The following is a 57,671-nucleotide window of genomic DNA, read 5'->3' as shown; positions in this document are numbered from 1 at the left end:
GAGATGGGCAAGCGCCCAGGCCTCGTCGGCGGTAAGCCGGCCCTCCGCAAACGCAAGCGCCAGGATCGCCGAACCGGTGAGCGTCGTTACCGTGTGCAGCACCGCGAGTTCGATCGGCGTATCGTATTTCTTCAGCGTCACAGCAAAGGCGGCTGTCGCCTCCTTGGGCTGTTCCTGCGGCATCACGCCCTCGACCAGGATGAAGCGCGCCCCAAGGTCGTTCGCAGCCCAGTCGACGATCGGGTCCCAGAGATCGTTCTGGCGTGCCACCAGGTTTTCCGGTGCTTCGGCGCGGTAGCAGAGCAAGTCGCTTGAGGAGAACCGCAGGATGTCCTCGAACACCGCTTGGCGATCTACCGCGATGCCGTCGATCGCCGTGTTGACGAGCCGCGTCACCGGCATGTTGCCGGGATCGATCACCTCCACCTGGTTTGCCCATTCGTCGCGGATCAGTTCGGCAAGCCGGGCGGTCGGTGCCACGAGCCCGTTCTTGGCAGGCGTCCTGACCAGCCGGCCGTCGAGATGGATGGCATGGCCGCCCTCGCCTTCGGCAACCGACACTTCCTTGTAGAAGCGTTTCGGCAGCGGCTTGTGCATCTGGATCTGCGCCCGCCGCGTCGGGTCGGGATGGCTCAGCGCTTCGGAAGGATCGGGAAACATGTCACGCATGGAAATAAAACCTCAGCCGATATGGCTCAGCAACTCGCTCGGATGGTGGACGATTACGTCGGCCCCGGCCTGTTTCAGCGCGTCCACCGAGGCATACCCCCAGGAAACGCCGATCGCCGTGGCACCGGCCGCCTTCGCCATCTGCATATCGTAAATGGCGTCGCCGATGACAAGGGTGTCGGAAGGCAACATGCCGGTCTCGTCGCAGCACTCGGTCACCATCGCCGGATGCGGTTTCGAGGGGCAGTCGTCGGCGGTGCGCGACACCACGAAATACTTGTCGAACCCGTGCGTTTCCATCACCAGCTTCAGCCCGCGCCGGGATTTTCCGGTGACCGCGCCGATCAGCAGGTCCTCGCGTGGTCCGATCGTATCGATGACGTCGCGGATGCCGGAAAACAGCGGCTCCTTGAAGTCGAGATCCTGGCGGACGACCGCAAACAGCGTCTTGTAATAGGCCATCATCTCGACGGCTTCCTCGTCGGCATGCGGTTTGCCCTGCATGCGGGCAATGGCGATGTCGAGCGTCAGCCCGATGATCGCCTTGGTGTCTTCCACTTGGGGCTCCGGCTTGCCGAAATGGGCAAAGGTGCGGCGCATGGTTTCATGGATCAGGCCCGCGCTGTCGACCAGCGTGCCGTCGCAATCGAAAAGTACCAGTTTCATTCGTCGTCGTCGTCCCTGCGGCCGTTTTCCATGTCGAACCCGAGAAGGTTCCAGCTCTGCACCATGTGCGGTGGCAAAGGTGCCGTGACCTTCAGCCGCCCGCCGTTCGGATGCGGAATGTCGATATGGCGCGCGTGCAGATGCAGCTTTTTCTGGATGCCGCCCGGAAAATCCCAGTTGTGATCGTCGTCGAAATATTTCGGGTCGCCGATGATCGGATGGCCGATATGCAGGGCGTGCACGCGCAGCTGGTGGGTGCGGCCGGTATAGGGCTCCATCTCCATCCAGCAGAGCGTCTGCGCCGCCATTTCCAGCACGCGGTAATAGGACACCGCGTGATCGGCGCCGTCCTCGCCATGCTTGGCGATCCGCATGCGGTCTCCGTCCGGCGTCTGTTCCTTCACCAGCCAGGTGGAGATCTTGTCCTCGTGCTTGCGCGGCACACCCTTGACCAGCGCCCAATAGGTCTTCTTGGTGTCCCGTTCGCGGAAGGCGGCGGTCAGCTTCTGGGCCGCGCCGCGGGTCCGGGCGATCACCAGCACGCCTGATGTATCGCGGTCGAGCCGGTGGACGAGCCGCGGCTTTTCGCCCTTCGGGCTCACCCAGCTGTCGAGCATCTGGTCGATATGGCGCGCGACGCCCGATCCGCCCTGGACGGCCAAGCCCGCCGGCTTGTTGAGCACGATCACCTTCTCGTCCTCGTGCAGCACCATGCGCGACAGAAGCTCGAAATCGCTGGAATGCTTGAGATCCTTGCCGGCGATCGGCCCGGTTTTCTTCGCATCCACCTCCATCGGCGGAATGCGCACCGTCTGTCCCGGCTGCACGCGGGCGTCGGATTTCACCCGTCCGCCGTCGACGCGCACCTGTCCGGAGCGCAGCAGCTTCTGCAGCGGCCCGAAGCCGAGGCCCGGGTAATGGATCTTGAACCATCGGTCGAGACGCATGCCCGCTTCGTCCGCCTCGACGCGGATATGCTCGATGCCTGCCATCAAAGCTCTTTCATATCTGGATGTGGGCCAACGACCCTTTGCCCGGTCTTTAGAGCATTGCCCGCCCGAGCGCCAGTCCGGCAAAAACCGCACAGAGCGAGATTGCCACGCTTGCGACGATATAGGTCACGCCGACCATGGTGGTACCCCGCTCCAGGAGCGCCACCACATCGAGCGAAAACGCCGAAAACGTCGTAAAGCCGCCGAGAAAGCCGGTGATGATCAACAGTCGCATCTCGGGGGATGCATCAAACCGCCGGACAATGAGTTCGGCGAGAAAGCCGATCGCGAACGAGCCCGCGACGTTGACGGCAAGCGTTCCCCAGGGAAAGGCCGGCCCGCACAGGCGCAGCGCCCAGAGCCCGACGAGATAGCGGCAGACGGAGCCGATCGCTCCGCCGATGGCGACGAGAAGCACGTTGTTCATGGCGCTTTCTGTAGGACAAAACTGAGAATCGTCAAATCGATAAAATGCCCACGTTTTGTTTAAACGGGAACAAATCAGGGTCGGCGTAATTATCATGATCTAAGAAAAGATTGTGATACGCGCCATGACACAACTGGTCACCATATCGGCAAGCACCGCCGCCCTCGCCATAGAGGCTCTGCGGCCCGGCCGGCGCATCTCGGCCAAGGATCAGGTCAAGGACATCAAGGCCGATGCCGACCGCAATGCCCGCCGCGCCGAAAACGCCGGCGACCCCGGCGATATCGAATTCATGATCCCCGCCACCACCGTCTCGATCGATGTGCTGACGACCGATCAGCAGCACCACCCGCAAGCGACATTCTCCCAGGCGCAGTCGGCTTATCGCGATCTCGAAGACTGACAGTCTTCATCTCGAAGACTGATCGTCTTCTCCCGCAGCCGTCAGGCCGCCACGCGCCGGATGTTCTTCCGCCCGCTCCCCGAGCGGGCTTTTGCGTTTCGGTGATAGTCGATGAAGTCCGCGGCCGGCAGCGGTTTCGAGAACAGCCAGCCCTGGCCGAAATTGACGTCGCGAGCCTTCAGATAATCGGCCTGCTCCTCCGTCTCCACGCCTTCCGCGACGATCTGCAGGTCGAGCGTCTTCGCCATCTCGATGATATGGGCGGTGACCGAACTGGTGGCGCTGTTGCGGCCGATCGTGTCGACGAACGACTTGTCGATCTTCAGCGCATCCATCGGCAGTCCCTGCAGATATTGCAGGCTCGAATATCCGGTGCCGAAATCGTCGATTGCCACCAGGTGACCGCGTTCCCGGGCCCGGGTCAGCGTCGCCCGCGCTGCCTCGATATCGATGAAGCCGCGTTCGGTCGCCTCCAGCCAGATCTGTCCTGCCGCTATCCCCGTCTTTGCGAGCTTCTCGCCGAGAACATCGAGAATGCGGCCGGATGTGACATCGTCGGCGCAAAGGTTGACGGCGATATGCAGCGACCGTTCCGCGATGAGCAGCGCCCCGAGATCGGCGATGATAGCTTCGATGACCTGGTCCGTGATCGGCAGGATGAGCCCGCTCTCCTCGGCAAGCGGGATGAACAGGTCCGGGCGCACCAGCGATCCGTCCGGCCGCCGCCAACGCACCAGGGCCTCCGCGCCGACGCAGATGCCGGTCTTGAGTTCGATGATTGGCTGGTAGTGGACGATGAATTCGCGCCTTCGCACCGCGATCGCCAGTTCACCGAGGGGTGACAGCCGCTTCTTGGAAAGCCAGATCACCATCCCCACGATGAAGACGGCGGCGAAGGCGCCGACCGGCAGCAGCAGGAACTGTTCGTCCCGAAGCCTGCCTGCAAGGTTGGAGCGCGACTCCATGGCGATCGCGATCAATCCCTTGTCGCGTGCCACCGCGTAGAGCGTCGAGGACGTCATGCCGTTCTTCGGCTCGTTGATCAGCGCGTTGACGAGGTCCGTCTCCGGCGAGTTGAGTTCGTTGATCAGCATGCCCTGCCGGTTGGCGAGCGCCAGGGAAATGTCGGCATCCACCAGGATGTCGACGAAACGGGCCGGATCGACCAGCACGTTATAGGGACCGTAATGCAGCCCCATCATCGGATTGCCCATGCTGACCGCCGGCTGCACGCGGGTGGCGACTTCCACGCCGTCAGGCGTCATGTAATCGATCCACGGCCTCTTGACCTGGTGCTCCTCGATCCCCCAGGAGGTGCATTTCAGCAGGCCGTTCTCGAAATAGCCGACTTGCTTGACCGAGGGCGTGTTGAAGGCGATCACCCGCATGCGGGCGATGTGCTGGTCCGAACACGGCACCAGGCGCGGATAGGCGAGCGAATCGAGCGCCGCCCGCGCGTCCTCGAACGTCCTGCTCGCGCGCATGATTGTCTGCTGCGCGATCCGCTCGAGATTGTTCTGCTGTTTCTCGACCGTGATGATCCACGAAATGTAGACCATCGCGGCAATCGGAACGATTGCCCCGAGCAGGCCGAGGAAAATGGCCGCCGCAATCACCCGAGAACGTCGCAGTTCCATTGCCGAAACCTTTGATGAGAGGTCTTGGCGCCATTCATCGCGGACTTCTGTTAAGATTCATTGATGCAACTCGATCAGGTTGTATCGAAGCAATTTCTAAAACCCTGCCGGTTGTCCTCATCCAGGCAGCGCCAGTCGGGCTGAGTGACTGCCGGGGCCGGGAAACCAGTTGGTTTCCTAGGTCCGCTTGCCTGCAAAATGCAGCGGAAGGTTACCGAAAGCCCTGATTCCTTGATGACGAATGTCGCCGGCATTTCCTTAATGCGCGACAATCGATAAAGTCGCTGACAGGCTACCTCAAACTGCTGCGCTGGAGACGAAGAGCCCGCTCGAACAAGCGGGCTCCATCACACTCACTTGTGCGCGTGACCACCCGGTCCCGCCGCCTCAACCGGCAGCGTGATGTCCATCTTGCCGGCCTTCTCGAAGGTCAGCGTCACCGGCACCTTGTCGCCTTGCTTGAAGGGTTCCTTGACCTTCATGAACATCAGGTGCAGTCCGCCGGGCGTCAGTTCGACCGTCTTGCCCGCCGGGATCGCGATGCCCGTGTCGAGCTTGCGCATCCGCATTACCTCGCCCTGCATTGCCATCTCGTGCAGCTCGACGGTGCCGGCGGCGGGCGAGGCAACCGAAACCAGCATGTCGTCGGCAGGGCCGTTGTTCTTGACGGTCAGATAGCCGCCGCCGACTGGCTGACCCGGCAACATGGCCTTGGTGAAGGCGCTGGTAATTTCCAGATTGCCGAACTTGACGGGCGCCTCATCAGCTGCCGCCCCCGAAAAAGCGATGCCGGTCGCAGCGAAAAGGCCGAGGAAAGCGAGTTTGGTGAAGGTCTTCATGGAATATCCCCATACGGTGACTGCATCTATGCCGGTCGACCGCGATTGATCTCTAGCAGGTGAAAGGATCAGACCGAAGGCGGCGGGGCGCGGGATTTCGGCCAGGCGACGGCCGTCGTGCCGAGCAGTTCGGAAAACCGGCGCAGCGGATTGGCAAGCGAGGCGCGCTCGCCGGCAAGCCAGGCCTCGTCGTCCGGCGGCGGCAGGATGACCGATGCGGCCAGCAGGCAGACTTCGCAGAGCGGCTTTGCCGCCGGCATCTGGTGGCCGTGGTCGCCTTCGGAACAGATATCGGCAAAGGTGCCGTCCGGCAGCCTATAGGATTCGCCGTAGGAATCGAGTGGCGCTGCGGCCTGCACCGGCTGATGGGCAAACCCCAGCAAAAGCAGCAGCATGGCGCAGAAAATGCGCGTCCAGCTCGCCGCCATGTCCAGTCTTGCCGTCATTGTTCCGCCTGTCCGACCGATGCGGGAATAACCCAAATCACAGTAAAGCGCAAAAGCCCTTTTGCCGCGTGATACCGGATCCATGTCGGCCCGCATTGCATTAGATCAAATCGCGTTTGCTGCGTTGCGACAAAAATCGTGCGCCCCGCGACATCAGGGGCTTGCCAAACAGTGATCGAGGTCGATAATACCGCCCAGACTCGCTGGGAGAAGCCGCTTGAATGCGGTGCCGAAGGAGCAACCGCCCCGGAAACTCTCAGGCAAAAGGACCAGCAGTCGACCGACAGGAACTCTGGAGAGAAGCCTTTAAAGGGCTCGCCGAAGGGATAACAATCTCAGGCAAAAAGGACAGAGGGGGCTCATAACCGGTGCGTCTGCGCGCCTGAATCTGAGCCGGCGCGTATTCCGCGCCAACCCTGGAGGCCGTCCTTGGACGATCAACCCGTTCTCAAGACAACCCCGCTTCACGCCCTCCATCTGTCGCTTGGCGCCAGGATGGTGCCCTTCGCCGGCTATGACATGCCGGTGCAATATCCGGCCGGCGTGCTGAAGGAACATCTGCACACCCGCGCTGCCGCCGGCCTGTTCGACGTCTCCCATATGGGCCAGGTCGTCATCCGTGCGAAATCCGGCACTTACGAAGATGCCGCGCTTGCGCTCGAAACCCTGGTGCCCGTCGATATCCTCGGCCTGAAGCCCGGCCGCCAGCGTTACGGTTTCTTCACCGACGACAATGGCGGCATCCTCGACGACCTGATGATCACCAATCGCGGCGACCACCTTTTCGTCGTCGTCAACGCGTCGTGCAAGGAGGCCGACCTCGCCCACATGCAGGCGCATCTGAGCGGTTGCGACGTCGAGCTTCTCGACGACCGCGCCCTTCTCGCCCTCCAGGGTCCTCGCGCCGAAGAGGTCCTGGCGGCTCTCTGGCCCGATGTCGTCGACATGAAGTTCATGGACGTCCGCGACGCGTCTCTCCACGACGCGCCCTGCATCATCTCCCGGTCCGGTTATTCCGGCGAGGACGGGTTCGAGATCTCGGTTCCGGCAGACCAGGCGGAGCAGATCGCCAAGGCGCTGCTCGAAGACCTGCACTGCCAGCCGATCGGGCTTGGCGCCCGCGATTCGCTGCGTCTGGAAGCCGGCCTCTGCCTCTATGGCAACGATATCGACACGACCACCTCGCCGATCGAGGCAGCACTGGAATGGGCGATCCAGAAACCCCGCCGCGCGGGCGGCGCCCGCGCCGGTGGTTTTCCGGGCGCCGACCGCATCCTCGGTGAACTCGCGAACGGCACCTCCCGCCGCCGTATCGGCCTGAAGCCGGAGGGCAAGGCGCCCGTCCGCGCCCATGCCAAGCTTTATGCGGATGCCGAGGGCAGGACCGAACTCGGCGAAGTCACCTCCGGCACCTTCGGCCCCTCGGTCGAAGGCCCCGTCGCCATGGGTTACGTGCCGACCCGCTTTGCCGAACCCGGCTGCCAGATTTTCGCGGAGGTGCGCGGCAAATACCTGCCGCTCACCGTCTCCGCCCTTCCCTTCATCACACCCACCTATAAGCGGTAATCAATGATGGTCGTTCCAGCCGTCACCCCCCTCTGGCCTGCCGGCCATCTCCCCCTCAAGGGGGGAGAGCACACGTGGCACGACCTTGCCGCCCCATCAACCTTTCGTCCGGATACAACGGTTTGCTTTGAGGCGAGCCGTCGCTCCCAGCCAATCTCCCCCCTTGAGGGGGAGATGTCCAGCAGGACAGAGGGGGGTGCCCCACGCTCTACGCGCACAAATACAACCAACTCATCCCCAGAGAGGATCTCAAAATGTTGAAATTCACCGCCGAACACGAATGGCTGAAGCTCGAAGACGGTATTGCCACCGTCGGCATCACCTCTCACGCTGCCGAACAGCTCGGTGATCTCGTTTTCGTGGAACTGCCGGAAGTCGGCAGCCAGCTCACCAAGGACGGCAATGCCGCGACCGTGGAAAGCGTCAAGGCCGCCTCCGACGTCTATTGTCCGCTGGATGGCGAAGTCACCGAGGTCAACCAGGCGATCGTCGACGACCCCTCGATCGTCAATTCCGATCCGCAGGGCAAGGGCTGGTTCTTCAAGCTGAAGCTGAAGAACGCCGCCGACGCCGACGCACTGATGGACGAGACCGCCTACCAGGAACTGATCGCATGACCACCGACAGCACCGATTTCCATTTCACCGACTACCAGCCCTACGACTTCGCCAACCGTCGCCATATCGGCCCCTCGCCCGCCGAAATGGCCGAGATGCTGAAAGTGGTCGGCTACAAGAACCTCGATGCCCTGATCGACGCCACCGTCCCGTCCTCGATCCGCCAGACGGCACCGCTTGCCTGGGGTCCGGCGCTCACAGAACGCGAGGCGCTCGACAAGCTGCGCGATACGGCCAACCGCAACAAGCCGCTCGTCTCGCTGATCGGCCAGGGCTATTACGGCACGATCACCCCGCCGGTCGTCCAGCGCAACATCCTTGAAAATCCCGCCTGGTACACCGCCTACACGCCCTACCAGCCGGAAATTTCGCAAGGCCGCCTCGAGGCGCTCCTCAATTTCCAGACAATGATCTGCGACCTGACCGGCCTCGACGTCGCCAACGCCTCGCTGCTCGACGAGGCGACCGCCGCCGCCGAAGCCATGGCGCTCTGCCAGCGCCAGGCCAAGTCCAAGGCGACGGCCTTCTTCGTCGACGCCGCCTGCCACCCGCAGACCATCGCCCTCATCGAAACCCGCGCTGCCCCGCTCGGCTGGAGCGTCATCATCGGCGACCCGATGGCCGATCTCGATCCCGTCGACGTGTTCGGCGCGATCTTCCAGTATCCGGGCACCAACGGCCATGTCCGCGATTTCACCGGCCTGATTTCCCGCCTGCACCAGACCGGCGCGGTCGCCGCCGTCGCCGCCGATCCGCTGGCGCTGACGCTGCTGAAATCCCCCGGCGAAATGGGCGCCGACATCGCCATCGGCTCAAGCCAGCGCTTCGGCGTGCCGGTCGGTTATGGTGGCCCGCATGCGGCCTATATGGCGGTCAAGGATGCCCACAAGCGCGCCATGCCCGGCCGCCTGGTCGGCGTCTCGGTCGACAGCCGCGGCAACCGCGCCTACCGCCTGTCGCTGCAGACCCGCGAACAGCATATCCGCCGCGAAAAGGCGACTTCGAACATCTGCACCGCCCAGGTGCTGCTGGCCGTCATGGCCTCCATGTACGGCGTCTTCCACGGCCCGGACGGTTTGAAGGCGATCGCCCAGCAGGTCCACCGCAAGGCCGTGCTGATGGCCAAGGGCCTCGAAAAGCTCGGCTATGTCATCGAACCCGACACCTTCTTCGACACGATCACCGTCGAAGTCGGCCACATGCAGGGCTTGATCATGCGCGCGGCGGTCGCCGAGGGCGTCAACCTGCGCAAGGTCGGCGAAACCCGCATCGGCATGTCGCTCGACGAGCGCACGAGGCCTGCGACCCTCGAAGCCGTCTGGCGTGCCTTCGGCGGCAATTTCAAGGTCTCGGATTTCGAGCCCACCTGGCGCCTGCCGACCGCGCTTCTGCGCAAATCCGACTACATGACCCACCCGATCTTCCACATGAACCGCGCCGAAAGCGAGATGACCCGCTATATCCGCCGGCTCTCTGACCGGGACCTGGCGCTCGACCGAGCAATGATCCCGCTCGGCTCCTGCACCATGAAACTAAATGCGACAGCCGAAATGCTGCCGATCACCTGGCCGGAGTTTTCCGACATCCACCCCTTTGTGCCCGCGGACCAGGCGCTCGGCTACAAGGAGATGATCGACGATCTGTCGCAGAAGCTCTGCCAGATCACCGGCTACGACGCCTTCTCCCTGCAGCCGAATTCCGGTGCCCAAGGCGAATATGCCGGCCTGCTCACCATCCGCAACTACCACATCGCCAACGGCGATACCCACCGCGACGTCTGCCTCATCCCCACCTCCGCGCACGGCACCAACCCTGCCTCGGCCCAGATGGTCGGCATGAAAGTGGTCGTCGTCAAGGTCCGCGACAACGGCGATATCGACCTCGACGATTTCCGCGCCAAGGCCGAACAATATGCCGATAACCTCTCGGCCTGCATGATCACCTACCCCTCGACCCACGGCGTCTTCGAGGAAACGGTGCGCGAGATCTGCGAGATCACCCACAGCCACGGCGGCCAGGTCTATCTCGACGGCGCCAACATGAACGCCATGGTCGGCCTGTCCCGGCCAGGTGACATCGGCTCCGACGTTTCCCACCTCAATCTCCACAAGACCTTCTGCATTCCGCATGGCGGCGGCGGTCCTGGCATGGGCCCGATCGGCGTCAAGACGCATCTCGCCCCGCACCTCCCCGGCCACCCGGCGACGGACGGACGCGAAGGTGCGGTCTCGGCCGCCCCCTTCGGCTCCCCGTCGATCCTGCCGATCTCCTGGTCCTACTGCCTGATGATGGGCGGCGAGGGTCTCACCCAGGCGACCAAGGTGGCGATCCTCAACGCCAACTATATCGCGGCACGCCTGAAGGGCGCGTACGACGTGCTCTACAAGTCGGAAGCCGGCCGCGTCGCGCATGAATGCATCATCGACACGCGCCCGCTCAACGTCTCGGCCGGCGTCAGCGTCGACGACGTCGCAAAACGCCTGATCGACTGCGGTTTCCACGCCCCGACGATGAGCTGGCCGGTTGCCGGCACGCTGATGATCGAGCCGACCGAAAGCGAGACCAAGGCCGAGCTCGACCGGTTCTGCGATGCGATGCTGGCGATCCGCGAGGAAGCCCGCGCCATCGAGGACGGCCGCATGGACCGGGTGAACAACCCGCTGAAGAACGCCCCGCACACGGTGGAAGACCTGGTCGGCGAATGGGACCGCCCCTATTCCCGCGAACAGGCCTGCTACCCGCCCGGCGCCTTCCGCGTCGACAAATACTGGTCCCCGGTCAACCGTGTCGACAACGTCTATGGCGACCGCAACCTCGTCTGCACCTGCCCGCCGCTGGAGGCCTATGCGGAGGCGGCTGAGTAAACACGGCGACCGTCACCACGCCTTCTCGGGTTGATCCCCGGACGCCAAGAGGGCCGCGAACGCCTATCTCCCCCCTTGCGGGGGAGACTTCGGAGCGATGGCCGCAGGCCGGAAATCGATGAAGGCGATTTCAGCGAACGAAGGCCTGAGCGCGTCCCCGAGCGAAGGTTTTCAACACCTTAGCGCAGCTAAGTGTTAGAAATTCCAAGAGAGGGGGCATGCCCTATGCGCCTGCATTTCCGCCCCCGCCCCGTTCCGGCACATCTATGCTGCACCGCACTACGCTTCCCTTACCCTTCTCCTTCAGTCTTCCTTGAAGCTCTTGCCCTAAAACATCTGCCATCGGGGTTTGGGGGATGATGGTCATGGGTCTGTCGGCTGTGATGAGCATTGCGGTGTCGGGCATGCAGGCCCAGGCGAAACGGCTCGCGACCGCGGCACACAACATCGCCAATGCCGATACGTCCGGCTATAACCGCCTCGACACGCAGGTCTCCTCCCTCCCCAACCCCGGCGGCGTCACCACCGCCGTCACCGCCTCCACATCGGTCACCTTCCCCGACAGCTCGAATGTCGACATGGCAAGCGAAATGCTCGACGCGCTGACCGCCGCCCAAGGCTATTCGGCCAATGCGGCTGCATTCGAGACGGGTGCGGATATGTGGGATGTGCTGATGAGCATCAAGCGGGATTGAGGGAGCCGTCTGCTTCAGGCAGAGATGGCGTTAGGCGGGAATCTGGCGCCGGTGTGAATGATATCCGCCCGTAGTGGTCATTCGACATCCGATCACAAGAGGCAGCTTCGCGCCCTCATTGTGGTCATTCCAGCCGATCTTGCAATGTCCTGAAAGCTGCCGGTCCGATTGGTCACTGAGCCCGACGAACTTCGAAGACGAAGCCGCCAAAGTTCATCACGAATTCTGGCCGAAGCATCTGGGCAAGGCATTGCCCCGCAGTGCTGCGCCTCATGCAGAACGCGAGGAAACATGGTATGATCGCGAGCTCGCTTTCCGTACTGATGGAGACCGTGATGGACTTGCTTCGCCGGCTGAGGGATCTGTGCGATGCCTTCAACGCTCATGATCTCGATCTGATCATGACCTACTTCGCTGAAGACTGCATATTGGAGATGCCACGCGGGCGTGATCCATGGGGTTCTCGCTTGGAAGGCAAGACCAAGGTGCGAGAGGCTCTGGCGTCGCGCTTTCAGGGCCTGCCTGACGTTACCTACAACAACGCTGAGCACTTCGTTGATGAAGCATCCGGAACTGGGATATCGAGATGGACCCTCATGGGTACGTCGGTCAACGGGATAAAGACGGAAGTCCAAGGTTGCGATCTTTATACGTTTAAAAATGGTCAGGTGATCCGCAAAGATTCCTATTGGAAGATCGTCGAGTAGCTACAAGACCAGATGTTGACGCTCTTGAAGTGCCTCAGCTTTGAGCCGTCGGTCCGCTTCCGGCCCCAAATCGGGCATCGCGCTACGCACGGCGAATGTTTCCTGTTGGCGCAAAGCAGACATGGTCTCATACATTTGGCATTGGATTTTTGTGTGGATTATAGTTCTGGGGACGTTAGTAACCTGTCTTCAACGGGGATGTTCCTGAACATCTCCTGCAATTTTTCAATGCCTTAACCCAATCCACATCCTCTCTCATCCCCGCCCTCCCGACCCGTGCCTACAATCCTCCCGTTCCGTCGCGGATACACCGGCAGGCGTGCCGGCGAGGCGGGACCGGCGCCGGGTGGGAGGAAACGACGTGAGTCCTTCCATCCGGGGTTCGCGGAAAATGGTCTCCCTCCGGCGACACGGGGAGAGACGGAGGCAAACGGACCGAGCCTTCGTCTCTTGAAGCCCGAAACAGCGCGCCGGGCGTGCCTGTGCGGCACACAGGGTGGCTAACCGGATGGTTTCGCCGGATTTTCACAAGTCCGTTCGAACCATCGGAGAAACCGGCGGAGACCCATGGAAGCCTTGCCGATAAATCGGTTCGGACGGGCGCCACGGGTCATCCTCGGGTTTAACCCGAGGAGAACACCGTCCGGGAAGGCCACGGCAGAGGGACCGAAGTCGCGGATAATAACCGCCGAACGGGGCGCTGAGAGGTGTCACCTAAACTTATTGCTTACGAGGCAGCTTTCAGCGCCCCGTCCGATCCTCGCCCTCGGGTTAAACCCGAGGGTCGCCCGAGGATGACGAAAAGAAACAGAGGATCGCCAAGGGAGGAGTGTGTCTTGTGGTCGCTCGAAAATCTCTGCCCTTACCCCGCAAGCCTCTTCTCCTCGGGCTGAACCCGCGGACCGGCATCGATATCCACCGCGGCAAAGGCGGCCGCGATGACTTCCGGCCCGGCGCCCGGCCGGGTGGCGTCGGTGGAGAGGATCTGGCGAAACCGCCGCGCGCCGGCAAAACCCTGGAACAGCCCGACCATGTGCCGGGTGACGTGATGCAGCCGCCCGCCCCGCGTCATCAGCTCCGCCGCGTAGTCCATCATCGTCTCGCGCAGCGCCAGCCAGTCGATCTCGACAGTTCGAGTCTTCTCGACCGCACCAAAATTCAAAAACGCATCCACCCCGGCCAGCATACCGGTATTGTGATAGGCGGCGCGGCCGAGCATCACCCCGTCCATATGGGCGAGATGGTGGGCCGCCTGTTCCAGATCGGCGATGCCGCCGTTGATGCCCATGAATACGTCCGGGTTTTCCCGCTTCATGGCATGGACGAGGTCGTAATCGAGCGGCGGGATTTCGCGGTTTTCCTTTGGCGACAGCCCCTGCAGCCAGGCCTTGCGGGCATGGATCCAGACGGCGTCCGCTCCGGCGCCGATCACCCGGGCGAGGAAATCCGGCAGCACTTCGGTCGGCTCCTGGTGGTCGACGCCGATCCGGCACTTGACGGTGACCGGCACGCGCGACACCCGCTTCATCGCCGAAACGAGGTCCGCCACATGCGCCGGATCTCGCATCAGGCAGGCGCCGAACGTGCCCGACTGGACCCGGTCCGACGGGCAGCCGACATTGAGGTTGATCTCGTCATAGCCGTAATCGGCAGCGATCCGCACCGCTTGGCCAAGTTTTTCCGGATCCGAGCCGCCGAGCTGCAGCGCGACCGGATGTTCCTGCGGCGAATAGGACAGCAGCCTGTCGCGCGGCCCGTGGATGATCGCATCGGCCACCACCATCTCGGTATAGAGCAGCGCTTGCTTCGACAGCTGCCGGTGCAGGAAACGGCAATGCCTGTCGGTCCAATCGATCATCGGCGCAACGGCGAAGACGGGAGCCTTGAAATATTTGTTTTTCTCTTGTTTTACAGGCTCTTGTTGCACATTCTTCTCCGTCTTGTTCACGCCCGCTTTGGACCAGATCCGCTCGTTTCGAGGCTGGACCTAGTACAATGTAGCAAATGGAATTGCCGTATACCAAACGAGGAAACGGTCCTCGGCATGATCACCGCACGCAAACGCAAGAAGAGGAGCGTCGGCTACATGGCTCGGATGCGGGTTATGCGGGATGGCGTCACTACCACGAGACGGAGACTTTTGACAGACCTCCGGCAGGAGCGGCCTGGATGAAAAAGCGCGAGCGAGACCCCGCAAAGCCAGTTGCAATTCGACCGCCAGCACGCTGCCCCCGGACGCGCGCCAATGCCGCCCTACCTGCCGCCAAGCTGCAGGAGCGGCCGAAGTGTGCGCAGATCGGCGATCCCGTCGATGGCCACCAGCGCGTCGATCAGCCGTCGTGTCTGGTCGCCACCGAGCACCGGTCCGATCAACCCCTCCGCCTTGGCGATAACCTCCTGCAGGCTCATGGGATCTTCCGGCTGACCGCGCACCGTCTGCGGGTTCTTCACGAAAACACGGCCGTCACGCAGCGTCAGGGTGATGATCGCATGCTCCCGGCGATGCGCGCCGGGGCGCGGCTCGATCCGGACACGGTCGCGCAGCGCCAGCACCGCAGGGTCGGCCATGCGCCCGGCTTCGTGCACGGATTCGAAGCTGACGCCGCCATCGACGATGAAGAGCGACAGCAGGTGCGAGAGATTGAGGTTCGGCACCGTGCTGTTGGTGATCAGCACCCGCCGCTCGGGCAGAGTGACATGGATGTCGGCGACGTCATCGGCGGAGAACTCGTGCAGCTTCAGCAGTTCCTCGATCGAATCAAGCGCTGCCTGGCAGGGCGAGCCGACGCTCCATTTCTTGATCGCCGTGCGCAAAACTTCATACCGCGCGCCGAGCGCCTCGACGGCGAGTTCGGGCTTCGATGTTTCCAGGTAGCCGGCAAACAGGCCGGGCACGCCTTCCAGCGGTTCGGTGGAGGTCGGGATGCCCGTCCTGCCGAGCAGCGCCGCCTTGACGCCGTTGTGAGCCGGCAGGCCGCCGAACACGAAACCCTTTTCGATATGGGCCGGGTCGCGCACCCAGCAGGTGCTGCCGGAAGCGAGATGAGTGGCAAATGTCAGGGTGCGGGCGCAGCCGGCGGCGTCGATGTCGAACAGCGCCGCCGATGCCGCCGCCGAGCCAAAAATGCCGCCGAACGAACAATGGTGGTAGCGCACCATGAAGTCGCCGCCGCCGATCGCGGCAGCGACGCGCGTCCCGATATCATAGCCGGTCACGATGGCGGACAGGAGCGCGCCTCCCGAGCTGCCGAGCACCTCGCCGACCGCAAGCGCTGCCGGTATGACCGAGCAGCCTGGATGGGTCACCGATGCGCCATGCGAATCGTCCGACTCGTCAGCATGCGCAAACATGCCGTTGGCGAGCGCGGCGCATTCGGCTGAGACGACCATATCGGTCCCCACCACGGTCGCCTGCTCCTTGCCGGAGAGTTCGCGGGCAAAGGCGATGGCGCCGGGCCTTGCTTCGAGCATGCTGCCCGAAACCATGGCCGCCACCGTGTCGATAAGATGGTGCACCGTCGCCTCGCGGACCTCGTCCGGCAGGATACGGTCCTTGGTGGCGGCAATGTAATCGGCAAGCGTCGCAGTGATCATGGCTGTCGCTCAGACGCGACCGGCAAGCTTGCGGCCGGTTTCCAGTGCCGCGAAGGAGCGCACCGGCGCGGCGAGCAGCAGGTCGTAGCCATCCGCAATGACGCGTTCGACATTCTTGGAACCCACATGCGGATGGCCGACCGGAACGCCATGCGCCTTGCAGATGCGGACGATCTCCGCCATGTGCGCGACAACCTCCGGGTGCTCGTATTCACGCGGATAACCGAGCTCCTGGCTCAGGTCCCCCTCGCCGATCAGGACCGCGCCGATACCCTTCACTCTGGTCAGGATTTCGTCGAGATTGGCGATGCCTTCGAGATCCTCGATCATCAGGATGACGAGGATCTCGCCCTCCGGGTCGAGCGGCCAGACATCGGCACGGCGATAATATTCCTTGGTATCGATACCCCAGAACCGCGAGGCGGTGCCGGGACTGTCGCCACGAATGCCGGCCGGCTCGTGGAGCGGCGCGGTCTTGCGGCGCGGATAACGGCAGGCGGCCACCGCATTATAGGCCTGTTCGACGGTGCTGACATGCGGCCAGACCACGCCGAAGGCGCCCATGTCCAGCGCCTGTTTCGCCATCCATTGGTTCATCTCGCCGCCGTTCGCGGGGATGCGGCAGATCGGCGTGACAGCCGGTCCCGGGGCGCTTGCACCCCGGATCTGTTTCGGGCTCAGCATGTATTGCAGGGTGTCGCGAAGCTGGGCGGGATCCCACGGCCGGTGTTCCATCTCGTAGATGACACCGTCATAGGCGGCCGAAGACACCCAGAGCGCGGATTCCATTCCCGCAGGCGCAAAGGTCCCGAAAGCCTTCTGGCCGCTCTCCAGTGCCCTGATAATTCCGTTCAATCTTGCCATGGTTATGGTTTCCTCCCTGAACCAGACATCAGTGACCCAGCGCCTTGTTCAGGCGTGGGAAGACCTTGCGGGCGTTGCCCTCGAAAATCTTGCTTCGGTCCTCGTCCGACAGGTGCTTGAGCTGGTCGACATACCGCTTGGTGTCATCGAAATAGTGGCCCGTATCCGGATCGACGCAGCGTACCGCACCGATCATCTCGGAGGCGAACAGCACGTTATCGACGGGGATGACGCTGGTGAGCAACTCGACGCCCGGATAGTGATAGACGCAGGTATCGAAGAACACGTTGTTGCGGATCATCTCGGCCAGCGGAGGACGCTTGAGGTCATAGGCGAGGCCCCGATAACGCCCCCAATGATAGGGAACGGCGCCTCCGCCATGCGGAATGATGAACCGGAGTGTCGGGAAATCCTTGAAGATGTCCGATTGCAGGAACTGCATGAAGGCAATGGTGTCGCCCGCAAGATAATGGGCGCCGGTATGATGGACGGCGTCGGTGCAGGACGAGCTGACATGGACCATCGCCGGCACGTCCAGTTCGACCATCTTCTCATAGAGCGGATAGAAGGAACGGTCGGTCAATGCCGGCCCCTGCCAATGCCCGCCGGACGGATCCGGATTGAGATTGCATCCGATAAAACCAAGCTCAGTCACGCAACGCTCGAGTTCGGCGACGCAATTGGAGGCCGGCGCGCCGGGAGATTGCGGAAGCTGGCAGACGCCGACAAAGCTCTCCGGGAAGAGCCTGCAGACCTGATGAATCAGGTTGTTGGAAAGCCGGCTCCAGCGCCCGCTCATCGCCTCATCGCCCAGATGGTGCCCCATCAGGCCGGCGATCGGGGAGAAGATGGTGACGTCGGTGCCCCGTTCCTTTTGCAGTTTCAGCTGCGCGTCGACGAGCGTCTCGCGAACCTCATCGTCCGAGAAGGTCGGTTCGTCCGGCTCCATCCCGCCCTTGTCAAAGGCGGCAACCTGCGCCTTGCGGAACTCCCTGAGCTTCAGGGGCGCGGTGGTGTAATGCCCGTGGCAGTCGATGATCATGGGTTCTCCTCCCCGTTCGGTTCACGCGCCGAGCGCTGCGGTCGTTTCGTCGAAGAGTTCGTCGACCGAAAGCTTGCGGCCGATGATCTTCTGCTGAAACGCGTAGTCGATGGCCATTTCCAGCGAAGGCCTGAGGGCCTTCAGGCCGAACTGCCGCATCTGCAGGCCATCGACGGGCTTGGTATCGAGGTCGCGGCTTTCGAGCAGCATGCGATAGATCTCGCCCACGACATCCGGCCGCTGCCTGGACAGTTCCGGCCGGACGACGACCATGTGGTTCATCGGGATGACGCCGGTCCTGGCGTGCCAATCCAGTGCATCCTTCTTCGGGTCGGCGATCACGGTCTTGATGCGCGGATCGTCCGGCATGTCGCTGCCGATCATCGCCGCATCGATCTCGCCGGAAAACAGCATCTCCTTCAGCTTCTTGCCCTTCGCCGCCCGTTCCACATTCGACGGGTCGGTATATTCGGCAAGATGCCCGTCTTCGAACGTCACCCAGTGGACCTTCGCCGGGTCGACCCCGTATTCGTTTTGAAGAATGCCGCGAATCCAGACGCCGGTGGTCTGCGTATAGGAGCGCACGCCGATGCGCTTGCCGTTGAGGTCTGCGGGTTTGAGCATGCCATGCTCGGTATTGTAGGCGACGCACCGATGCTGGAAGCGCCCGCCGATGACCGCCGGCAGGAGCACGAGCGGCTTGCCGTAATATTTGGCCTGGAGAAAGGTGACGATCGCCAGTTCGCCACAGTCGTATTTGCCCTCGCGGACCATCGGCTTGAAGCCGTGGTGGATCAGTTCGGGGGAGTCGAAGTCGAAGCTGACGATATCGCTTTTGATGGCGCCCGACGTCAGGGACTTGGTGCTGGCATTTTCGCCGAGAAGCGTTTCGAGCTTCACCGGGCCGCTTGCGGGATAGGTTCTGGTCATGGGACTGCTCCGCGTCTCAGGCGAGTTTGGGATAGAGGAACTCGGCGGTGCCGCCCAAGATCCAGTTCTGGTCGTCCTGCGACAGCGACTTGAGGTTATCCCTGGCGCGGTCGACGATCTGCTTCAGCGTGCCCGACGAGGCCGGATAGTTGGAGCCGAAGGCGATGCGCCTGGCGCCGAATTGAGCGACCAGTTTCGGGAAGAAGGTTTCAGGCGAAGCCTGGCCGGAATTGGCCAGATCGAACGAACGCGGCGTCACCTTCAGGTAGATGTTGGGATTGGCGGCGAGATCGAAGAGCGGCTGCGCATTGGCGTAAGGAGGGCCGTCCGTCGTGTCCATCCGCGCCAGATGGTCGAGGATGATGCGGGTCTGGGGGAAACGGCGGGCCATTTCGACGATGATCGAAAATGCCGGAGGTCTTGCCTGCACGCAGATCGAGATGCCGTTGGCGCCCGCATATTCCCAGACCGGAAAGGTGCGCGCGTCATTGAGCCAGCTGAAGTCGAATTCGAGCTTGCTTCCGCCGGTATAGAGGCGGATGCCGGCAATGCCGCGATCGATCCAGCCCTTGAGCGTATCCACCGCGTCGGGCGCAAGCACGTCGATCGTGCCGACCCCGGTGAACCTGTCCGGATGCAATTTGATGGCATGGGCAACGTAGCTGTTGTTGTAACCGTAGCAGGTTGCCGACTGTACCAGCGCGGAACTGGCGATACCCGCCTCGTCCATCGCCGTGATCATGTCCTCGACCGTCACCTGGTGCTCGCGCGACCAGTCCGACTGCTCGCCGCCGATCGGCGAGCGCGGAAAGACAGCGTCGTCCTTCGAGATGACGTGCGGGTGAATATCATGGATCTTCTGGGTCATTTCCTTCCGTCCTTTATTGTTCTGCGTGTCAGTTGGAGGTGGGATCGACGAACAGCTCGTTCATCGCAAGTTCGCGGGAAATCAGCCCCTGGTGCCTCGCGTAACGCTGCAGCGCTTCGATGGATGGCCGGTTGGCCTCAATGCCGTAAGGCAGCGGGTCCGCCCCGACGACCTGGCTCAGTTCCAGATATTTGGCGTGGTCGCCGCCCTTCAGCGCACCGCTCTGGAGCTGCGCGACATAGCGGTCCTTGGACTTGGCGAAGGCATCGAAAAGCGATCTGGCGAGCCAGGGATGCGCGTTCAGCAGCTCGTCCTTGACCACCAGCAGCCCGTGCATCGGATAGATATGCGTGCGCTTGAACCAGTCCGCGGCAAGCCGGTCGGCATCGGGCAGCAGTTCCTTGTATTCGATCTGGTCGGCGGAAGCGGACTTTTCCTTCCAGTCGGCATCCGGCTTGCCTTCACGGCCGATGCCGGCATTGGCTTCGAAACCGGCCTGGATCTCGCCGCTTTCCATCATCGAAGCGAGCGACTTGCCTTCCGGCGCATGAATGACATTGGACGGAAGCTTGAGAGCCTGCACGTGCTCCTCGTCGTCGACCACCCAGGTGACCTTGTCGTCGTCGAGACCGTATTCGTCGACGAGGACGCCTCGCGTCCAAACGCCTGTCGTCACCGAATAGGCCCGCACACCCAACTTCTTGCCTTCCAGGTCCTTCGGTTTCTCGATCCCGACATCCGGGCGGATCAGAAGGCCGTTGTGGTGGAAGCGGCGCGAAACGAAGATCGGTAGGGCGGTGAACTTGGCGCCGAATGCTTTGGCGATAATGTAGGTTGTCGGCGCGAGCTCGCAGACATCGAATTCGAGGTCTCGGACCATTCGCCGATAGGCAGCAATCTGCGGTTTCACCTCGATCCAGTTCGGCGTCACGCCTTCGATCGGGATGGCGCCGCTCTTGACCTCGGCGGTATGACCGTAAGTGCGAACCGCGAATGACAAGGAAAGCGGCTGTGAATCTGCGCCCATCGAAAACCTCCCAGGCTTTTGATGGATATTCCCGCCGAGCAGCATCAGCAGCCGATGTCTGTTTTGCCGGCCGCTGGCTCAAGGAATACCCGTTGCTTTTCCGGAAAAACTAGAGGGCTGGATCGGTATTGGCCAATTGTAAGGCTGGTAATGTCCATAAGAAAATTCGAAAGGGATGGTTTTTCTGAAAGCGAAAATCGTGCACTTCTGCGCCAAAAAACCGGATTATCTCCAAGAATTCAGCGGTGAAGTCGCGGCTTGAGAAAGCTATGTACTTCTGTTTTGGGTAAAGCGCACCATCCGGCGAGGTTCGAAACCTGCTGGATTTTGAGCATTCAACACTTCAAGGCACGACGTCCGTCAAATGGCGTCAGAGTATCAAGTTTCAACCAGGTGATCGCGCCGTCGCAGCGCTGGAAACATCCATGCCCAGAGGGCCGATACGATGATTGTCCCCGCGCCGCCACAGACGATCGCCGGCACCAGGCCGAACAACGCCGCGGTCGCGCCGGACTCGAATTCGCCGAGTTCGTTCGATGCGCCGACAAACACCGAGTTGACCGCTGCAACCCGTCCGCGCATCGCGTCCGGTGTGTCCGCCTGCACCAATGTCTGGCGAATGACGACGCTGCACACATCGGATGCACCGATCAGCCAAAGCATGGCGAGCGACAGATAGACGTTGGCCGAAAAGCCAAACATGATGGTCGCCAGCCCGAATATGGTGGTGGCGATGAAAAGTTTTACACCGGCATTCCGTTCGATCGGGTAATAGGCAAGGAAGAGGCCCACCATGACGGCACCGACGGCGGGCGCTGACCGCAGGACGCCCAGTCCCATTGGTCCGAGATGCAGGATTTCGTGGGCGATGATCGGCAGCAGCGCTGTAGCACCTCCGAGCAGAACGGTGAAAAGATCCAGCGAGATGGCGCCCAGCACGGCCGGCCGATGCCAGATGAAGACGAGGCCGGCAAATATATCGCTCAACTTGACGGGCGACTTCGCGACTGTCTGCGGCTTCTTGCTGATCAGGAAATTCAAGGCCGCCGCCAGCAGATACGCAGTGCTTGCGACCGCGAATGGGATCCAAGCGCCGAACACATAAAGCAGGCCGCCAAGAGCCGGGCCGATGATCGTGGCGATCTGGCTGGTGGAGGACGAGATACCGACGACGCGGCTGAACACGTCGCGCGGCACGAGATTGGCGACCATCGCCTGGGACGCGGGGGTCGCGAACCCGCGGGCGATGCCGAAGAGGATGAACAGCCCATAGACCCTGCCGATCGCGACAGGCTCCGAAACGGCCACGGAGAGGAGGCCGAGTGCGACCACCGCCATGAGGATGAAGCTGCAGCCGATCACCAGGCGGCGCTCGAAACGGTCGGCGACGATTCCGGACACCAGCGACAAGGCGAGTTTAGGCCCGAAGGCTGCGAGCCCCACCAGACCGAGCGCCATGGCGCTATGCGTCACATCGTAGACCAGCCAGCTGACCGCGACGGTCATCACCTGCGTGGCAGATATCCAGAGAAAACGGCCAATAAGATAAAACAGGACGTCCCGTTGCCGCAGGATCGAAAGACGGCCCCGTTCAACCCCGGCAGTGTCTTTCGGTACAGCATCCACCCCGGACGCTCCTTTCCTAAAACTGCTTAACACGTCGGCGCGGTCCGCAAAGGCTGCCCGATTTCAGACGGGTTGCCATCGCGGACCGCAGTGTCGCCTATCGCAACGAAGGGATGAACTGCAGGGCCGGGAACAACATGCCCGCAAATGTCCGCGGCCATGGGATCATCAGCAGCTGGTCGAAGACGACATAGACGAAAGCGGCAAGGCCGAAGGCCATCGGTAGCACGAGTGTCCAGCGTTCGCGCCCCTCGATCCGCATATAGGCAATCACGAACCACAGAATGGTCGGGACGATACCGATCGTCGCCATCGACAGAAGGAAGGCCAGCATCCACCCGAGGAAAGCGGCGGCGCGGTCTCTGATCTGCCTGTTCGTCAAATGGGCGTCGTCGCCGACGCTATCCATGTAGAGCGCCTTCTCTTCCTCCACGTCCCCTTCCTCAGGCTCGGCAGCAAGCGCCCCTCGGGTGAAGACGGAGTTGAAGAGGGAAAGACCGACCGCCGCCATGGCGGTGAGCGTGACGATCCTGGGCACGAGCAAGGTCGTGTAGGGCCAGCCGATGGTGAGTATCAGCAGGTATCCCAGCACCAGCAACAGGACAATCGAGAACAGATCGGTGAGAGCGAATTGCGGTCTTGCAAAACGCAGGCCCGAACCACCCTTCCGGCGGCTCTTCAGGATGCTCTGGATCATCGGGCGAAGGATCCCGTAGAGTGCGATGCAGAGGATGACGGCGACGATCGGATGCAGGAGCCAATCCGCGCCGTAGAGCCGGATCGAGATGAAGAGCTGCCGTTCGATCGTGTCGCCGAGAACCACGCCGAGGATCAGCGGCGCGCGCGGCCACCGAAGCCTCTTCATCGTCCAGCCGATCGTGCCGAATGTCAGTAGCGCGATAAGATCGCCCCATTGGCGCGAACCCTCGAAGGCGCCGATGAAGATGATGCTGGCAACCATCGGCAGGACGAGCGTGTAGCGCAGCGTTGCGATCTTTGCGAACTGGCCGCTGAAGGCATAGCAGAGCCCGGCGCCGACGATATTGGCAAGCGCGATGCTCCACACCATCGAATAGGTCACGCTGAGGTTCTTGCTGAGCATGTCGGGGCCGGGAACGAGGCCCTGCGACAGGAATGCGCCGAGAATGATCGCCATGCCCGCCGTTCCCGGAATGCCGAAGGCGATCGTCGTGATGAGCGAACCGCCTTCCTTGGCATTGTTGGCGCTTTCCGAGGCGATGACGCCTCGGACGTCGCCCGTGCCGAATGTCTTCTGGCCGCCTTTGACGCTGCGGGCCGCATGCGCATAGGCCACCCAGTCGACGACCGAGCCGCCGATGCCGGGGATCGCGCCCAGCGCCGTCCCGATCCAGCTGCAGCGCATGATCAGCCACCAATGCTGGAAACAGTCCTTTGCGCCCTGCCAGATGCCGAGGTTGACGTCGAATTTCTGGTCCGGCTTGAGCTTCTGGCGGGCGATTGCCATGTCGCAGAGTTCGGGAAGCGCAAAGAGGCCGAGCGTGATCGGGACGAGCGGAATGCCCTCCCAGAGATAGAGATTGCCGAACGTCCAGCGGAAGGCACCGGTGCGGGGTTCGGAACCGATCATCGAAATCATGATGCCGATCGAGGCAGCGGCGAGACCGCGAAGCGGGGCACTGCTCGAGAGCGCGGCGACCATGGAAAGGCCGAGAATGGAGATCGCCAGCATTTCCGGCGTACCGATGAACAGCATCACCGGCCGCAGGATCGGCACGGCGAGGCCGAGGAGTGCCGCACCGAACAGGCCACCCATCAGCGACGACATGTATGCGGCGCTGAGCGCGCGTCCCGCTTCGCCGCGGCGCGCCATCGGAAGGCCGTCGAGGACTGTCGCGGCCGAGCTTGCTCCGCCCGGCACACCGAACAGGATTGCCGGAATCGGGTCGCCGGTGGATGTCGTCGCGCTGAGGCCGAGAAGGAATGCAAAGGCGGTGTAGGGATCCATGGCAAAGGTGAACGGCAGCAGCAGGGCCGTTCCCGCGAGGCCTCCGATCCCGGGAATGATGCCGAGAATAACGCCCAGCAATGCGGCAAGGCACAGAATGGCGAACCGCATCGGGTCCAGTATGATAAGCAGCGCATCGCCGGCGGCGGTGAGCATGCCCATGGCTGTAGAGGCGTCCATGAGGCGTCCTTCAAATCAGGAAACGTGTCAGTGCAGCGTGGGTGGGGCGCGACGGTCGCCGCGCCCCACGGATGCATCATTGAGGCTTGAGCAGCGCCTTGACCGACTTGATGGTCTCTGCCGGCGTCGCATAGAGCGTCTTGACGATCGCTTCCGCCTGCTTGCCGTCCACAAGTTCGACGGTGGCGTTCTGCTTGGTGAGTTCAGCCTTGAACTCGGGATCGCTGGCGGCGTCCACGAAAGCCTTCCGCAGCGCTTCGAGGCGATCAGCCGGCACTTCCGGCGGTGCCGCGAACGGGCGGCCCGTCTGCAGCGGCAGGAACATGAACTCGAACAGCTCCTTGGCCTTCTGGTCCTTGACATAGTCGAGGATCAGCGGAACGTTCGGGATGGCCGGATTGCGTTCGACACCCATCTGGGCAATGACGTTGATCTTGCCGTCTTTCAGCCAGCTCGCGTCGTTGCCGCTGAGAAGGCTCGTGACAGTCAGGAAGCGGCCCTGCACCTCGCCGCGCTCCATGGCAAGCGCGATTTCGTCATTGCCCTTGTAACCGGCGACGATATCCATCTTGCCGCCGAGAAACTGGTTGATGATGGCGGGGAACGTGCGGTTCTCGTTGTTGAACGAGGTCGCGCCAATCGTCAGGGCTTTGGCGAAGAGATCGTCGATCTTCTTCACCGGAGCGTTCTGCCAGGTGGCCAGCGCATAGGTCTCCTTGTTCAGGCTGCCGAGCCAACTCACCTTGCGCGGGTCGAAGCCGATATTGTCGTCGGAGACCAGCGGCAGGTAGAGGTTGTTGCGCTGAAGCATCGCGACGACCGTCCCGTCACGTGCCTCGGAGTTCTGGAGCTGCGCCGCGGCAGTCAGGCCGCCGGCGCCCGGCAGATTGCTGATCACGACATTCGGTTTGCCCGGCAGGTATTTCGAGAAATACTTGATGAACGCTCTGGCATAGAGGTCGGCCCCGCCTCCCGGTGCGGCGCTGACGATCAGCGTTACGTTCTTGCCCTTGTAGAATTCAGCGGGCGTCTGCGCATGCGTGACCTGTGCGGTCATCATTGTCAGGACCACCGCCACGGCGGCCTTGGTCAGATTACGTCTGGTCGTCATGTGTACCTCCCATAGTTACACGACTAGGATCGAACGGCGTCCTGCCGCTCAATGTTTTGCAGAGGATGACAGCATTCCCATGATGGGCGCTATCGACGTCTGATTGCGGATATCCAGCAGACCGTCGATCAGGCGGTCCTGAGCGGCGCGATCCATGAAATCGCTGGTAATATCGAGGAATTTCTCGACGACTGGCGCCTGGTTGAGACCACGATCGGGGAACGAATGGCCCGGCGGATAGAGGCATTCGGTCTCGATCGTCTCGCCGCCGGCCATGCGGATCTTGAGATTGCAGGGCATCGCGGTCGGCGCCTTGGCCGCAAGCTCATTGGAGACCTGCAGCTTGACCTTCGCGGTCAGTGCCTTGGTGACGGGCTCGTTCCAGCGTTCGTTGTCGAACTGCTTCTTGGTCAGCGTCCCGTCGATCAGGCAGACGGCAGGCAAAAAGGTGAAGCTGTGGTCCGCCGTCTCGCGCGTCGAAGGCGTCAGCCGCGGCACTTCTGCCTGCTGCTTGCGGATGATCGGCAGGTCCGCCATCGTGACTTCGATTGCCTCGATCTCGCCGATCCGGTTCTTGACCTTGTCATGGGCTTCGAGCGCCGCGACGACCTCGGACTGCGCCGTGCCGATGCAGGCGAAGGTCTTCACATGCGAATTCAGGATGTAGAGGGAATCCTCGATCGGAGCCCAGAGGTCCTGTATGCCGAGCGATGGTTCGAAGACCGAAACCAGCCCCCACTTGTGGTCGAGAATCTGCTTCGGTCCGGTCATGCCCTTGGCCGCGAGCAGCGCTGCCTGCACGCCCTGCTGGGCGGTCATGGCGCCGACCATGTTCTTGGCGCCCGAAAGCTCGCCGTAACGCACGATCGAAGGCGTCACGCAGCGCGCGGCGGCGAGCGCCAGCGCGTTCGTCTGCTTGGCCTGATCGAGCTTCAACAGCCGGCCGGCCATTGCCGCGGTCACGAGGCCCGAAGCGCTGGTGCCGTCCCAGACCGAGGAATAGGGCATGAGATTGCGCAGGCGGCGGAACAGTTCATATCCCATGGTGATCGCGGTCAGCACGTCGCGGCCCGTCGATCCCAGCATTTCACCGACGGCCAGTGCCGCGGCAAGGCTGTCGCTGCAATGACCGCCGACATGCAATTTGCCTTCCTTCATGATGAACTGCACATCGTTGAAGTCGAGCGACCGGACGAGCGCGCAATTCAGAAGCGTCGCGTTGAGAACCGAGGTCCGGAACGGATGGCCGATGGCAGCGCATTGCGGATTGCCGCCGAGCTCCTGGACAAGTTCGGCAACGCGACGCGGGGAGCCGGCATCATGGCTTGCGAAGGCGCAGCCGATGGAGTCAAGCGTAATGAGCTCGGCCTGGCGCAGAGCCAGATCCGTCGTGTAGGCTTCATCGGTGTGCAGCGTCCAGGCAGCAAGCGCCGAAATCGACGCGACGTCCTTGTTTGGAATATGTTCGTTCATTGAGTCTCAAGTCCTTCATTGAAGCGCCGTGGGCGCCTTCTTGTTCGGGTGGTTCGACAAGGCGTTTCCGCCCGACCGTCTTAGTGTGTATGCGCGCGCATGACCGGCGTGGTGACGTTGTCCGCGATATGGATATCCCAGAGTTCGGTGCCCTCCCCGGCTTCGCGGAACTCTTCGAACAGCATGTCGAACTGGTCGATGCGGTTGATCAGTTTGCCGCGCAGGCCAAAACCGCGGGCGACGGCCGCAAGATCGCCACGCCCGTGGACCGCTCCCTCGGGGCTGATGCCATCCGCATGCATCTTGTGGATTTCCGATCCGTAGGCGCCGTCGTTGAGCACGCAGATCAGCAGCTTGAGACCGTGACGGCGCACCGTCTCCAGCTCCTGTGCGTGCATCAGCAGGCTGCCGTCGCCGTCGAGCAGGACGATGGTCTTGTCAGGCTTGGCTGCGGCAGCACCGATTGCATAGGAAAGGCCGTTGCCGATTGCACCGAAGTCGCGGATGACATTGAAGTTTTCCGGCTTGCGGCCGCGCAGCTGCGCGGTGAAGTAGGCGCAATGCCCTGAACTGTTGATGATCTCCCAGTCTTTGGGCACGACCCTGTCGATTGCAGCGACCGCATCGCGCGGATCCACAAAACCCGGCTGTGGAGAAAAGACGGTGGCATCCGCCGGAGCTTCGGCGATCTCCCTGGCAAGGGCATCGCTGCGCCAGCCGGATTGCGACCGGCCCGGCCCGAGTTTGTTCAGGATCGCCGTTATCCCTTCACGGGCATCGGCACGCACGTAGAGATCGGCCGCCTTTCGACCATGCTTGAGGCCGAGCGGCTGGGTGTCGATCTGGATCGACCTGGCATTCCCATAGAGTTTGCCGCCATCCGAGGTGAAGTGCGAAAGGCTTGCTCCAACCGCGATCAGCAGGTCGGCTTCCTTCATCAGCCGGTGTCCCGTGGCGCGGGCGTAACCGCCCGAAATGCCAATACCGAAAGGATGGTGGTCGAACATGCCGCGCACTGGCAGCGTGGTGGCCAACATTCCCCCGCAGGCATCGGCAAGTTGCTCGCAGCCGGCCTCGGCTCCGGCGCTGAGCACTCCGAGGCCGGCGACGACGACGATCTTCCGGGACTGGTGGATGGCCTCGACGGCGCGGTCGACATCCGCCGGATTGGGCAACATGGCGCCGAGTTGGGGTATGAATGCGGACGACGGCTCGTAGCTGTAGGGCTTCGACAGAGCCTGCTTTTGGATATCGAGCGGCACGGCAAGCACCACCGGGCGGCGCTCCATCCGCGCAATCACGAATGCCTCGCGGACATAGTCCGTCATCCGTTGCAGGCTGTGGCCGGAGATGTAGTGGGCACCGGTGCCGACAACGAGCGGACGCTGATCGACATGCTGGTTGTAGAAGGCCGAGTGCAGCGGGCTTTCGCCGGCGAAGACGACGAGCGGGATGCGGGCCTGCGCGGCGGTGGTCAGTGCGGTCATGATCTGGGTGAGCCCCGGTCCGCAGGTGACGGATGCGACGCCGACCTTGCCCGTGGCGCGGGCATACATCGTCGCCATCGCGCAGGCGGCATGCTCATGCCTGGCATAGACGCCGCGCGTGCCGAGATCGGTCAGGCTCGCGGCCCAATGCATGTTGCCATCACCGAGCAAGGCGAAAAGGACGTCGGTACCTTCGTCGCGGAATGCGGCGGCAAGTGCCTGGTAGGCGATGGGGTTGGCGGTGTTTGCCGGATTTGCATTCATTTCGCGACGACTTCCGTAGTGTTGCGCCGGCGCTTCGGAATGAACGGAATGCAGAACACGAAGACGCTGAGCAGGAGAAGGATGACGGCGATCGGGCTTCCGACCAGGATGCCCAGGTCGCCGCCGGAGATGGTGAGTGATTGACGGAATGATTTCTCAAGCAGGCCACCGAGCACGATCGACAGAACGAGCGGCGGGATCGGGATCGAGAGCTTGCGCATCAGGTAGCCGAGAACGCCGAAACCGAGCGCCAGGAACAGTTCCAATACGCTTTCATTCAGCGAGTACACGCCGATGCCCGCGACGACGAGGATCAGCGGCATCATGATGCCGATCGGCACATAGAGGATCCGGACAAACAGCATGATCAGCGGCAGGTTCAGGATGAACAGCATGACATTGCCGATATACATGCTGTCGATAAGGCCCCAGACGAGCTCGGGGTTTTTCGCCAGCAGGCCCGGTCCAGGCTGGACGCCATAGATCATGAAGGCGCCAAGCAGAATGGCGGTCGATGCGGAGCCCGGCAGGCCGAGCGCGAGCAATGGCACGAACGCGCCGGTGGCGGCGGCGTTGTTGGCGGCTTCTGGGCCGGCCACGCCCTCGATCATGCCGGTGCCGAATTTCTCCGGCTCCTTGGAAAGACCTTTTTCGAGACTGTAGGACAGGATCGTGGCAATCGTCGCGCCGCCGCCCGGCAGGATTCCCTTGAAGAAACCGATGAAGCTGCCGCGCAGGATTGGCATGCGCGCCCGCCGCCACTCGTCCCTGGTAAGCCATAGCGAACCTTTCAGGCCGATGAGCTCGGTCTTGCCGGCGAACATCTGCTCCAGCGTGACGAAGACCTCCGAGACAGCGAACAGCCCAACGGCCGCGACGATAAAACCGACGCCGTCCTGCAGTTCCGGAACGCTGCCGGTGAAGCGTGACGTGCCGCTCTGAAGGTCGATGCCGACAGTCGCGATGATTAGGCCGATCGCAACCGCGAAGGCCGCCTTCGGTAGCGACGATCCGGTCAGCGACGTCACCGAGGCCATCGAAAAAAGCAGAAGCGCGAAATATTCGGCCGGCCCGATCGTCAGGGCAAACCGCGACAGCGGTACCGCGAGCAGGCTGAGCAGTATGACGCTGATCGTCCCGGCGATGAACGAGCCGATGGCGGCGACCGCAAGTGCGGCGCCGGCTCGTCCGGCCTTTGCCATCTGGAAACCGTCGAGCGTCGTCATCACCGACGAGGCCTCGCCGGGTGTGTTGATCAGGATCGACGTGGTCGAGCCGCCATACTGGGCGCCATAATAAAGGCCGGCCAACATGATGATCGCCGAAGCCGGTTCCATGCCGAACGTCGCCGGGATGAGCAGGGCCATGCCGGCTGCCGGTCCAAGCCCTGGCAGCACGCCGACGATCGTTCCCATCACGCAGCCGAGAAAGGCGTACCAGAGATTGATCGGCTCGAGAGCGACGGCGAAACCACCGATGAAATGGGTAAGCTGTTCCATGCCACCTATCCGAATTCGAAGATGCCGGCGGGCAGGCGTGCGCCGAAAAGCCGGTCGAGAAGAAGATAGATGCCCAGCGGGAAGAGCACGGCCACGATGATATTGGTCTTCCATTGGCCGCGATTGCTGAAAGACAGGAAAGCGATCAGGAATAGTGCAGTCGATACGAGGAAGCCGAGGAAGTCGAAGATCACGTAATAGGCGGTCAGCAGGGCGAGCGCGACGATGGCCACGCGGGTCACGCCATCGCCTTCATCCGCAGCCTCCGGGGCGGCGCCGCGGCGCCGCCTCTCCAGCACAAAGTGTTCGCCGATCAACAGCACCGAAGCCACACACAAGGCAATCGCCAGCGCATATGGAAACATGCGTGGTCCCACCGGATCGCTGAAAGCCGGGACGGACAATCGGCTTGCGGCGATCGCGTAAACGACGGCCAGGACAAAACCGAATGCAGCGATGAATAGGCGCGATTTTTCGACGAGCTTGGGCATTGCCGACTTCCCATCCGTTCCGTTGGTGGATTTCAGGTGCGCGAAAGCGGCGCTACTTCGTCCCGGACGCTCCGACCAATGTCAGATAGTCGCGGAACTGCTTGTCCATTTCGGCAAGGAATTTCGCGCTGTCGGCCGCGTTCAGGTAGCGCGCCTCGAAAATTTCCTCCTTGGCGCTCTTCTTGTAGGCATCGGACTTCATGAAGCCGTCGAACGCCTTTTGCCAGAAATCGACCTCCTCCGGCTTCAATCCCGGAGGGCCGATGATGCCGCGCCATGCCGAAACCGAGACATTGTAGCCGAGTTCCTTCCAGGTCGGGACATCGCCAAGCGGCGCTGCGGCGCGGTGTTCGCCGGCGACCGCGATGAAGCGAAGCTGCTTGTCGTCGATGAACTGCATCATCGAACCGGGCGGCGTGACGACGACGTCGACATGGCCTCCGAGAACCGACGTAATGCCCTCGCTGCCCGACTCGAAGCTGACCGCCTTCAGCTTCCTGATATCCGCACCGACCGACTGGGCCAGCAGCACCGCCGCCATATGGTTGGCAGTTCCAAGGCCGCTGGAGACAGAAAACGAGACGGAGGACGGATCGGCCTTGAGTCGTTTTGCGAGATCGGTAGCGTCCTTGATCTGTGAATCGTATTTCACCGCAAACATCATCGGCTCCTCGTAAAGGATCGAGATCGGGGTGAAATCGGCGAATTTCAGCTCCGAGCGGCCGAGAAGATTGTTCGAGATGAGCAAGGTGTTGACCGCCATCAGATGCGAAGCATCCTTGGCATGCCCTTTCATGTAGGCGAGCGCCACAGCGTGCCCGCCGCCCGGCTTGGGAAGCACGATGCTCTCGCCAGGAATGAGTTTTTCGGACTTGAGATAACCGTCTGCAAGCCTGGCAAGACGATCCATGGCGCCGCCCGGCGCATTGCCGATGACGATTTCCACCGGCTTTGCCGGCTTCCAGTCAGCGGCCGGTGCAGCTCCGCCGGATACTAAAATGCTGGCTGCGGCAAGCGCGCCGAACGCAAGGTTTCGGCTCTGTTTTTCCCAAAGCATGCGCATGGTCTCCTCCCACGGATTGTTCTTCTGCAGCCAGGGCTCCCATCCCCAACTTCGCCTATTAGAGAACTATCCCGACCGCTTCATTGCAAATTGAAACTGCGTGGCAGGTTATAAGTTTATACTGAAGGAAGGAGGCGAATGACCAACTGGACGAGCGAAATTCAAACGAGGCACGCGTAGTCGCTTGATACATTTGGAGTGGATTCAGGCGGGAAAACAGCTATCCTCCGGGAAGTTTAGAGGGAGGAGACGACGATTTCCCGGAGAGATAGAAGTTCTATCTCCCAGGAAGCGTCATTGATACTGACTAATGGCCAATTTTTTTGACGAGGAAAACAGCAGTGCCACGGATTTCGTAATCCCGAATATTCGGCACCTGCGCGTGATCGACGCCGTGGCGCGCAATGCGAGCGTCAGCCGGGCTTCCGTGGAAGTCAACCTGTCGCAACCGGCCGTAACGCAGGCGATTGCGAAGATAGAGGCGATGGTTGGGCGATCGCTTTTCGACCGCCGGCAGAACGGCTCCTATCCCACCCCCGCGGGCGAGGTCTTTCTCCATCGTATCAGACGCTTCCTGGATCAGTGCGATCGCGCGTTGTCGGAGGTCAGTCAGACCGATTCGATCCAACCGCTCCTACGGCACGTGACGAGCGCACAGATCCGGTGCCTTCTCGCGATTGCGCGGAGCACTTCCTTCTCCCAGGCAGCGCGAGCCGTGGGCATCTCCACCGCGTCGCTTCACCGGGCTGCACGGGAGATCGAAACGATATTGCAAAAACCTCTCTACCAGCCGACAAAATACGGCCTCATCCTCAGCCCCGTGGGCCTGGAGCTTGCCCGGAAGATTGGACTTGCGACGCGGGAAATAGAGGCGGCGGACGACGATATCCGCTACCTGGACGGTGTCGAAAGCGGCCGGATCTCCATAGGCACCTTGCCCATGTCCGGTGCCTACCTGATCGGTGCCGCGATTGCCGACCTGACCAACCAGTTTCCCGAGGCACGCGTATCGATCACCAACTCGCCCTACGGGATTCTCCTGAACAGCCTTCGAACGGGGGCAATCGACATCATCTTCGGCGTGCTGAGACGGCCGGATTGGGCAATCGACATCGAAGAGGAACCGCTTTTCTATGACCCCTACTGCATTGTTGCGCGGGCGGGACATCCTTTGGCGTCGCTGCCTTCGATCTCGATATCCGATCTCACGCATTATGACTGGATCGCCCCAGGCGAAGGTTCGCCGCGCCGACGCTATTACGACGCGCTGTTCGAAGGCGAGGAAAGGCGTCCGCGTATCGGCATCGAGACAAGCTCGCTCTCGACCATCCGCTCGATCATTGCCCAGAGCGATCGTCTGACGCTCGTCAACCGGCACGAGGTCGAGATCGAAGAAAGGCTGAAGCTCGTCAGCATCCTCAAATGGACACCCAGCCTGCCGCCCATGCAGAAGGGCATAACCACGCGCTCGGACTGGCATCCGACACCGATCCAGTCCCGCTTCATGAACCTGCTGCGCAAGCACGCGAAACTCGCGGCCGGATAAAGGCCGATATTTTATAGGACCGGACTGAGAATTGATCCCCTGTCTCCGGAACACCTCTGCATAATCAGCAACATCAGACTGCATCAACCAGTTGTTGATGGTGCGAGATTTCAAGCGGACCGTCATTCAATTGTGAAATGGGATCACGGAACCGTTGAAAAACACCCTGCCCCGCGCATGCGAACTGATGTTCCGTCTCCAATTCTCTCCAACGAGGTCTGCCGCATGATCGATACGCTCACCGCCATCTCAAGACGGCGCGTTCTTGCCACCGCAGCAGGAATGATGGCCGCCGGCCTTCCCTTGGCCAGGACTGCGCAGGCCCAGCAAGACAATGGCAATCGCGTCAACATCATCTGTGCCGCCGGCAACCTCACGGCAACGTTCGACGAGCTGATGAACCAGCAGGGATTTTACAATAAGTTCAAGCTGGTGACCAAGCCTGTCTATGTCTCGGACGGTTCCAAGCTGCTGGGCAGCCTCCTGAACGGCGAAATGGATATCTGCCCATTGGCGGGGTTCGCAAACATCTTCCCGGCCGTGCAGCGAGGCGCCAAGGTCAAGCTCGTCAACGGCGGCGTCGTGCTCGGCCAGCAGACCGTCGTCAGCGGGAAACCGGAGATCAAGTCGATCAAGGATCTCGCTGGCAAGACGATCGGCGTCGGCTCCCTCGGAGCGCAGCTTCATCAGACGATGGTCGCGCTTCTGTTGAAGAAAGGCGTCGATCCGTCGACGGTCACGTTTGCCAATATCGGCAGCAGTGCGGATGTGCTGCGCGCGGTCGCGGCCAAGACCGTCGATGCCGGACCGAGCCAGATCGATGTCATTCCCAATGCCGAAAAGCTCGGCATACATCAGCTGGAAGGCGGCGATATGTGGAGCGGCATCCCCGAATATCCGTTCCAGGGTGGCTTTACGTCCGAACAGACGATCGGCGGCAAACGGGATCTTCTGGTGAGGACGCTGGCCGCCTATGCCACCCTTTTCCGGTACCTGGTCGGTCCGGACTCGCAGGAAGCTTTCCGGGCCGCGCGCCGCAAGGCACTCAGCGGATCAGGCGAGGATTTCGACCAGGCATCCGATTTCCAGTGGCGCTTCTTCCAGACCGTCAAACCCTTCGCGCTCGACCTCGTCCTGTCTCCCGAACGCCTTGCCTACATCCAGGATCTCAATGTGAAGCTTGGCGTCCAGAGCGAAGCCTTGCCTTACGAAAAGGTGGCCGATATGTCTCTGGCCCAGGAGGCGCTCAAGCTATTGTGAGGCGGGCGAGCGCGTCGGCGCGGATAATTTGTGCCTTAAATGATTGCTTTGCGCGCCCCTGATTTCTGTTAACATCGAATATGGAGGAGTGCATAATCAGGGAGGAATTTATGTCCGACGGTAGTATGCCAAGCATCCGTCACTTGCGTGTTTTCGCAATGGTCGCAGAGCTGCAAAGCGTGCGAAAGGCTGCCGAAGCCGTGTTTTTGAGCCAACCAGCCGTAACCCAAGCCATAGCCAAGGTCGAATCCCAGATTGGCGCCGTGCTTTTTGAACGGCGCAGCAGCGGCACGTATCTCAGCGAGTCGGGAACCATTCTTGCATCCCGCACACGCAGGATGTTCGCCCAAATCGAGGACGCCCTCGCCGAATTCGGGCTTCAGGGAGGCAAGGGAGGCGCCGCGGATTCCGTCGCGCAGCGGATCACCCGATCACAAATTCGTGGCTTCATGGCGATCGCAAGCGGCGTGTCCTTCGCGGAAGCGGCGGAAAACTTCCACATCTCGCAGGTTTCACTCTACCGGGCCGCGCGCGACCTGGAGCGCACCCTGGGATGCACGCTCTTCCACAACAGCGTTTCCGGGATCACTGCCGTTCCGGCGGGCATCGAACTCGCCCGGAAACTTTCGCTGGCGATGAAAGAGGTCGAATGGGCGATCGAGGAAATCAAGGCGGCGGAAGGCAAGCTCGGCGGTGAACTGCGTATCGGCGCAATGCCGCTGGCCGGCAGTTTCCTACTCGGCCCGGTCCTCAACCAGATCACCACGTATTTTCCGCGGGCTCACGTCAACGTCCGCACGGGAGGATGCGCCCATCTCTCCCGCGCCCTGCACATGGGCGAAATCGACTTTGTCGTCGGGCTCAATCGCAGTTCCGTCAATCCGGCGGAAATCGAGCAGGAAGCTCTTTTCTCCTCTCCCTATGTGCTGGTCGCGCGGCGTGACCACCCATTGACCAAGAAGAGCAAGCTCACTCCGGCCGATCTGGAAGATTACGACTGGATCGCTCCGAGCCATAGCGCGGTCCGACGCACGGCCCTGGATCAGCTTTTCGCATCGATGAAAAACCCGCCTACCGCCAATATCGAAGCCTACTCCCTTTCGACCATGCGAACGCTGATGGACGAAAGCGATCGGCTGACGCTACTGACGAAGTTCGAATTCGAATGTGAACGCGGAGGCGGCGCATTGACCATCCTTCCCTTCGCTCCGATCGAACCGGCGCATACGACAGGCGTGGCATGGCGGGCAAAGTGGACCCCGACGCTTCTGCACCTGAAGTTCCTCGACCTGCTTCGGGCCCGAGCCACGAAGATCGCCAATACCGAGAGCCTTGTACAAGCGGCATAAGCGCCAACCCGCTCCAACCTGTCACGATCGCGGCCACCGCCGGCAACACAGGCGTAGTCCCCATGAAAACGAGGTGGCCGGAAGCACGCTTAGATAACGCAAAAATCCCCGCGGACCTTCACCGGTCCGCGGGGATTTTTATGCCTGTCCGCCGGAGCGGTTGATATGAGCCGTTCTCTTAGCGCCCAACGAGCTTCAGCGTATTGTCGAGGGAGGCGAAACTGCGCTTCGGCGGGGTGATCAGGATGCGATAGCCTTCGCTGATGACCCGTTCGACATTTTCCGGCTCCACATGCGGATGGCCGACGGGAACGTTGAACCTTTTGCAGGTCGCGACGATCTCCGCCATCGCCTCCAGCACGACCGGATGCTCGTACTGGCGGGGATAACCGAGTTCCTGGCTGAGGTCCCCTTCGCCGATCAGGATGCCGCCGATGCCCGGTACGTTCTGAAGGATATCCGGCAGGTTCTTGATGCCGACGGTGTCTTCGATCATCAGCAGGACGAGCACTTCGCCATCCGGGGCAAGCGGCCAGACATCGGCCTTCTTGTAATATTCCTGGTTGGTAATCCCCCAATAGCGGCATGCCGCGTGCGGGCCATCGCCACGCACGCCAGCCGGCTCGTAGCGCGGTGCCGAGTTCAATCGCGGATAACGGCAGGCGGAGACGGCGTTGTAGGCCTCCTCCACGGTGCTGATATGCGGCCAGACCACGCCATAGACGCCGAGATCAAGGGCCTGCTTGGCGAGCCACTGGTTCTTTTCGGCGCCGTTCGGCGGAATGCGGACGATCGGCGTCACCTTGGGCGCCAGCGAGCCGGATTTGACGATCTCGGCGCGGTTGAGGAGGAACTGCATGGAATCGCGCAGCGCGCGGCCGTCCCAGACCCCATGTTCCATCTCGATCACGATGCCGTCATATTTCGAGGTCGAGAAGACGATTGCCTCCTCGATCTCCGGTTTCGCGAAAGACATGACGACGTGCTTGCCCTGTTCGAGGGCGCGGATGATGCCGTTGAGGCGGGGAAGTTCAGCCATGGTCTCAGCCCTTTTTCATGTTGGCGGCGATACGGTCGAGGATGGGGCCGACGCGGGGATAGACCTTGCGGGCGTTGCCCTCGAAGATCTTGTAACGATCCTCTTCGTTCAACGACGAGACCTGGTCGATGTAACGCTTGGTGTCGTCGTAGTAATGGCCGGTTTCCGGGTCGATGCCGCGCACGGCGCCGACCATTTCGGTGGCGAACAGGATGTTGTCGACCGGGATGATCTTGGTCAGCAGGTCGATGCCCGCCTGGTGGTAGACGCATGTGTCGAAGAACACGTTCTTCAGCAAATGCTCCGACAGCAGCGGCTTGTTCATGTCCTGTGCCAGCCCGCGATAACGGCCCCAATGGTAAGGCACCGCGCCGCCGCCATGCGGGATGACGAATTTCAGCGTCGGGAAATCCTTGAAAAGGTCGCCGCTGAGGAATTGCATGAAGGCGGTCGTATCGCCGTTGATGTAATGCGCACCGGTGGGATGGAAGCAGTCGTTGCACGAACCGCTGACATGGATCATCGCCGGGACGTCCAGTTCCACCATCTTTTCGTAAAGCGGATACCAGAAGCGATCTGTCAGCGGCCTGTCCTTCCAATGACCGCCGGACGGATCCGGATTGAGATTGCAACCGACGAAGCCGAGTTCCTTGACGCAGCGCTCCAGTTCCGGAATGACGCTCTTGATCGGGATCCGGGTCGATTGCGGCAGCTGGCAGACGCCGATGTAATTGTTGGGATAGAGCTGGGTGACGCGATAGATCAGGTCGTTGCAGGCTTCCGACCAGACCTGGCTGGTGACCGCATTGCCGATGTGATGCGCCATCTGCCCGGCGATCGGCGAGAATATCGCGACGTCGATCCCGCGTTCGCGCTGCAGCTTCAGCTGGGCATTCTCCAGGCTGTCGCGGATTTCGTCGTCGCTGATCTTGATCATCTCCTTCGACGGATTGCGCGAAGGATCCTCGAGCGCTTCGATCTGAATGGCGCGAAAGGTCTTCAGCGGCTGCGGCGCTGTCGTGTAGTGCCCATGGCAATCGACGATCATGATTGTCTCCTTTGATAGTTGGCAGTGCTTGCCCGGCGGCAATTTCGCTGAGAACGCGACACAGCCGGACCCTCCAGACCGGTCAGGCAAACGACCGGTCTGCGAAAATTCCGTGATGAAAAACGGCCCGGATCACATCCGGCCGAAATGCTTCCTCAATCGCCCTGTCGAGCTGTATTTGATGATCAGTGCGCCAAGCCCGGTGACGGCGGTGAAGAATTCGGCCACCGCCACCAGAACGGTCGTGTCAGCGCCCCAGCGGCGGGTAGAGCTGCTCGGCCGTCTTCCAGAAGATCCATTCGAGGTCGTTTTCCGACAGCGAAGACATTCTCTCCATGCAACGATCCAGCAGTTCCTTCAGCGAGCCTTCATTGGCCGGGAAGTTCGAACCCCAGGCCAGCCGGTCTGCGCCGAATTCCTTGACCAGGCGCGGGAAGAACGTCTCCGGCGTCGCCTTGCCGCCCACGGAGGCGTCGGCCGAACGCGGCGTCAGCTTGACATAGACGTTCTTGAACTGCGCGAGATCGAAGAAGGGTTGCGCATTGACGTAAGGCGCGCCGTCCTTGATGTCGGCCCGGCCATGGTGGTCGATCAGCACCTTCACCTTCGGGAAACGCTTGATCATCGTCGTTGCAGCCGGATAGGCGTCGGGGCTCATCTGCAGGCAGATCGACAGGCCCTTTTCGCCGGCACAATCCCAGGCCGGGAAGGTCCGTTCGTCGTCGAGGCCTTCCATCTGCGTGGTGATCGTCGTGCCGATGGTGAAAAGGCGAAGCCCGCAGATGCCGCGCGCCACCCAGTAATCGATCTTCTCGATCGCGTCCGGGGCCTTGAGGTCAACGGTACCGACGCCGGTAAAACGATCCGGATACTTGGCGATCGAGTCCGTGACATAGCTGTTGTCATAACCGTAGGAGGTGGAGGCTTGCACCATCGCCGACTTGGCGATACCGGCCTCGTCCATGGCCTTGACCATCTGTTCGGCACTCACCGGCCGGTCGCGCGACCATTCCGACTGGATGCCGCCGAGCGGATCATGGGGATAACGAGCCGTATCCTGGGAGATGATATGGGGATGGATGTCGTAGATTTTGCTTGGCATGTCTGGTTAGTCCTTTGCAATGGCAACGAGGCGCATCAGGCTTCGGGATCGATGAACATCTCGTCGATGGTCAGGCGGCGTGGGATCAGGCCCTGCTGGAAGGCATAGTCGTGCATTGCCTGGATGGATGGCAGGTTGGCCTCCATGCCGTAGGGCAGCGGGTCGGCACCGACGACATTGGTCAGTTCGCGATAGCGCTTGTCTTCCGCCGTGTCGGCGTCGCCGGAATTGAGCTTCTTCAGCCAGGCGTCATGGGCCTGAAGATAGGCGCTGTAGATGGCCTTCGGCACGTGCGGATGATCGCGCACCACATCGTCCTTGATGACGATGAGGCCGTGCATCGGGTAGACCTTGGTACGGCGATACCATTCCGCTTCGAGTTCGGCGGTGTTCGGGAACAGGTCCTGGTAGATCTGCGGCATGGGCTTCTGGCCCTCGGCCTCCCAGCCGGCCTTCGGCGGGCCTTCGCGACCGATGCCGGCGCGTGCGGTGAAACCGGCCTGGATCTCACCCTCGGCCATCATGCTCGCCAGCGTCTTGCCTTCGGGAACGTGGATGACGTTCGAAGGCAACTTCAGCTGGGTGACATGCTCCTCGTCGTCGACGACCCAGGTGACCTTCTTGTCGTCAAGGCCGAATTCGTTGACCAGGATGCCGCGCGTCCACACACCCGTCGTCACCGAATAGGCGCGCACGCCGACCTTCTTGCCTTCCAGGTCCTTGGGCGTCCTGATATGCGCGTCTTCCCGGCAGACGAGGCCGCCGTGATGGAACTTGCGCGATACGAAGATCGGCAACGCCTTGTAGGGGGCGCCATAGCCCCGCGCGATCATGTAGGTGGTCGGCGCCATTTCGCAGATGTCGAATTCAAGCCCGCGCACCATCCGACGGTAGGCTGCGATGATCGGATCGACCTTGATGAAGTTGGCGTCGATGCCGTCCATGGGATAGGTACCGTCCTTCAATCCCGCAGTCTGCGGATAATCGGCGACAGCAATATCCAGACGGACCGGAGTCCGTGATACATTCATTGTACAATTCCCTTTTTCTGCAAGCCTCGGCCTGGGCCTCGTTCGGCTGCCTGCCCGTCAATCGCCTTGCCGGGCTTTCCAGGGGGCAATCCAGTCTTCCATGCGCTTGACCGTGACGCTGAGCGCGATGCCGAGCAGCATGAGGACGAAGATCGGCACGAACATCGAGGCGGTATCGTACTGGTTGCCGTATTTGATGATCAGTGCGCCAAGCCCAGTGATGGCGGTAAAGAACTCGGCCACGACCATGCCGATGATGGCGCGGCCGATGCCGAGCCTGAGTCCCGTCATCATGTAAGGCAAAGCCGACGGCAGGATGATCTTCGTGAAGATCTGCCATTCGTTGGCGGCAAAGGCATTGCCGAGTTCGATCAGCTGCGCCGGCACGTTGCGCACGCCGGCCGACGTGTTGATCAGCACCGGGAACAGCGTCATGATGAAGACGATGAACAGCTTGGCCTGGAAGCCGAGGCCGAACCAAAGGGTCACCAGCGGCACGATGGCCACCAGCGGCGTCGCATAAAGGGCGTTGATGACCCAGTCGGTGGCCGCCTCGACAGTCCGGTAACGGCCGATCGCCAGCCCGACGCAGATGCCGAAGGCGGACGACACCACGAAGCCGACCAGCAGCGTCTTCAGGGATTCAAGCAGCGCCGCACCCAGTTCGCCGGACGCGATCAGGCGCATGGCCGAGGTCGCGATCGCCGAGGGATAGGACATGAACAGCGGATTGACCTGACGGCCGGCGAGTTCCCAGCCGATCAGCACGATGAAGATCGAGGCAAGCCGGATCCAGCGTGTGGCGTTGGAACGCGGCGCCGGGCCGATCTCCTCGACCGTATCGGGCACGACCGTCGACCCGGCTGTGGCATTAGGGTCGGCGCTTGGCAGGACGTGATCGGGAGCGTGGGGGATGGTCTTGTCGAGCATTGTCATGTCCCCTTGTCTCAGGCAGCGACCGCGGCACTGGCCGGGGTATTGCGGATGAGGTCCCACATTTCCGCGCGGATGCGCTGGAACTCCGGCTCGCCGCGCATCTGCGGCAGTTCAGGGCGGTTGCGCCCGAACGGGATCTCGATGATCTTCTTGATCCGGCCGGGCTTGGCGCCCAGCACGATGACGCGGTTGGAAAGATAGATCGCCTCGTCGAGGTCGTGAGTGACGAACAGGATCGTCTTGTTGGCTTCGGCCTGGATGCGCAGCAGTTCGCGCTGCAGCACTTCGCGGGTCTGGGCGTCGAGCGCGCTGAACGGTTCGTCCATCAAAAGGATGGCCGGATCGATGGCCATCGCCCGCGCCAGGTTGACGCGCTGCTGCATGCCGCCCGACAGTTCGTGCGGATATTGTTCGGTGGCGTGCGCAAGCCCGACGAGCTTTAACAGCTCCCGCGACTTCTCGCCCCGCTCTCGCTTCGGCACGCCGGACAGTTCCAGCCCGAATTCGACATTCTGGCGCGCCGTCCGCCACGGCAGAAGGCTCGACTGCTGGAAGACGAAACCCCGGTCGCGGCCCGGGACGCCAACCGCATTGCCATCGACCCGGATCGTCCCGGCATCCAGCCGGATCAGTCCCTGCACGATGCGCAAAAGGGTCGTCTTGCCGCAGCCGCTCTCTCCGATCAGCGAGACGATCTCGTTCTCGTAGACGTCGAAGCTCAGGTTGCGCAGAACAGGAAGCAGGGAATCGCTCTCCCCCATCGTCCCGCGTACCCGGAATGTCTTCGAGACATTCTGTACCGCAAGCTTTACCTTCCTATCTTCCGCCATGAAATTCCTCCGGTTCTGTGCACTTGTCGCTGATATCCGCGCGGTGAGCGCCATGCTCCCCGACGCGCCTCCTCCTGCGAGTGCTGGATAAAACTGAAACATTTTGAGGACCATTCTCCAATTGGAATGGCGTCCCCGGCTATAAGTTCTTTGTATCGGGTTAGGTCCGGCTTTGCTTCGACGTCAAACTCCGCAGCAAATTCAAAGACCTGCGCCGACTCCGTTCGGGATGGTGTCACGCCGGGTGCGTCGGCAGGCCCTAACGCGGGAAAAGGCGGAAACTGCATCCGGCCTTTGCCTCCGACGATCATCGATCGCTTGGACGAGACGCGGTTTTATAGCGTCACATCGATCAGATGCGGGCCGGGCTGCCGCAGGACGCGTTTCAGCGCCGCAATCAGTTCGCCGCAATCGGAAACGCGCGTGCCGGGAACGCCCAACCCGCGTGCAAGCGCCAGGAAATCGAGCGGCGGATTGTCGAGGGTCATCATGGCGCTGGCCTTTTCGCCGGGTGCGCCGGCACCGACACCGGCAAACTCGACGCGAAGGATCTGGTACGCCCGGTTCGAGAATACCAGCGTCGTCACATCCAGCCCTTCGCGTGCCTGCGTCCAGAGGGATTGCAAGGTGTACATCGCGCAACCGTCGCCCGACAGCGAGATGACGCGGCGGCCCGGAGCGCCAATGGCGGCGCCGGTGGCGACAGGCAGGCCGAAGCCGATCGACCCGCCCATGTTCTGCAGCCAGTCATGCGGGGCGGCACCGGCGGTCAACCCGAAGGATTCGCGCCCCGTGGTCACGGACTCGTCGACGACGATGGCATTCTCGGGGATCAGTGCGGACAGGATATGGGCGATCGTCTGCTGGTTCAGGGCGCCCGAGGGCAAAGCGGTCTCGGTCCGCTCCTGATGCGGCGCATCCGAAGCCTTCGCGCCGACCGCCTCGGCCAGAGCTTCCAACGCCGCCAATCCATCGCCGCCGGGGTTGCAGACCTGATGCACCTGGGTGCCCTCGGCCTTGATCTGGCTCGGCTTGTTGGGATAGGCAAAAAACGAAACCGGCTCCTTGGTCTCGATCGTGACGATATGCTTGAAGTCCTTCAATGCACCGAGAGCCGAGTCGACGAAATACGGAATCCGGAATGTCGGCACGCGCCCTGCGCCGCGCTCGATGCGCGAACTGAAGAACTGTGTCGCAAGCACTGCTCCGGTCTTGCCGGCGATACGGCCGGCGATCTCCAGTGCCTTTCCGCGGATTGCCCGACCGCCGATGATCAGCATCGTGGACTCGCCGCTGCGCAACGCCCGCACCGCCGCCTCGATCGATTTTTCATCGAACCCTGCGACCGTGGGCATGGCCAGTGCGTCGGCGACCGCTCCACCCTCTTCCCAGGCCGTATCGCCCGGCAGAATCAGCGATGCAATGCGCGACTGCCGCGCCTCGATCACCGCCTGGGCCGCATCCGCTCCGATCGCCTGAGATCCAAGAGACGTCTTGACCCAGTCGGAAAGGGGGCGCGCGATACCTTCGATATCGGAAGCAAGCGGCGCGTCGTATTTCAAATGCCAGCTTGCATGTTCACCGATGATGTTGAGCATCCCGGATGCCGCCTTGCGCGCATTGTGGATGTTGGAAAGCCCGTTGGCGAGACCTGGCCCAAGGTGCAGCAGGTTGGCAGCAGGCCTGTCCGCCATGCGCCAGTAACCGTCGGCCGCGCCGGTGGCGACGGTCTCATGCAGCACGAGGATGGAACGCATGCCGTCGACCCGGTCCAGCGCCGAGACGAAATGCATCTCGGACGTACCGGGATTGGCGAAACACGTATCGACCCCTGCACCCACAAGGGTCCGAACCAAGCTCTCTGCACCGTTCATATCTTCCTGCTCCTCACATAACCCACTCTCGCTGCCCACTCTCGCCACAGCATCCATCGCCGATGGAAGACCAGGGCAGCATCTTCCCCCTTAGAACGACTGCGCCTCTCCCGGGGCATCGGAAAGTCGTAGGGCGTGATTGGATTTATGGCCGCAGGAGTGTCTTCCCCCTCGCCAGGAGCTGCGATTACGGAATTCTTATCGATCAGGCCCGCATTTCAATTGGCGACAGCTTCGCCGATGGAAGACTTTTGCGATGCCGCAGGCAGATTGCCTTCGCATTTCCCTGGCCCGCCGACGAGGACTGCGGACCGGGCGTTTCACCACCAGTTCGCTTCCCATTTTCGTGCGGCGATCGGGCAGACAGGTCGATTCGGCGCGGCGGCATGGATTAGAGATATGGGAGAGCCTTATGGACTATAAATCAGACACGACCCTCAAGCTGCGGACGAATCTTGCCGACTATCCGGTCACCAAGGCTCTGAAGTCGGAAGCGCTCAAGCCGTCGCTGTTCGAATTCGACTTCTGCGGCCCGAAGACCGCTCATGACGGCTTCAAGCCGATGCTGCGCGAAAATGCCTTCGACGCCGGCGAACTGGCGATCGTGACCTATCTTCAGGCCCATATCTACGGCAAGCCCTACGCTCTTCTGCCGGCCCCCATCTCTGGCCGCACCCAGCATCATTGCATCGGCTACAACAAGAGCATCAACGAGCTGAAGCCGAAGGACCTCGAAGGCAGGAAGGTGGGCGTACGCAGCTATGCCCAGACGACCGGCCTCTGGGTCCGCGGCATCCTGCAGCACGAATACGGCGTCGATCTCGACAAGATCACCTGGCTGACAACCGATGAAAGCCACCTGGCGGAATATCGCGATCCCCCGAATTGCCGCATGCTTCCCAAGGGCTCCAAGCTCGCCGAGCTGCTCTATTCCGGGGAAATCGACGCGGCGATCCTCGGCAATGACATGCCGGACGATCCGCGCATCGCCACCCTCATTCCAAACGCCATGGAAGAGGGTAAAAAGTGGTCCGAGCTCGAAAATATCGTGCCGATCAACCACATGTTCGTCGTCCACAAGGATCTCCTGAAGAGCCGGCCCGACGTGGTCAAGGAGATCTTCCGCCTGCTCGTCGAGAGCCGCAAGGCCGCCCCTCCGGCGCTGCTGCCGCCCTTCGGTCTCGAAGCCAACCGCAAGGGCATCCAGATGGCGATCGATTGGTCCTACGAACAGAAGATCATCCCCCGCAGGCCCAGCGTCGACGAGCTGTTCGACGAAACGACGGCGGCGCTTGTTCCTTGAACACAGGCCGCAGACCAACGGATGCGGCAGGACGAAATGTCCCGTCGTATCCGACAGTTGCCGATGCATCGCGTCGGGCAGCGCGTTTCAGTTTTCTTATAACCTTGGCCGGCTTTGTGATTTTTCTCGCGAAACGATAGCGACAATAGTCGACATCGAAATATTGCGGTTTCCATCCAGAAATCCCGCGAGGCGAGGAGGCCCCGGGACGTACGGACAACTGAATTCGATTTTAGGGAAAAGGGAGGACGGGAATGTTCAACAGGCAGTTTACGCGTCGCGGCGTCTTGGGAACCATGCTGGCCGCCGGCCTGGTCGGGCCGCGGCTCGGCATGGCCGCGCCGGCAGGGTCACCGACGCCGGTTTCGATCGCCAATGCGTCCGGCGCCGTCAACCAGGCGATGCAGGAACTGATGAAGCAGCAGGGCTTTCTGGAAGAATTCGGACTGGCGCCGAATGTGCTCGCGGTCGCCGACGGATCGAAGATCCTCAGCGGCATTGTCGGCGGCAGCCTCGATCTCAGCACCATGTCCGGTTTCGGCCAGCTTTTCCCGGCCATCGAGCGAGGTGCCGAAATCCGCGTCCTCGGCGGCGCAGCCCTGTTGCCGTCGCTCGCCCTCTTCACAACCAAGCCGGACGTCAAGACGCTGAAGGACCTGGAGGGCCGCACGATCGGCACCGGTTCGCTCGGCGCCCTCGTCCACCAGCTGATGGTGGCGCTGCTGCGCAAGCATGGCGTGGACGTCAGCAAGGTCCAGTTCGTCAACATTGGCGCCAGCGTGGACATCTTCAAGGGCGCGGTCATGGGCACCGTCGATGCCGGTGTCGGCGAACTTGCGATCATCGAGCAGCAGGATCAGTACAAGGTCCGCATGGTCGAGAAGGGCAACCTGGCCGTCGAGCTTCCCGAATACACTTATCAGGGCGCATGGACCTCCACCGCGCTGATCGAGAAGGAACGCGACAAACTCGTCCGTACCATGGCGGCCTATGCCAAGCTCTACCGCTTCGTGCAGACGCCGGATGCGAAGGATGCCTTCTTCAAGGCACGCAAGACCGTGTTTCCGAATGCCAGCGAGGCCGACAGCAATGCGGTCTGGACCGTCATCCAGAAGTACAAGCCGTTTGCCGCCGATCTCGTGCTGAATGAAGAGCGGCTGAACTTCATGCAGCAGCTCAATATCGATCTGAAAGTGCAGACGAAACTGCTGCCGTTCGACAAGGTTGCGGACATGTCCATCGCCCGCGATGCCATCGCCCTGCTGAAGAAGTAAACGGCGAAGCCGCCCTACCCCGGAAAAACATCCTGTCGATGTCCTTCCCTTCACACAGCGACGGGCGCCTACTGGCGCCCGATGCCATATCGGCTGTAACAAGACTTCAGATGACGATGACCCTGGATGCGTTGATGACCGTAAACGACAACACGATAAGCGGTGCCGAGCTGGTGGTCCGGATGCTCGAAGCCCATGGGGTTACCCATGTCTTCGGTCTCTGCGGCGATACGAGCCTGCCACTCTATGATGCGCTGGCGCGGCTCGACCACGGTATCACCCATGTCCTCACCCGCGACGAACGATCGGCGGCCTACATGGCTGACGGATATGCACGCGTTACCGGCAGGGTCGGCGTCTGCGAAGGGCCGAGTGGCGGCGGCGCCACATACCTTCTCCCTGGACTGGTGGAATCCAACGAATCTTCGGTTCCGGTTCTCGGGATTACGACAGACGTTCCCGTGACGGCGCGCGGCCGCTACCCGCTGACCGAACTCGATCAGACAAGGCTCTATGCCCCGCTGACCAAATGGAACAAGGTCATCGATACGGTGGGGGAGATCCCGCACACGCTCCGGACCGCTTTCCGCGCCATGACCACCGGCAAGCCCGGTGCGGCGCATATCGGCCTGCCCTACGACGTGCAGAAGCATCGCACCGGCGGCGACGACATCTGGGCCCAGCCGGAACATGGTGCGGTGCCCGCCTGGCGTACCGCTCCCGATCCCGAATCCGTTGCCAGGGCCGCCGATCTGATCGCCGACGCCCGTTTTCCGGTCTTCGTTTGCGGTGGCGGAGTCGTCATTTCCGGCGCCACGGCGGCCTTGGCGGAACTGGCGGAACTGATCGACGCGCCGGTCTGCACGACGATCAGCGGCCAAGGCTCACTGGCGGAAACCCATCCGCTCTGCGTCGGCGTGGTCGGCGCCAATGGCGGCCTGCCATGCACCCGCGACGTTCTGGCGAAGGCCGATCTGGTCATCTTCGTCGGGTGCCGGGCGGGCTCGACATCCACCGAACACCGCACCGTTCCCGGTCCGGACGTCACCATCATCCATATCGACATCGATCCGATGGTGATCTCCTGCAATTACCGCACGGCCGTGGGGCTTCCGGCGGACGCGCGCCGCGCGCTTGAGGCTCTTTGCGATACGATCAGGATCAGCGGCGAGCCCCTCCCGATCTCACGGGGGGCAGTTGCCATCGTCACGGCGGCAAAGGACGAGAAGGCGCAGGCCCTTGCGAGCCTGAGTGAAAGCCGCGAATTGCCGATCCGGCCGGAACTGGTGATTGCCGAACTCAACAAGGCGCTGCCGGAAGACGCGATCATTGTGGCGGACCCCGGAACGCCCTGCCCCTATCTCTCGGCCTACTACACACTGAGAAAACCGGGCCGCCATTTCATCACCAACCGCGCCCATGGCGCGCTCGGTTATTCGATGTCTGCGGCCGTCGGCGCCTGGTTCGGGCGTCCGTCGGCAAAGGTCGTCTCGGTGATGGGAGACGGAAGCTTCGGCTTCACGGTGGGCGAACTGGAAACCATCACCCGCTACAACGTGCCGATGACGATGATCGTGTTTTCGAATTCGGTCTTCGGCTGGATCAAGGCGAGCCAGAAAAGCGGCTATGGCGAGCGCTATTTCTCGGTCGATTTCAACCGGACCAATCATGCCGCCGTTGCCGAAGCCTATGGCGTGAAGGCGTGGCGGATTGAAAATCCCGCCGATTTCCCGGCCGCTCTTCGGGCCGCCATCGCACATGACGGCCCGACGCTGATCGATGTCATCTGCCAGCCGCTGCAGGATGCGGCAGCGCCCGTCAGCCAGTGGATGGGCTGACAGCGTCCGATCCGGCTCCGGCCTCGGCAAGTTTCATTTCCCGTCAAATGAAAGCGGCAGTGCTGGGAAAAGCACCGCCGGTTTCCATGATTGGGGGCGAGCATTCCCACTGGGCCGCCGCATGTCCCGGCTACCCGGTGAGCAGGCCCGCCGGGATCATCCCTGATCGATCAGCTTGGTTGCTTCCCTGGCAAGCGAAAGATCGACCACCTTGTCGAAGGGCAGCTTTACCTTCTGAATTCCAAATTCCAGATTGAGAGCCTGCATGTAATCGACCTGCGCCTGCGTCAGGATGAGATCCTTGGTATAGGTCCTGTTTTGCCGGGTGAACTTGATCATCATCCGGCCCTGCGCTTCGTCCGACGTTCCGATGGCGGTCTTGTAGGCCTTCATGAAAGCCTCTTCCGCAGACGGATCGTCCATCATGAAGCGATAGAGCTTGCAATAGGCGGCGAGGACCCGAACAAGGCCTTCGCGCCGGCCGTCGATCGCGGTCTGAGAGGCATAGGACCCCTGATACGGATATTCAGGCAGTTCGGACCAGAAATCCGCGATCGCATGAACACCGTATTGCGCCTGCTGATCGTAGACGTCGGTCATCGCCGGACCCGCATCGACCCTGCCGCCGACAACAGACTTGAAGACATCGGCGCTGCTTCCGACATTGACGAACTGAACGTCGTTAGGATTGACGCCGTGCTTGCGCAAGAGCGCCACCATCATCTGGTGGAGAAGCGCGCCGATCGCTCCGGTGCCGATGGTTTTGCCCTTGAGATCCTCGACCTTCCTGATGTTCGGATTGCTGCTGTAGAGCGCCTGGGCGATCAGCTGGTTTGCCGCCGCGACGACCTTGAGCTGGGCGCCCTTCTCGATGGCCGGCAGTACCTGCGAAAAACCGGAAAGGACGCAGATATCACTTTGGGCACTGATCAGGCTGCCCATCAGCTTGCTGCCATCAGCCACATTCACGGTCGTCGTCTTGACGTTCAACGCGTCGAAATAACCCAGCTGCTTCAGAAGCTCCTGCTGGACAAGCGTCGCGTTGGAACCCGTGTTGACGATGTTGACCGTGTACGGCAGGTCCGCAAGCTTGGCCGAACCGGCGGCCATGAGCTTGTCGAACGGGGAAACGGCCAACAACGCGGCTGCGCCGGCGGCGCCCCGGATGACGGTCCTGCGCGTAACATTCGATTCCGTGATCTTCATGATATTCCTCCCCGGTTTGCGGAAATCCCGGCGACACACGACAGACGCCGTGCGTTCCTGCGGGCGCGCGAAGAACGCTCCAAATTGTTGAAACTGCACATCCTGCCTTCCGAAACCGCGATCAGTCCCGGCTCGGTGACATGGACCGGAAACAGGGCTTCTCCTCCAAGCCCGGCGCCTACGATCCGCCCCTATCAGGCACCGCAAATTAGCTTGAAAGCACGCGAACGGGCGATTGATAGGGGAACCGGCGTGATAAGTTCGGCGATATTGATCTGCCCTGGAGACGGCCGGCGATCTCAGCCTCTGGCGGGAACCTCGTGGACCCGCATCCCGATCGAGACCGTCGAATAATAACCGACGAGGACGATCAATTCGGCAATGCCTTCGCGCCCGAGAACCTTCTCGTAGGCATCGAAACGATCGTCCTCGATCGAGCCCCCGGCCAGAAGGTCCGCAGCGAAATCGGAGACCGTCTGCAGCCGCTCGCTGGCGACGACCGGTCTGCGGCCGGCAAGAATTGCCTCGACGGCCTGCTCGGGCACGCCCGCTTGCACCGCATGCCGTGCATGGTTGGTGACCACATAGGGAGAGCGCCAGAAGACCGCCGTCGCCAGCGTCGCGATCTCGAATTCGGCGTTGGTCAGGTGAGCGCCGCTGTTGAGGTAGGTGCCGATCACCTCCATGCCGTCGGCCAGGCGGGCGCTGTGCAGCCAGACCTTGTAAGGAGTCGGGATCCGCCCGCGGCCCTCGCCGAGCCTTTCGATCACCGCCTCCTGTTCCGGCGTGGTCTTGGATCGGTCGATCTCGACCAGTCGGTTGCGGCGTGTCGTTTCTGTCATTCCTGCATCCTCCTCGCCCTCGAAAGGGCTGGCCTTCGAGAAAGCGGTCCGCAGCGCCGGCGAGCGACAGACCGCCGACTATTGTTAGAGCGCGACGAACATTTCCTCGGCCGAATAGCTCTTCGGGATAAGGCCCTGCTGATGCGCATAGCGGATCAGCCCCTCGATCGAGGTGCGATTGGCCTCGATGCCGTAAGGCAGCGGGTCACCGACGATCGGGATGAGCTTCTTGTCCTTTTCGGCCTGTTCGCCCGTGGCGCGGCCCGCCTTCAGGTCCTCGATATAGGGTGCCCTCGCCGCCACGAAGGCGTTGTAGAGCTTGTGCGCCAGGTCCGGATGGGCGTCGAGCACATCTTCTCGTACCGCGAGCGTGCCATGCATCGGGAACACACCGGTCCGCTTGAAGAAATCGCGCTCCGCCCCCTTCTCGCCGGCAAAGACGTCCCGCAACGCCTGCGACGGTTTCGCCTCGGCCGCCTTCCAGTCGCTGGTTGGCTTGCCCTCGCGCCCGACACCGGCGTCACCGGTGAAGCCCGCGTCGATCTCGCCCGCCGCGAACATGCCGGCGATCGACTTGCCGTCCGGTGCATGCTGGACATAGGGCGGCAGCTTCAGCGCCTCGACATGTTCCTCGTCATCGACGACCCATGTCACCTGTGACGGATCGACCCCGTATTCGTTCTGCAGGATGCCGCGCTTCCAAACGCCCGTCGTCACCGACCAGGCGCGCACGCCGACCTTCTTGCCGATAAGATCCTTCGGCCCCTTGATGGCGGAATTTTCCGGCACCATCAGGCCGTCATGATGGAAACGGCGAACGAAGAAGATCGGCAGCGCCTTGATCTTCACCCCATAGGCGCGGGCGATCACATAGGTGGTGGGCGCCAGTTCGCAGACGTCGAATTCCAGCTCGCGCACCATCCGACGGAAGGCGGCGATATGCGGCTTGACGTCAACGAAATCGAGCTTCACGCCCGGTATGGTGATGTTTCCGGCCTTGATGGCGTCCGTATAGGGGTAGCTGCGCAGGCAGCATTTCAGCGTGAGTTCCGAGGCATTGTCCATGAGGGTCTCCGTCATTTACGATAGGGGGAGGACGGCATCGCTCGATCCCGTCCGTATGAGGTTTGGTCAGACCGAGGGGATGACGCCGCGCAGCGACGGGATCCATTCGCCAAGCAGGCTGTGCGGCCAGGGCACCCCGACCAGCCGGTCGAATACGATCCAGATGAAAAGCATCGCGCCGAGGGCGATCGCGACGCTGAGCTTCCAGGGCTCGCGCGCTTCCGCCCGCATATAGCCGAGGATCATCAAAGGAACGGTTGGGATCAGGCCTATGACCGCGGTGCCGGCCAGGAAGAAGATGTACCAGCCGAAGAACTGCGCCGCCCGCGCCGCCACCGTGCGCGCCGGCAGGTCGTCATCCGCCAAGAGGTCCATATGGATGCCCTCCTCCTCGGCGGCCGGATTGGCGCTGCCGCGGCCCGAGAACAGCAGCCAGATGAGGCTGATCGAACCGGCGACGATCAGCGTGCCTGCCGCAAAGGTCGGCCCGATCCGCGCATTGAAGAACCAGCCCTGCGCTTCGACCAGCATCCAGGCCGCGATGCCGATGAAGAAGACGTAGACGAGATCCGAGGACTGGACCGAAAAACTGCCGCGCGGCAGCAATCCGCCAAACCCCTTGCGGCGCACGATGCGGTAAAGGGGGCTCAGCATCACCCAGGCGGATGCGGCGAGGATCAGCATCACGCCCGGCCGGGTCAGCCAGTCAGCACCGTAACGCAGCGTCGAGATCGCCAGATAACGCTCGATCAGAACGCCCAGAACCAGTCCGAGGATCAGCGGCGGGCGCGGCCATTTCAGCCGTTTCATCGTCCAGCCGATCAACCCGAAGATCAGCAGCGTATAGAGATCTCCCCAGCTGCGCGAACCCTGGAAGGCACCGACGAATGTGACTGCCATGATGCTCGGCAGGATCAGCGTGTAGCGCAGGGTGGAGATCTTGGCGAACTGCCCTGAGAGGACGAAGCAGAGCGCGGCACCAAAGACGTTGGCGAGCGCCAGCGACCACACAAGCGTATAGGTAAGCTCAAGATTGCGGGTCAGCATGTCAGGCCCGGGGATGAAGCCCTGCACCATCATCGCGCTGAGGAGGATCGCTCCCGCAGCCCCGCCTGGTACGCCGAAGGCGAGAAGTGGCACGAGCCGTCCGCCTTCCGACGCATTGACCGCACATTCCGGGGCGATCACGCCACGCACGTCACCGGTGCCGAAGCTCTTGTCGGCGCCCCGCTCGGTGCGCAGTGCATGGCCGTAGACGATCCAGTCGGTGACCGCGCTCGACACGCCCGGGATCGCCCCCAGGACGGCGCCGATCGAACTGCAGCGCAGGATCAGGAACCAGTGCGCAAACGCATCCTTGACGCCCTGCCACATGCCCTTGCGGGTGCTGAATTCGAGCTTGTCGGTGAGCGCCTTGCGGCCAATGGCAAGATCGCAGAGCTCCGGCAATGCGAAGACGCCGAGCAGAACCGGCATGATCGGCAAGCCATCGCGCAGATAGATGAGGTCAAGGGTCCAGCGCATCTGCCCCGTCTGAACGTTGGTGCCGATCATTCCGATCAGGATGCCGAAACAGGCCGCGACCATGCCGCGAAGCGGCGTCTTGCCAGAAAGGGTAGACACCATCGCGATACCGAAGATCGTCATAGCCAGAAGTTCGGGCGTGGCGATCGACAGCACCAGCGGCCGCACCGACGGCAGCGCGATGCCCATGATCAGTGCGCCGATCAATCCACCGATCAGCGAACTGGTATAGGCAGCACTGAGCGCTCGTCCGCCCTCGCCTCGCTTGGTCATCTGCAGGCCGTCGAGCACGGTGGCCTGCGAGGCCGCCCCGCCCGGAACCCCGAACAGGACCGCCGGGATCGTGTCGGACATGGTGTTCGACGAATGCATCCCGAGCAGCATCGCAAGGGCTGCGATCGGGTCCATCGTGTAAGTGAAGGGTACGAGCAGCGCAAAGCCCGTCAGGCCGCCGATTCCTGGCAGCAGCCCGAGCATCAGGCCGACCAAAACCCCGAACCACAGGAATACGATCCGATCTATCGACAGGAGCGAGATCAACGCATGGCCTGCCGTTTCCAGCACGCCAAATCCGGCAATATGTTCCATTTCTCTTCTTTCCTCGCGGCGCCAAACCGCTGCGGTCACAGTGGTGGCAGGAAGCCGTGCATCAGAGGCTGCGGATCAGTCCGCGAGCTCGGGATAGATGGACTGCGCGGTGCGCGCCCATATCCAAGAACGATCCTCCTCCGACAGGCCGGAGAAGCTGGCATGCCCCTGGTCGATGAGCTTTTTCAGAGGCCCGGCCGAGGCTGGATAGTTCGATCCGAATGCCAGCCGGTTCGCGCCGAATTCGCCGACCAGCCTGGTGAAGAATGTCGCCGGCGTGGACTTGCCGCCTGCGGCCAGATCGAAGCTGCGCGGGGTGATCTTCAGGTAGAGGTTCGGGTATTTCGCCATGGCGAAAAGGCTTTGGGCCGCGGCATAGGGCGGACCGTCCTCGAGCACCGGGCGCCCCATGTGATCGAGCAGGATTTTCGCACGCGGGAAGCGCGTCAGCAGGTCCGCAACCATGTGCAAGCCGTCCGGTGTCGTCTGGATGACCACTGACATGCCGATATCCTGGCAATGTTCCCAGACCGGGAAGGTTTTCTCATCGAGCAGCCAGCTGCCCTTGGACTGATTGGTTGCGCCGCCGGTAAACAGTCTCAGGCCACCCATGCCGCGACCGCGCCAGTATTCGATCTTCTCGACCGCATCGGGCTGCAGCACATCGACGGCATATACACCTGTGAAACGATCGGGCATTTTTGCGATGCAATCGGCCAGATACGAGTTATCGAACCCATAGGTGGTCGACGAATGCACGATGGCTGCCTTGTCCACGCCGGCTTCGTCCATCTCGACCAGCATCTGCTCGAAATCGACGGGTCGGGTCTTGGACCAGTCCGAATGCACACCTCCAAGCGGTGCATGAGGATATGTCACGGTATCGGGTGAAATGACGTGGGGATGGATATCGACGATCCGGCTTGGCATGGGTCTTTTCCTCTGGATTTATGGAGCGCCGGAGCCGAATGCCCGCCCCGGCGCAAAGTGGTGGCCGTTGTTACTTCGGCTCTTTGGCGGTCATGATCGCCCGCACCTTCAGCATGGTCGCGTCCGAGGTGGCGTAGAGGTCCTTCACCACCTGCTCGACGGCCGCACCGTTGACAGCCTCGACGGGATAGTCCTTCGCCTTCATCGCCGAGAGGAAGTCGGGATCGGCGGCCGACTCGTCGAAGGCCTTGCGCAGAGCGGCAAGACGATCGGCCGGCACGCCTTTGGGCACACCGATCGGGCGGCCGGCCACCATGCTGCGGGTGAAGAACGAATAGAGTTCCTTGTCTTCCGGCGTCTTCAGATAGGAGGAAAGGTTGGGCACCTTGTCGAACGGCGCAGGGCTTTCGAAGCCGAGATGCAGGAGCACTTTCAGGCGGCCCTGGTCGAGCATCTGCTTGGTGTCGGGGATCGTGAGGCCGGCAACCGTCGAAGCCCAGCCATCCACCTCACCGCGTTCCATGGCGAGATAGACCTCGCCGCGCGCATCATAGCCGTGGATGATCTTGAACTTGGTGCCGATCATGTCGTTCAGCATCGCCGGCAGGGTACGATTCTCGTTGGAATAACCGGTCGCGCCCAGGATCAGCGGTTTGCTGAACAGATCCGCGGTGGTCTTCACCTCCGAATTGTTCATCGCCACCATGGCGTAGGCGACCTTTTCGAGGCTGCCGAGCCATTGCAGCTCGCGCGGATCGAAGCCGCTTTTCGGCCCTTCGACGAGAGGCACGTAGAGATTGTTGCGCTGCAGGAAGCCGATGACGGTGCCATCCTTGACCTCCTTCAATTGCAGCTGGGCGGCTGCCATCATGCCGCCCGCGCCGGGCAGGTTCAGCACAACGACGTTCGGGTGCCCGGCCATATGGGACTTGAAGTGTTCGGCGAAATTGCGTGCAACGAAGTCCGTCAGGCTTCCTGCCGGAGCACTGACCAGGAATGTCACCGACTTACCCTTGTAGAAATCCTCCACGGCATCGGCACGCGCGGGTGCCGGCGCCAGCCAGGACATGGCCAGCATCGCCGTAGCGGTCACGGCGCCCAGCAGCGCCTTGTTCTTGAACAGTTTCATGGATCCTCCTCCGAATTCGATCTTTGCCTCTACGCGTGGCGTAGTGCCGTTGCGCCGAGAAATGTAAGCTGCCGCTTCCGGAACCATGACAGGCCCCTCCAGCCAGCCACGTCCGGGCAGTCAAGCGAAACGGGCCTGCGCAAGAGTGGCGCGACGTCCCGCTTCGATGCTCTGAGATTGTCCGCGGTCACCGGTAAGCGCAATCGACGGTCAGGGACTTCTTATAGGGCGAACGCCAAATTCAATCTGGCAGTGGCCATTGCCGGAAATGGCCTGCGCGCGCCGCGGCTGGTTGCCCGCGGCATGAATTTGATCGGCTGTGTTCGCGGTTGCGTGCCGCTTCATCCCTGCGCCGGGCTATCGCGCCCGGCTCAGAAGTTTCCCGGTCGCTCCGCGACCCCTTTTGTCAGCCGTCACGCTGCGCAGCACTTCCAGGAACTCGGCATGAACCGGTGTCGGCATCCAGTTCGCGCGGGTGGCGATGCCCTTCGGGGGAATGGCTTTCAGCCGCGTGCAGGGCAGGCCGCGCAGCAGGCCCAGTTCCATGTCGATCTGGATCTCACTGCGGGTCATTACCGTGATCAGGTTGCTCTTCATCAGCAGTGCCCGCGACGTCGCCAGCGAACGCGTCTCGATGTTGAAATGCGGCAGCTCCATGCCCTCGAACAGCTGCTCGATATGCCGTCGGCGGGGCGTGCCGTCGGGGGGCACGATCCAGTCGTATTTGCTCAGGTCTTGCGGCGTGATCGTCGGCAACCGAGCCAGCGGATGCCCCGGACGGGTGACGATGCAGTATGAATCGCTGAACAGATCTTCCTTGGTGAGGTCCCGAGCCCAGTCCGGGCAGCGCAACAGGCCGAAGATCATGTCCAGGCGGCAATTCGACAGATCGTCCAGCAACGCATCGAATTCGCCGGTTACGATGTTGATCCGGGCTCGCCGCCGGCGGGCACTGAAGGCGTAGACGGCCTCTGCGAGCTCATAGGAGCCCGACATCGGCAAGGCGCCGATGACGATCTCGGTCTCCTCCGTGCCCTCGGCCAGACGGATTTCCTCGAATGCGAGTTTCAGCTCGTCCGCAGCACATTTGAACTGGCGCGCCAGCCGCAGACCGGCCGGGTTGCAGGCGGGGCCATGGACCGTGCGATCGAAAAGATCGGCATCCAGCACCTTTTCGAGCGACCGTGTTGCGCGGTAGAGTGCATTGACGGATACGTCCAGATGCTCGGCCACCGTCTCGACCGAGCGCGGATCTGAGAGCGCGATCAGCGCCCGCATCTGGGTACTGGTCATCACGCGTTCGACCGGCGGCAGAGGCCGGCGCTGGGGAGCCGCATCGCCAGCCACCCGCAGCAGCGCGGCCTCCAGTATGTCGAAGAATCGGCTGACCCGCGCCAGCAACAGCCGCCCCGCCGATGTCGGGAAGGTGCCTGAGCCGCCGCGTTCGAAAACCTCGATGCCCAATTCGCTCTCGACCGTCGCGACGGCGAGTGTCACGGCAGGCTGCGACGTGTTCATTTCCCGCGCCGCGCTGCCGATGCCCTGGGTGCGCCCGATGACCTGAAGCATCCTGAGGTGCCGCAGGTTCGGGATGTTTGGCACAAAGACCATGTTCTCCTCCCGGTCGGCCTTGTGACGGGCCGCACCGGGGACGATCACGTCTCCAGCGGTCCCGAAAGCCTCCTCCGGGAACAGTCTAGCATCGGGGCGGGATCGCAGAACGACGATTTCTAGTCATCAGATATAAGTTTTTGCTCATATCCCAGCGCAGGATATCGCCTGCTCCATCGACCCGAGCATTCGCATTCCGATGATCTGGACGATCAGAGCAGTCCCTCCTCCTCGAATACCTTGCGGATACGGGCGATATGCTCGGCACTGGCCGGAACCGCCGGACGACGTGGCTCGCCCACCGGACGGCCC

Annotated in this window: 47 protein-coding genes, 1 pseudogene and 2 riboswitches (1 of these 50 running past the window's edge); of the genes and pseudogenes, 12 read left to right on the top strand and 36 right to left on the bottom strand. The window is 62.0% G+C overall.

Features of this window, described 5'->3' with window-relative positions:
• The 4 genes in view from PMI07_RS27225 to crcB are tightly spaced (at most 49 nt apart) and all read right to left on the bottom strand, a layout consistent with a single transcriptional unit that may run on beyond the window.
• Nucleotides 1-669: the 5' portion of an ATP12 family chaperone protein gene (locus tag PMI07_RS27225; protein ID WP_024164201.1), read on the bottom strand. The gene continues 123 nt to the left of window position 1, outside the view; only the first 669 of its 792 coding nucleotides appear in the window; the start codon lies at nucleotides 667-669; the stop codon falls past the left edge of the window.
• Between the two features lie 12 nt (nucleotides 670-681).
• The gene (locus tag PMI07_RS27220; RefSeq protein ID WP_007772529.1) at nucleotides 682-1,335 is read right to left on the bottom strand and encodes an HAD-IA family hydrolase; all 654 of its coding nucleotides are present in this window, start codon (nucleotides 1,333-1,335) and stop codon (nucleotides 682-684) included.
• Complete coding sequence (locus PMI07_RS27215; protein ID WP_007772531.1) at nucleotides 1,332-2,327, bottom strand: RluA family pseudouridine synthase; 996 nt, start codon at nucleotides 2,325-2,327, stop codon at nucleotides 1,332-1,334. Before PMI07_RS27215 ends, PMI07_RS27220 begins: the two co-directional genes overlap by 4 nt.
• A 49-nt stretch (nucleotides 2,328-2,376) precedes the next feature.
• A complete protein-coding gene (gene crcB, locus PMI07_RS27210) occupies nucleotides 2,377-2,754 on the bottom strand; it encodes a fluoride efflux transporter CrcB (protein ID WP_024164200.1) in 378 nt (125 codons plus the stop codon).
• 124 nt (nucleotides 2,755-2,878) lie between these two features.
• On the opposite strand from crcB, the gene PMI07_RS27205 reads away from it, so the two are divergent.
• The gene (locus tag PMI07_RS27205; RefSeq protein WP_007757574.1) at nucleotides 2,879-3,157 is read left to right on the top strand and encodes a hypothetical protein; all 279 of its coding nucleotides are present in this window, start codon (nucleotides 2,879-2,881) and stop codon (nucleotides 3,155-3,157) included.
• A 41-nt stretch (nucleotides 3,158-3,198) separates the two neighbouring features.
• On the opposite strand, the gene PMI07_RS27200 is transcribed toward PMI07_RS27205, so the two are convergent.
• The 3 genes and pseudogenes from PMI07_RS27200 to PMI07_RS27190 form a co-directional block, all read right to left on the bottom strand.
• Nucleotides 3,199-4,794, bottom strand: coding sequence for an EAL domain-containing protein (locus PMI07_RS27200; RefSeq protein WP_007757572.1), 1,596 nt, complete (start codon nucleotides 4,792-4,794; stop codon nucleotides 3,199-3,201).
• A gap of 353 nt (nucleotides 4,795-5,147) precedes the next feature.
• Nucleotides 5,148-5,546 (bottom strand): annotated as a pseudogene (locus PMI07_RS27195) (copper chaperone PCu(A)C); the annotation flags it as partial.
• 155 nt (nucleotides 5,547-5,701) lie between these two features.
• A complete protein-coding gene (locus PMI07_RS27190) occupies nucleotides 5,702-6,079 on the bottom strand; it encodes a hypothetical protein (RefSeq protein ID WP_007757570.1) in 378 nt (125 codons plus the stop codon).
• Nucleotides 6,080-6,273: 194 nt separating this feature from the next.
• A riboswitch (glycine riboswitch) is annotated at nucleotides 6,274-6,361 on the top strand.
• A riboswitch (glycine riboswitch) is annotated at nucleotides 6,362-6,441 on the top strand.
• Nucleotides 6,442-6,508: 67 nt separating this feature from the next.
• Here PMI07_RS27190 and gcvT point away from each other — a divergent pair.
• The 5 genes from gcvT (at nucleotide 6,509) to PMI07_RS27165 (ending at nucleotide 12,528) form a co-directional block, all read left to right on the top strand.
• A complete protein-coding gene (gene gcvT / locus PMI07_RS27185) occupies nucleotides 6,509-7,645 on the top strand; it encodes a glycine cleavage system aminomethyltransferase GcvT (protein WP_007757569.1) in 1,137 nt (378 codons plus the stop codon).
• A gap of 254 nt (nucleotides 7,646-7,899) precedes the next feature.
• On the top strand, nucleotides 7,900-8,262 hold the full coding sequence (gcvH, locus tag PMI07_RS27180; protein WP_007757568.1) for a glycine cleavage system protein GcvH: 363 nt from the start codon (nucleotides 7,900-7,902) through the stop codon (nucleotides 8,260-8,262).
• On the top strand, nucleotides 8,259-11,126 hold the full coding sequence (gene gcvP, locus PMI07_RS27175; protein ID WP_007757567.1) for an aminomethyl-transferring glycine dehydrogenase: 2,868 nt from the start codon (nucleotides 8,259-8,261) through the stop codon (nucleotides 11,124-11,126). Before gcvH ends, gcvP begins: the two co-directional genes overlap by 4 nt.
• A gap of 365 nt (nucleotides 11,127-11,491) precedes the next feature.
• The gene (locus tag PMI07_RS27170) at nucleotides 11,492-11,821 is read left to right on the top strand and encodes a flagellar basal body protein (protein ID WP_007757566.1); all 330 of its coding nucleotides are present in this window, start codon (nucleotides 11,492-11,494) and stop codon (nucleotides 11,819-11,821) included.
• Nucleotides 11,822-12,117: 296 nt separating this feature from the next.
• Nucleotides 12,118-12,528, top strand: coding sequence for a nuclear transport factor 2 family protein (locus PMI07_RS27165; RefSeq protein ID WP_007757565.1), 411 nt, complete (start codon nucleotides 12,118-12,120; stop codon nucleotides 12,526-12,528).
• A gap of 862 nt (nucleotides 12,529-13,390) precedes the next feature.
• Here the strand turns inward: PMI07_RS27165 and dusA are convergent.
• From dusA to PMI07_RS27090, 15 genes are all read right to left on the bottom strand, one after another.
• Nucleotides 13,391-14,455: a tRNA dihydrouridine(20/20a) synthase DusA gene (dusA, locus tag PMI07_RS27160; RefSeq protein WP_007772168.1), complete on the bottom strand. Its 1,065-nt coding sequence runs from the start codon at nucleotides 14,453-14,455 to the stop codon at nucleotides 13,391-13,393.
• A 326-nt stretch (nucleotides 14,456-14,781) separates the two neighbouring features.
• Nucleotides 14,782-16,122, bottom strand: a complete 1,341-nt coding sequence (locus tag PMI07_RS27155; protein WP_024164199.1) for an MmgE/PrpD family protein — start codon at nucleotides 16,120-16,122, stop codon at nucleotides 14,782-14,784.
• Nucleotides 16,123-16,131: 9 nt separating this feature from the next.
• Nucleotides 16,132-16,986 carry an aldolase/citrate lyase family protein gene (locus tag PMI07_RS27150; protein ID WP_007760953.1) on the bottom strand — a complete coding sequence of 285 codons (855 nt, stop codon included), beginning with the start codon at nucleotides 16,984-16,986 and terminating at the stop codon, nucleotides 16,132-16,134.
• 28 nt (nucleotides 16,987-17,014) lie between these two features.
• Nucleotides 17,015-18,028, bottom strand: coding sequence for an amidohydrolase family protein (locus PMI07_RS27145; protein ID WP_007760955.1), 1,014 nt, complete (start codon nucleotides 18,026-18,028; stop codon nucleotides 17,015-17,017).
• 21 nt (nucleotides 18,029-18,049) lie between these two features.
• Nucleotides 18,050-18,958 (bottom strand): PhnD/SsuA/transferrin family substrate-binding protein, encoded by a 909-nt coding sequence (locus tag PMI07_RS27140; RefSeq protein ID WP_007760957.1) that lies wholly within the window; start codon nucleotides 18,956-18,958, stop codon nucleotides 18,050-18,052.
• Between the two features lie 16 nt (nucleotides 18,959-18,974).
• On the bottom strand, nucleotides 18,975-19,826 hold the full coding sequence (locus PMI07_RS27135; RefSeq protein ID WP_007760958.1) for an amidohydrolase family protein: 852 nt from the start codon (nucleotides 19,824-19,826) through the stop codon (nucleotides 18,975-18,977).
• A 28-nt stretch (nucleotides 19,827-19,854) separates the two neighbouring features.
• Complete coding sequence (locus PMI07_RS27130; RefSeq protein WP_007760959.1) at nucleotides 19,855-20,853, bottom strand: ABC transporter substrate-binding protein; 999 nt, start codon at nucleotides 20,851-20,853, stop codon at nucleotides 19,855-19,857.
• 378 nt (nucleotides 20,854-21,231) lie between these two features.
• Nucleotides 21,232-22,479 (bottom strand): MFS transporter, encoded by a 1,248-nt coding sequence (locus tag PMI07_RS27125; protein ID WP_007760962.1) that lies wholly within the window; start codon nucleotides 22,477-22,479, stop codon nucleotides 21,232-21,234.
• Nucleotides 22,480-22,576: 97 nt separating this feature from the next.
• Nucleotides 22,577-24,646 carry a tripartite tricarboxylate transporter permease gene (locus tag PMI07_RS27120; protein WP_007760963.1) on the bottom strand — a complete coding sequence of 690 codons (2,070 nt, stop codon included), beginning with the start codon at nucleotides 24,644-24,646 and terminating at the stop codon, nucleotides 22,577-22,579.
• Between the two features lie 76 nt (nucleotides 24,647-24,722).
• Nucleotides 24,723-25,757 carry a tripartite tricarboxylate transporter substrate-binding protein gene (locus tag PMI07_RS27115; protein WP_007760964.1) on the bottom strand — a complete coding sequence of 345 codons (1,035 nt, stop codon included), beginning with the start codon at nucleotides 25,755-25,757 and terminating at the stop codon, nucleotides 24,723-24,725.
• Between the two features lie 48 nt (nucleotides 25,758-25,805).
• Nucleotides 25,806-27,230: an MmgE/PrpD family protein gene (locus PMI07_RS27110; RefSeq protein WP_024164198.1), complete on the bottom strand. Its 1,425-nt coding sequence runs from the start codon at nucleotides 27,228-27,230 to the stop codon at nucleotides 25,806-25,808.
• Nucleotides 27,231-27,310: 80 nt separating this feature from the next.
• Nucleotides 27,311-28,981 (bottom strand): thiamine pyrophosphate-binding protein, encoded by a 1,671-nt coding sequence (locus PMI07_RS27105; RefSeq protein ID WP_007766104.1) that lies wholly within the window; start codon nucleotides 28,979-28,981, stop codon nucleotides 27,311-27,313.
• Entirely contained in the window at nucleotides 28,978-30,480 is a 1,503-nt protein-coding gene (locus PMI07_RS27100; RefSeq protein WP_024164197.1) for a tripartite tricarboxylate transporter permease, read from the bottom strand. The genes PMI07_RS27105 and PMI07_RS27100 overlap by 4 nt, the downstream gene beginning before the upstream one ends.
• A 5-nt stretch (nucleotides 30,481-30,485) precedes the next feature.
• On the bottom strand, nucleotides 30,486-30,971 hold the full coding sequence (locus PMI07_RS27095; protein WP_007752996.1) for a tripartite tricarboxylate transporter TctB family protein: 486 nt from the start codon (nucleotides 30,969-30,971) through the stop codon (nucleotides 30,486-30,488).
• Nucleotides 30,972-31,023: 52 nt separating this feature from the next.
• A complete protein-coding gene (locus PMI07_RS27090) occupies nucleotides 31,024-32,028 on the bottom strand; it encodes a tripartite tricarboxylate transporter substrate binding protein (protein ID WP_007752998.1) in 1,005 nt (334 codons plus the stop codon).
• 316 nt (nucleotides 32,029-32,344) lie between these two features.
• On the opposite strand from PMI07_RS27090, the gene PMI07_RS27085 reads away from it, so the two are divergent.
• From PMI07_RS27085 to PMI07_RS27075, 3 genes are all read left to right on the top strand, one after another.
• The gene (locus tag PMI07_RS27085; RefSeq protein ID WP_007753000.1) at nucleotides 32,345-33,580 is read left to right on the top strand and encodes a LysR family transcriptional regulator; all 1,236 of its coding nucleotides are present in this window, start codon (nucleotides 32,345-32,347) and stop codon (nucleotides 33,578-33,580) included.
• Nucleotides 33,581-33,805: 225 nt separating this feature from the next.
• A complete protein-coding gene (locus tag PMI07_RS27080) occupies nucleotides 33,806-34,840 on the top strand; it encodes an ABC transporter substrate-binding protein (RefSeq protein WP_007753001.1) in 1,035 nt (344 codons plus the stop codon).
• 110 nt (nucleotides 34,841-34,950) lie between these two features.
• On the top strand, nucleotides 34,951-36,189 hold the full coding sequence (locus tag PMI07_RS27075; protein ID WP_007753003.1) for a LysR substrate-binding domain-containing protein: 1,239 nt from the start codon (nucleotides 34,951-34,953) through the stop codon (nucleotides 36,187-36,189).
• 178 nt (nucleotides 36,190-36,367) lie between these two features.
• Here PMI07_RS27075 and PMI07_RS27070 read toward each other — a convergent pair whose 3' ends face one another.
• The 7 genes from PMI07_RS27070 to PMI07_RS27040 form a co-directional block, all read right to left on the bottom strand.
• Complete coding sequence (locus PMI07_RS27070; RefSeq protein WP_007753006.1) at nucleotides 36,368-37,228, bottom strand: aldolase/citrate lyase family protein; 861 nt, start codon at nucleotides 37,226-37,228, stop codon at nucleotides 36,368-36,370.
• 4 nt (nucleotides 37,229-37,232) lie between these two features.
• Nucleotides 37,233-38,276, bottom strand: a complete 1,044-nt coding sequence (locus PMI07_RS27065; protein WP_007753008.1) for an amidohydrolase family protein — start codon at nucleotides 38,274-38,276, stop codon at nucleotides 37,233-37,235.
• 247 nt (nucleotides 38,277-38,523) lie between these two features.
• Nucleotides 38,524-39,378, bottom strand: coding sequence for an amidohydrolase family protein (locus tag PMI07_RS27060; RefSeq protein ID WP_007753010.1), 855 nt, complete (start codon nucleotides 39,376-39,378; stop codon nucleotides 38,524-38,526).
• A 35-nt stretch (nucleotides 39,379-39,413) separates the two neighbouring features.
• Complete coding sequence (locus PMI07_RS27055) at nucleotides 39,414-40,409, bottom strand: ABC transporter substrate-binding protein (protein WP_007753015.1); 996 nt, start codon at nucleotides 40,407-40,409, stop codon at nucleotides 39,414-39,416.
• A gap of 57 nt (nucleotides 40,410-40,466) precedes the next feature.
• Nucleotides 40,467-41,339: an ABC transporter permease gene (locus PMI07_RS27050; RefSeq protein ID WP_007753016.1), complete on the bottom strand. Its 873-nt coding sequence runs from the start codon at nucleotides 41,337-41,339 to the stop codon at nucleotides 40,467-40,469.
• Nucleotides 41,340-41,356: 17 nt separating this feature from the next.
• On the bottom strand, nucleotides 41,357-42,175 hold the full coding sequence (locus tag PMI07_RS27045) for an ABC transporter ATP-binding protein (RefSeq protein ID WP_007753018.1): 819 nt from the start codon (nucleotides 42,173-42,175) through the stop codon (nucleotides 41,357-41,359).
• Nucleotides 42,176-42,510: 335 nt separating this feature from the next.
• Nucleotides 42,511-44,049 carry an acetolactate synthase large subunit gene (locus PMI07_RS27040; protein ID WP_007753020.1) on the bottom strand — a complete coding sequence of 513 codons (1,539 nt, stop codon included), beginning with the start codon at nucleotides 44,047-44,049 and terminating at the stop codon, nucleotides 42,511-42,513.
• A gap of 412 nt (nucleotides 44,050-44,461) precedes the next feature.
• Between PMI07_RS27040 and PMI07_RS27035 the strand changes: the two genes are divergently transcribed.
• From PMI07_RS27035 to PMI07_RS27025, 3 genes are all read left to right on the top strand, one after another.
• Entirely contained in the window at nucleotides 44,462-45,352 is an 891-nt protein-coding gene (locus PMI07_RS27035; protein WP_007753025.1) for a hypothetical protein, read from the top strand.
• Nucleotides 45,353-45,606: 254 nt separating this feature from the next.
• The gene (locus tag PMI07_RS27030) at nucleotides 45,607-46,626 is read left to right on the top strand and encodes an ABC transporter substrate-binding protein (RefSeq protein ID WP_007753027.1); all 1,020 of its coding nucleotides are present in this window, start codon (nucleotides 45,607-45,609) and stop codon (nucleotides 46,624-46,626) included.
• A 110-nt stretch (nucleotides 46,627-46,736) separates the two neighbouring features.
• Complete coding sequence (locus tag PMI07_RS27025; protein WP_245277244.1) at nucleotides 46,737-48,464, top strand: thiamine pyrophosphate-binding protein; 1,728 nt, start codon at nucleotides 46,737-46,739, stop codon at nucleotides 48,462-48,464.
• Between the two features lie 156 nt (nucleotides 48,465-48,620).
• On the opposite strand, the gene PMI07_RS27020 is transcribed toward PMI07_RS27025, so the two are convergent.
• The 7 genes from PMI07_RS27020 to PMI07_RS26990 all read right to left on the bottom strand — a co-directional run bounded on the left by PMI07_RS27020 (nucleotide 48,621) and on the right by PMI07_RS26990 (nucleotide 57,359).
• Nucleotides 48,621-49,670 carry an ABC transporter substrate-binding protein gene (locus PMI07_RS27020; RefSeq protein ID WP_007759966.1) on the bottom strand — a complete coding sequence of 350 codons (1,050 nt, stop codon included), beginning with the start codon at nucleotides 49,668-49,670 and terminating at the stop codon, nucleotides 48,621-48,623.
• A gap of 299 nt (nucleotides 49,671-49,969) precedes the next feature.
• Nucleotides 49,970-50,512 (bottom strand): carboxymuconolactone decarboxylase family protein, encoded by a 543-nt coding sequence (locus tag PMI07_RS27015; RefSeq protein WP_007759967.1) that lies wholly within the window; start codon nucleotides 50,510-50,512, stop codon nucleotides 49,970-49,972.
• A gap of 84 nt (nucleotides 50,513-50,596) precedes the next feature.
• Nucleotides 50,597-51,577 carry an ABC transporter substrate-binding protein gene (locus PMI07_RS27010; RefSeq protein ID WP_007759969.1) on the bottom strand — a complete coding sequence of 327 codons (981 nt, stop codon included), beginning with the start codon at nucleotides 51,575-51,577 and terminating at the stop codon, nucleotides 50,597-50,599.
• A gap of 66 nt (nucleotides 51,578-51,643) precedes the next feature.
• Complete coding sequence (locus PMI07_RS27005; protein WP_024164195.1) at nucleotides 51,644-53,689, bottom strand: tripartite tricarboxylate transporter permease; 2,046 nt, start codon at nucleotides 53,687-53,689, stop codon at nucleotides 51,644-51,646.
• Nucleotides 53,690-53,764: 75 nt separating this feature from the next.
• Nucleotides 53,765-54,619, bottom strand: a complete 855-nt coding sequence (locus PMI07_RS27000; RefSeq protein WP_007757745.1) for an amidohydrolase family protein — start codon at nucleotides 54,617-54,619, stop codon at nucleotides 53,765-53,767.
• 70 nt (nucleotides 54,620-54,689) lie between these two features.
• Nucleotides 54,690-55,748 carry a tripartite tricarboxylate transporter substrate-binding protein gene (locus PMI07_RS26995; RefSeq protein ID WP_007757748.1) on the bottom strand — a complete coding sequence of 353 codons (1,059 nt, stop codon included), beginning with the start codon at nucleotides 55,746-55,748 and terminating at the stop codon, nucleotides 54,690-54,692.
• A 357-nt stretch (nucleotides 55,749-56,105) separates the two neighbouring features.
• On the bottom strand, nucleotides 56,106-57,359 hold the full coding sequence (locus PMI07_RS26990; protein ID WP_024164194.1) for a LysR family transcriptional regulator: 1,254 nt from the start codon (nucleotides 57,357-57,359) through the stop codon (nucleotides 56,106-56,108).
• Between the last annotated feature and the right edge of the window lie 312 nt (nucleotides 57,360-57,671).

The sequence above is a fragment of the Rhizobium sp. CF080 genome (assembly GCF_000282095.2).
GTDB lineage: Bacteria > Pseudomonadota > Alphaproteobacteria > Rhizobiales > Rhizobiaceae > Neorhizobium.
The sequence above is the reverse complement of the archived record's forward strand: the minus strand, read 5'-3'. Positions and strand labels throughout refer to the sequence as shown.

What these genes read in the sequence shown, in the direction of transcription:
- PMI07_RS27220 (WP_007772529.1), bottom strand. Translation starts at nt 1,335, where the DNA reads ATGAAACTGGTACTTTTCGATTGCGACGGCACGCTGGTCGACAGCGCG.
- PMI07_RS27215 (WP_007772531.1), bottom strand. Translation starts at nt 2,327, where the DNA reads ATGGCAGGCATCGAGCATATCCGCGTCGAGGCGGACGAAGCGGGCATG.
- crcB (WP_024164200.1), bottom strand. Translation starts at nt 2,754, where the DNA reads ATGAACAACGTGCTTCTCGTCGCCATCGGCGGAGCGATCGGCTCCGTC.
- PMI07_RS27205 (WP_007757574.1), top strand. Translation starts at nt 2,879, where the DNA reads ATGACACAACTGGTCACCATATCGGCAAGCACCGCCGCCCTCGCCATA.
- PMI07_RS27200 (WP_007757572.1), bottom strand. Translation starts at nt 4,794, where the DNA reads ATGGAACTGCGACGTTCTCGGGTGATTGCGGCGGCCATTTTCCTCGGC.
- PMI07_RS27190 (WP_007757570.1), bottom strand. Translation starts at nt 6,079, where the DNA reads ATGACGGCAAGACTGGACATGGCGGCGAGCTGGACGCGCATTTTCTGC.
- gcvH (WP_007757568.1), top strand. Translation starts at nt 7,900, where the DNA reads ATGTTGAAATTCACCGCCGAACACGAATGGCTGAAGCTCGAAGACGGT.
- gcvP (WP_007757567.1), top strand. Translation starts at nt 8,259, where the DNA reads ATGACCACCGACAGCACCGATTTCCATTTCACCGACTACCAGCCCTAC.
- PMI07_RS27170 (WP_007757566.1), top strand. Translation starts at nt 11,492, where the DNA reads ATGGGTCTGTCGGCTGTGATGAGCATTGCGGTGTCGGGCATGCAGGCC.
- PMI07_RS27165 (WP_007757565.1), top strand. Translation starts at nt 12,118, where the DNA reads ATGATCGCGAGCTCGCTTTCCGTACTGATGGAGACCGTGATGGACTTG.
- PMI07_RS27155 (WP_024164199.1), bottom strand. Translation starts at nt 16,122, where the DNA reads ATGATCACTGCGACGCTTGCCGATTACATTGCCGCCACCAAGGACCGT.
- PMI07_RS27150 (WP_007760953.1), bottom strand. Translation starts at nt 16,986, where the DNA reads ATGGCAAGATTGAACGGAATTATCAGGGCACTGGAGAGCGGCCAGAAG.
- PMI07_RS27145 (WP_007760955.1), bottom strand. Translation starts at nt 18,028, where the DNA reads ATGATCATCGACTGCCACGGGCATTACACCACCGCGCCCCTGAAGCTC.
- PMI07_RS27140 (WP_007760957.1), bottom strand. Translation starts at nt 18,958, where the DNA reads ATGACCAGAACCTATCCCGCAAGCGGCCCGGTGAAGCTCGAAACGCTT.
- PMI07_RS27135 (WP_007760958.1), bottom strand. Translation starts at nt 19,826, where the DNA reads ATGACCCAGAAGATCCATGATATTCACCCGCACGTCATCTCGAAGGAC.
- PMI07_RS27130 (WP_007760959.1), bottom strand. Translation starts at nt 20,853, where the DNA reads ATGGGCGCAGATTCACAGCCGCTTTCCTTGTCATTCGCGGTTCGCACT.
- PMI07_RS27120 (WP_007760963.1), bottom strand. Translation starts at nt 24,646, where the DNA reads ATGGACGCCTCTACAGCCATGGGCATGCTCACCGCCGCCGGCGATGCG.
- PMI07_RS27115 (WP_007760964.1), bottom strand. Translation starts at nt 25,757, where the DNA reads ATGACGACCAGACGTAATCTGACCAAGGCCGCCGTGGCGGTGGTCCTG.
- PMI07_RS27110 (WP_024164198.1), bottom strand. Translation starts at nt 27,230, where the DNA reads ATGAACGAACATATTCCAAACAAGGACGTCGCGTCGATTTCGGCGCTT.
- PMI07_RS27105 (WP_007766104.1), bottom strand. Translation starts at nt 28,981, where the DNA reads ATGAATGCAAATCCGGCAAACACCGCCAACCCCATCGCCTACCAGGCA.
- PMI07_RS27100 (WP_024164197.1), bottom strand. Translation starts at nt 30,480, where the DNA reads ATGGAACAGCTTACCCATTTCATCGGTGGTTTCGCCGTCGCTCTCGAG.
- PMI07_RS27095 (WP_007752996.1), bottom strand. Translation starts at nt 30,971, where the DNA reads ATGCCCAAGCTCGTCGAAAAATCGCGCCTATTCATCGCTGCATTCGGT.
- PMI07_RS27090 (WP_007752998.1), bottom strand. Translation starts at nt 32,028, where the DNA reads ATGCTTTGGGAAAAACAGAGCCGAAACCTTGCGTTCGGCGCGCTTGCC.
- PMI07_RS27085 (WP_007753000.1), top strand. Translation starts at nt 32,345, where the DNA reads ATGGCCAATTTTTTTGACGAGGAAAACAGCAGTGCCACGGATTTCGTA.
- PMI07_RS27080 (WP_007753001.1), top strand. Translation starts at nt 33,806, where the DNA reads ATGATCGATACGCTCACCGCCATCTCAAGACGGCGCGTTCTTGCCACC.
- PMI07_RS27075 (WP_007753003.1), top strand. Translation starts at nt 34,951, where the DNA reads ATGTCCGACGGTAGTATGCCAAGCATCCGTCACTTGCGTGTTTTCGCA.
- PMI07_RS27070 (WP_007753006.1), bottom strand. Translation starts at nt 37,228, where the DNA reads ATGGCTGAACTTCCCCGCCTCAACGGCATCATCCGCGCCCTCGAACAG.
- PMI07_RS27065 (WP_007753008.1), bottom strand. Translation starts at nt 38,276, where the DNA reads ATGATCGTCGATTGCCATGGGCACTACACGACAGCGCCGCAGCCGCTG.
- PMI07_RS27060 (WP_007753010.1), bottom strand. Translation starts at nt 39,378, where the DNA reads ATGCCAAGCAAAATCTACGACATCCATCCCCATATCATCTCCCAGGAT.
- PMI07_RS27055 (WP_007753015.1), bottom strand. Translation starts at nt 40,409, where the DNA reads ATGAATGTATCACGGACTCCGGTCCGTCTGGATATTGCTGTCGCCGAT.
- PMI07_RS27050 (WP_007753016.1), bottom strand. Translation starts at nt 41,339, where the DNA reads ATGCTCGACAAGACCATCCCCCACGCTCCCGATCACGTCCTGCCAAGC.
- PMI07_RS27045 (WP_007753018.1), bottom strand. Translation starts at nt 42,175, where the DNA reads ATGGCGGAAGATAGGAAGGTAAAGCTTGCGGTACAGAATGTCTCGAAG.
- PMI07_RS27040 (WP_007753020.1), bottom strand. Translation starts at nt 44,049, where the DNA reads ATGAACGGTGCAGAGAGCTTGGTTCGGACCCTTGTGGGTGCAGGGGTC.
- PMI07_RS27035 (WP_007753025.1), top strand. Translation starts at nt 44,462, where the DNA reads ATGGACTATAAATCAGACACGACCCTCAAGCTGCGGACGAATCTTGCC.
- PMI07_RS27030 (WP_007753027.1), top strand. Translation starts at nt 45,607, where the DNA reads ATGTTCAACAGGCAGTTTACGCGTCGCGGCGTCTTGGGAACCATGCTG.
- PMI07_RS27025 (WP_245277244.1), top strand. Translation starts at nt 46,737, where the DNA reads ATGACGATGACCCTGGATGCGTTGATGACCGTAAACGACAACACGATA.
- PMI07_RS27020 (WP_007759966.1), bottom strand. Translation starts at nt 49,670, where the DNA reads ATGAAGATCACGGAATCGAATGTTACGCGCAGGACCGTCATCCGGGGC.
- PMI07_RS27015 (WP_007759967.1), bottom strand. Translation starts at nt 50,512, where the DNA reads ATGACAGAAACGACACGCCGCAACCGACTGGTCGAGATCGACCGATCC.
- PMI07_RS27010 (WP_007759969.1), bottom strand. Translation starts at nt 51,577, where the DNA reads ATGGACAATGCCTCGGAACTCACGCTGAAATGCTGCCTGCGCAGCTAC.
- PMI07_RS27005 (WP_024164195.1), bottom strand. Translation starts at nt 53,689, where the DNA reads ATGGAACATATTGCCGGATTTGGCGTGCTGGAAACGGCAGGCCATGCG.
- PMI07_RS27000 (WP_007757745.1), bottom strand. Translation starts at nt 54,619, where the DNA reads ATGCCAAGCCGGATCGTCGATATCCATCCCCACGTCATTTCACCCGAT.
- PMI07_RS26995 (WP_007757748.1), bottom strand. Translation starts at nt 55,748, where the DNA reads ATGAAACTGTTCAAGAACAAGGCGCTGCTGGGCGCCGTGACCGCTACG.
- PMI07_RS26990 (WP_024164194.1), bottom strand. Translation starts at nt 57,359, where the DNA reads ATGGTCTTTGTGCCAAACATCCCGAACCTGCGGCACCTCAGGATGCTT.